The 57,302-nt window shown below is 66.4% G+C and carries 50 protein-coding genes, 1 tRNA gene and 1 pseudogene (1 of these 52 running past the window's edge); 35 read left to right on the top strand and 17 right to left on the bottom strand.

What is annotated here, in order from left to right; all coding sequences use genetic code 11:
• On the bottom strand, positions 1–497 hold the 5' portion of the coding sequence (locus ACOQFL_RS02790) for a metal-dependent hydrolase (RefSeq protein ID WP_435542520.1). Its footprint begins 334 nt before the window's first position; the window shows 497 of its 831 coding nt (coding positions 1–497); its start codon is at positions 495–497; its stop codon lies off the left edge, out of view.
• Between the two features lie 289 nt (positions 498–786).
• Between ACOQFL_RS02790 and ACOQFL_RS02785 the strand changes: the two genes are divergently transcribed.
• From ACOQFL_RS02785 to ACOQFL_RS02770, 4 genes are all read left to right on the top strand, one after another.
• Positions 787–2,007, top strand: a complete 1,221-nt coding sequence (locus ACOQFL_RS02785; RefSeq protein ID WP_435542519.1) for an NADP-dependent isocitrate dehydrogenase — start codon at positions 787–789, stop codon at positions 2,005–2,007.
• A 466-nt stretch (positions 2,008–2,473) separates the two neighbouring features.
• Positions 2,474–3,067: a TetR/AcrR family transcriptional regulator gene (locus ACOQFL_RS02780; protein ID WP_435542518.1), complete on the top strand. Its 594-nt coding sequence runs from the start codon at positions 2,474–2,476 to the stop codon at positions 3,065–3,067.
• A gap of 7 nt (positions 3,068–3,074) precedes the next feature.
• Entirely contained in the window at positions 3,075–5,264 is a 2,190-nt protein-coding gene (locus ACOQFL_RS02775; RefSeq protein WP_435542517.1) for an MMPL family transporter, read from the top strand.
• Between the two features lie 255 nt (positions 5,265–5,519).
• Positions 5,520–6,440: a hypothetical protein gene (locus tag ACOQFL_RS02770; protein ID WP_435542516.1), complete on the top strand. Its 921-nt coding sequence runs from the start codon at positions 5,520–5,522 to the stop codon at positions 6,438–6,440.
• A 234-nt stretch (positions 6,441–6,674) separates the two neighbouring features.
• Here the strand turns inward: ACOQFL_RS02770 and ACOQFL_RS02765 are convergent, their stop codons facing one another.
• From ACOQFL_RS02765 to ACOQFL_RS02755, 3 genes are all read right to left on the bottom strand, one after another.
• Positions 6,675–6,878 (bottom strand): DUF397 domain-containing protein, encoded by a 204-nt coding sequence (locus ACOQFL_RS02765; protein ID WP_435542515.1) that lies wholly within the window; start codon positions 6,876–6,878, stop codon positions 6,675–6,677.
• A gap of 133 nt (positions 6,879–7,011) precedes the next feature.
• Positions 7,012–7,215: a DUF397 domain-containing protein gene (locus ACOQFL_RS02760; RefSeq protein ID WP_435542514.1), complete on the bottom strand. Its 204-nt coding sequence runs from the start codon at positions 7,213–7,215 to the stop codon at positions 7,012–7,014.
• A 9-nt stretch (positions 7,216–7,224) separates the two neighbouring features.
• The gene (locus tag ACOQFL_RS02755) at positions 7,225–8,064 is read right to left on the bottom strand and encodes a helix-turn-helix domain-containing protein (protein ID WP_435542513.1); all 840 of its coding nucleotides are present in this window, start codon (positions 8,062–8,064) and stop codon (positions 7,225–7,227) included.
• Between the two features lie 145 nt (positions 8,065–8,209).
• Between ACOQFL_RS02755 and ACOQFL_RS02750 the strand changes: the two genes are divergently transcribed.
• Entirely contained in the window at positions 8,210–8,629 is a 420-nt protein-coding gene (locus tag ACOQFL_RS02750; RefSeq protein WP_435542512.1) for a hypothetical protein, read from the top strand.
• A 36-nt stretch (positions 8,630–8,665) separates the two neighbouring features.
• Here the strand turns inward: ACOQFL_RS02750 and ACOQFL_RS02745 are convergent, their stop codons facing one another.
• Entirely contained in the window at positions 8,666–9,100 is a 435-nt protein-coding gene (locus ACOQFL_RS02745) for an acyl-CoA thioesterase (protein WP_435542511.1), read from the bottom strand.
• A 133-nt stretch (positions 9,101–9,233) separates the two neighbouring features.
• Between ACOQFL_RS02745 and ACOQFL_RS02740 the strand changes: the two genes are divergently transcribed.
• Positions 9,234–9,308 (top strand) — tRNA-Val (locus ACOQFL_RS02740).
• 51 nt (positions 9,309–9,359) lie between these two features.
• Here the strand turns inward: ACOQFL_RS02740 and ACOQFL_RS02735 are convergent.
• Positions 9,360–9,839, bottom strand: a complete 480-nt coding sequence (locus tag ACOQFL_RS02735) for a CGNR zinc finger domain-containing protein (RefSeq protein WP_435542510.1) — start codon at positions 9,837–9,839, stop codon at positions 9,360–9,362.
• A 102-nt stretch (positions 9,840–9,941) separates the two neighbouring features.
• Here ACOQFL_RS02735 and ACOQFL_RS02730 point away from each other — a divergent pair, with 102 nt between their 5' ends.
• Positions 9,942–10,808 carry an alpha/beta fold hydrolase gene (locus tag ACOQFL_RS02730; RefSeq protein WP_435542509.1) on the top strand — a complete coding sequence of 289 codons (867 nt, stop codon included), beginning with the start codon at positions 9,942–9,944 and terminating at the stop codon, positions 10,806–10,808.
• A gap of 229 nt (positions 10,809–11,037) precedes the next feature.
• On the opposite strand, the gene ACOQFL_RS02725 is transcribed toward ACOQFL_RS02730, so the two are convergent.
• Complete coding sequence (locus ACOQFL_RS02725; RefSeq protein WP_435542508.1) at positions 11,038–11,430, bottom strand: MerR family transcriptional regulator; 393 nt, start codon at positions 11,428–11,430, stop codon at positions 11,038–11,040.
• A gap of 61 nt (positions 11,431–11,491) precedes the next feature.
• Between ACOQFL_RS02725 and ACOQFL_RS02720 the strand changes: the two genes are divergently transcribed.
• Positions 11,492–12,610 carry an alkene reductase gene (locus ACOQFL_RS02720; RefSeq protein WP_435542507.1) on the top strand — a complete coding sequence of 373 codons (1,119 nt, stop codon included), beginning with the start codon at positions 11,492–11,494 and terminating at the stop codon, positions 12,608–12,610.
• A gap of 443 nt (positions 12,611–13,053) precedes the next feature.
• On the opposite strand, the gene ACOQFL_RS02715 is transcribed toward ACOQFL_RS02720, so the two are convergent.
• Positions 13,054–13,242, bottom strand: a complete 189-nt coding sequence (locus ACOQFL_RS02715; protein WP_435542506.1) for a hypothetical protein — start codon at positions 13,240–13,242, stop codon at positions 13,054–13,056.
• A 1,644-nt stretch (positions 13,243–14,886) separates the two neighbouring features.
• Between ACOQFL_RS02715 and ACOQFL_RS02710 the strand changes: the two genes are divergently transcribed.
• From ACOQFL_RS02710 to ACOQFL_RS02665, 10 genes are all read left to right on the top strand, one after another.
• A complete protein-coding gene (locus tag ACOQFL_RS02710; RefSeq protein WP_435542505.1) occupies positions 14,887–15,420 on the top strand; it encodes a cupin domain-containing protein in 534 nt (177 codons plus the stop codon).
• 35 nt (positions 15,421–15,455) lie between these two features.
• Positions 15,456–16,610 (top strand): DegT/DnrJ/EryC1/StrS family aminotransferase, encoded by a 1,155-nt coding sequence (locus tag ACOQFL_RS02705; protein WP_435542504.1) that lies wholly within the window; start codon positions 15,456–15,458, stop codon positions 16,608–16,610.
• A 189-nt stretch (positions 16,611–16,799) separates the two neighbouring features.
• On the top strand, positions 16,800–17,699 hold the full coding sequence (locus tag ACOQFL_RS02700; RefSeq protein WP_435542503.1) for an aromatic prenyltransferase: 900 nt from the start codon (positions 16,800–16,802) through the stop codon (positions 17,697–17,699).
• A gap of 206 nt (positions 17,700–17,905) precedes the next feature.
• Positions 17,906–18,454: an isopentenyl-diphosphate Delta-isomerase gene (gene idi, locus ACOQFL_RS02695; RefSeq protein WP_435542502.1), complete on the top strand. Its 549-nt coding sequence runs from the start codon at positions 17,906–17,908 to the stop codon at positions 18,452–18,454.
• 75 nt (positions 18,455–18,529) lie between these two features.
• Positions 18,530–20,119, top strand: a complete 1,590-nt coding sequence (locus ACOQFL_RS02690) for a class I adenylate-forming enzyme family protein (RefSeq protein WP_435542501.1) — start codon at positions 18,530–18,532, stop codon at positions 20,117–20,119.
• A 45-nt stretch (positions 20,120–20,164) separates the two neighbouring features.
• Positions 20,165–21,235: a methyltransferase gene (locus tag ACOQFL_RS02685; RefSeq protein WP_435542500.1), complete on the top strand. Its 1,071-nt coding sequence runs from the start codon at positions 20,165–20,167 to the stop codon at positions 21,233–21,235.
• Between the two features lie 146 nt (positions 21,236–21,381).
• Complete coding sequence (locus ACOQFL_RS02680) at positions 21,382–22,308, top strand: aromatic prenyltransferase (RefSeq protein WP_435542499.1); 927 nt, start codon at positions 21,382–21,384, stop codon at positions 22,306–22,308.
• A gap of 461 nt (positions 22,309–22,769) precedes the next feature.
• Entirely contained in the window at positions 22,770–23,153 is a 384-nt protein-coding gene (locus tag ACOQFL_RS02675; RefSeq protein ID WP_435542498.1) for a DoxX family protein, read from the top strand.
• Positions 23,154–23,866: 713 nt separating this feature from the next.
• Positions 23,867–24,883: a type III polyketide synthase gene (locus ACOQFL_RS02670; RefSeq protein ID WP_435542497.1), complete on the top strand. Its 1,017-nt coding sequence runs from the start codon at positions 23,867–23,869 to the stop codon at positions 24,881–24,883.
• 177 nt (positions 24,884–25,060) lie between these two features.
• On the top strand, positions 25,061–26,608 hold the full coding sequence (locus tag ACOQFL_RS02665) for a DUF6851 domain-containing protein (protein ID WP_435542496.1): 1,548 nt from the start codon (positions 25,061–25,063) through the stop codon (positions 26,606–26,608).
• 295 nt (positions 26,609–26,903) lie between these two features.
• On the opposite strand, the gene ACOQFL_RS02660 is transcribed toward ACOQFL_RS02665, so the two are convergent.
• On the bottom strand, positions 26,904–27,335 hold the full coding sequence (locus ACOQFL_RS02660) for a DUF2000 family protein (protein ID WP_435542495.1): 432 nt from the start codon (positions 27,333–27,335) through the stop codon (positions 26,904–26,906).
• Positions 27,336–27,384: 49 nt separating this feature from the next.
• On the opposite strand from ACOQFL_RS02660, the gene ACOQFL_RS02655 reads away from it, so the two are divergent.
• Positions 27,385–28,182 carry a helix-turn-helix transcriptional regulator gene (locus ACOQFL_RS02655; protein ID WP_435542494.1) on the top strand — a complete coding sequence of 266 codons (798 nt, stop codon included), beginning with the start codon at positions 27,385–27,387 and terminating at the stop codon, positions 28,180–28,182.
• A gap of 13 nt (positions 28,183–28,195) precedes the next feature.
• On the opposite strand, the gene ACOQFL_RS02650 is transcribed toward ACOQFL_RS02655, so the two are convergent.
• Positions 28,196–28,333: a hypothetical protein gene (locus tag ACOQFL_RS02650; RefSeq protein ID WP_435542493.1), complete on the bottom strand. Its 138-nt coding sequence runs from the start codon at positions 28,331–28,333 to the stop codon at positions 28,196–28,198.
• Between the two features lie 33 nt (positions 28,334–28,366).
• Positions 28,367–29,965: a Na+/H+ antiporter NhaC family protein gene (locus ACOQFL_RS02645; RefSeq protein WP_435542492.1), complete on the bottom strand. Its 1,599-nt coding sequence runs from the start codon at positions 29,963–29,965 to the stop codon at positions 28,367–28,369.
• 387 nt (positions 29,966–30,352) lie between these two features.
• On the opposite strand from ACOQFL_RS02645, the gene ACOQFL_RS02640 reads away from it, so the two are divergent.
• The 6 genes from ACOQFL_RS02640 (at position 30,353) to ACOQFL_RS02615 (ending at position 36,537) form a co-directional block, all read left to right on the top strand.
• Complete coding sequence (locus ACOQFL_RS02640) at positions 30,353–31,003, top strand: TetR/AcrR family transcriptional regulator (RefSeq protein ID WP_435542491.1); 651 nt, start codon at positions 30,353–30,355, stop codon at positions 31,001–31,003.
• Between the two features lie 186 nt (positions 31,004–31,189).
• On the top strand, positions 31,190–33,037 hold the full coding sequence (locus ACOQFL_RS02635) for a flavin-containing monooxygenase (protein WP_435542490.1): 1,848 nt from the start codon (positions 31,190–31,192) through the stop codon (positions 33,035–33,037).
• Entirely contained in the window at positions 33,024–34,631 is a 1,608-nt protein-coding gene (locus tag ACOQFL_RS02630; protein WP_435542489.1) for a Vgb family protein, read from the top strand. Before ACOQFL_RS02635 ends, ACOQFL_RS02630 begins: the two co-directional genes overlap by 14 nt.
• Positions 34,628–35,467, top strand: coding sequence for an SDR family oxidoreductase (locus tag ACOQFL_RS02625; RefSeq protein ID WP_435542488.1), 840 nt, complete (start codon positions 34,628–34,630; stop codon positions 35,465–35,467). The genes ACOQFL_RS02630 and ACOQFL_RS02625 overlap by 4 nt, the downstream gene beginning before the upstream one ends.
• A 97-nt stretch (positions 35,468–35,564) precedes the next feature.
• A complete protein-coding gene (locus ACOQFL_RS02620) occupies positions 35,565–36,149 on the top strand; it encodes a DUF488 domain-containing protein (protein ID WP_435542487.1) in 585 nt (194 codons plus the stop codon).
• 133 nt (positions 36,150–36,282) lie between these two features.
• A complete protein-coding gene (locus tag ACOQFL_RS02615) occupies positions 36,283–36,537 on the top strand; it encodes a hypothetical protein (RefSeq protein WP_435542486.1) in 255 nt (84 codons plus the stop codon).
• 459 nt (positions 36,538–36,996) lie between these two features.
• On the opposite strand, the gene ACOQFL_RS02610 is transcribed toward ACOQFL_RS02615, so the two are convergent.
• Positions 36,997–37,524: a MarR family winged helix-turn-helix transcriptional regulator gene (locus ACOQFL_RS02610; RefSeq protein WP_435542485.1), complete on the bottom strand. Its 528-nt coding sequence runs from the start codon at positions 37,522–37,524 to the stop codon at positions 36,997–36,999.
• A gap of 131 nt (positions 37,525–37,655) precedes the next feature.
• On the opposite strand from ACOQFL_RS02610, the gene ACOQFL_RS02605 reads away from it, so the two are divergent.
• The gene (locus ACOQFL_RS02605; RefSeq protein ID WP_435542911.1) at positions 37,656–39,800 is read left to right on the top strand and encodes an MMPL family transporter; all 2,145 of its coding nucleotides are present in this window, start codon (positions 37,656–37,658) and stop codon (positions 39,798–39,800) included.
• A 172-nt stretch (positions 39,801–39,972) separates the two neighbouring features.
• On the opposite strand, the gene ACOQFL_RS02600 is transcribed toward ACOQFL_RS02605, so the two are convergent.
• Complete coding sequence (locus ACOQFL_RS02600) at positions 39,973–41,622, bottom strand: adenosine deaminase family protein (protein ID WP_435542484.1); 1,650 nt, start codon at positions 41,620–41,622, stop codon at positions 39,973–39,975.
• 234 nt (positions 41,623–41,856) lie between these two features.
• Here ACOQFL_RS02600 and ACOQFL_RS02595 point away from each other — a divergent pair, with 234 nt between their 5' ends.
• Together ACOQFL_RS02595 and ACOQFL_RS02590 are read left to right on the top strand one after the other, a co-directional pair.
• Complete coding sequence (locus ACOQFL_RS02595) at positions 41,857–42,663, top strand: exodeoxyribonuclease III (protein ID WP_435542483.1); 807 nt, start codon at positions 41,857–41,859, stop codon at positions 42,661–42,663.
• Between the two features lie 462 nt (positions 42,664–43,125).
• Positions 43,126–43,905 carry a helix-turn-helix domain-containing protein gene (locus ACOQFL_RS02590; protein WP_435542482.1) on the top strand — a complete coding sequence of 260 codons (780 nt, stop codon included), beginning with the start codon at positions 43,126–43,128 and terminating at the stop codon, positions 43,903–43,905.
• Positions 43,906–43,909: 4 nt separating this feature from the next.
• On the opposite strand, the gene ACOQFL_RS02585 is transcribed toward ACOQFL_RS02590, so the two are convergent.
• Positions 43,910–44,704 carry an alpha/beta fold hydrolase gene (locus tag ACOQFL_RS02585; protein WP_435542481.1) on the bottom strand — a complete coding sequence of 265 codons (795 nt, stop codon included), beginning with the start codon at positions 44,702–44,704 and terminating at the stop codon, positions 43,910–43,912.
• A 210-nt stretch (positions 44,705–44,914) separates the two neighbouring features.
• Between ACOQFL_RS02585 and ACOQFL_RS02580 the strand changes: the two genes are divergently transcribed.
• Positions 44,915–45,832 carry a 1,4-dihydroxy-2-naphthoyl-CoA synthase gene (locus ACOQFL_RS02580; RefSeq protein WP_435542910.1) on the top strand — a complete coding sequence of 306 codons (918 nt, stop codon included), beginning with the start codon at positions 44,915–44,917 and terminating at the stop codon, positions 45,830–45,832.
• A 631-nt stretch (positions 45,833–46,463) separates the two neighbouring features.
• Here the strand turns inward: ACOQFL_RS02580 and ACOQFL_RS02575 are convergent.
• Positions 46,464–47,933 carry a S8 family peptidase gene (locus tag ACOQFL_RS02575; protein ID WP_435542480.1) on the bottom strand — a complete coding sequence of 490 codons (1,470 nt, stop codon included), beginning with the start codon at positions 47,931–47,933 and terminating at the stop codon, positions 46,464–46,466.
• Positions 47,934–48,133: 200 nt separating this feature from the next.
• Between ACOQFL_RS02575 and ACOQFL_RS02570 the strand changes: the two genes are divergently transcribed.
• Entirely contained in the window at positions 48,134–50,719 is a 2,586-nt protein-coding gene (locus tag ACOQFL_RS02570; protein ID WP_435542479.1) for a bifunctional FO biosynthesis protein CofGH, read from the top strand.
• Positions 50,720–50,789: 70 nt separating this feature from the next.
• On the opposite strand, the gene ACOQFL_RS02565 is transcribed toward ACOQFL_RS02570, so the two are convergent.
• Positions 50,790–52,763, bottom strand: a complete 1,974-nt coding sequence (locus ACOQFL_RS02565; protein WP_435542478.1) for an ArnT family glycosyltransferase — start codon at positions 52,761–52,763, stop codon at positions 50,790–50,792.
• Between the two features lie 181 nt (positions 52,764–52,944).
• Between ACOQFL_RS02565 and ACOQFL_RS02560 the strand changes: the two genes are divergently transcribed.
• Both ACOQFL_RS02560 and ACOQFL_RS02555 read left to right on the top strand, forming a co-directional pair.
• Positions 52,945–53,673 (top strand): hypothetical protein, encoded by a 729-nt coding sequence (locus tag ACOQFL_RS02560; RefSeq protein ID WP_435542477.1) that lies wholly within the window; start codon positions 52,945–52,947, stop codon positions 53,671–53,673.
• Positions 53,674–53,814: 141 nt separating this feature from the next.
• Positions 53,815–54,048 carry a hypothetical protein gene (locus ACOQFL_RS02555; protein ID WP_435542476.1) on the top strand — a complete coding sequence of 78 codons (234 nt, stop codon included), beginning with the start codon at positions 53,815–53,817 and terminating at the stop codon, positions 54,046–54,048.
• Positions 54,049–54,954: 906 nt separating this feature from the next.
• Here the strand turns inward: ACOQFL_RS02555 and ACOQFL_RS02550 are convergent.
• Complete coding sequence (locus ACOQFL_RS02550; protein ID WP_435542475.1) at positions 54,955–55,545, bottom strand: TetR family transcriptional regulator; 591 nt, start codon at positions 55,543–55,545, stop codon at positions 54,955–54,957.
• 89 nt (positions 55,546–55,634) lie between these two features.
• Between ACOQFL_RS02550 and ACOQFL_RS02545 the strand changes: the two genes are divergently transcribed.
• The 3 genes and pseudogenes from ACOQFL_RS02545 to ACOQFL_RS02535 all read left to right on the top strand — a co-directional run.
• Positions 55,635–56,060: a nuclear transport factor 2 family protein gene (locus ACOQFL_RS02545; RefSeq protein ID WP_435542474.1), complete on the top strand. Its 426-nt coding sequence runs from the start codon at positions 55,635–55,637 to the stop codon at positions 56,058–56,060.
• Positions 56,057–56,905: an NmrA family NAD(P)-binding protein gene (locus ACOQFL_RS02540; protein WP_435542473.1), complete on the top strand. Its 849-nt coding sequence runs from the start codon at positions 56,057–56,059 to the stop codon at positions 56,903–56,905. The genes ACOQFL_RS02545 and ACOQFL_RS02540 overlap by 4 nt, the downstream gene beginning before the upstream one ends.
• A gap of 271 nt (positions 56,906–57,176) precedes the next feature.
• Positions 57,177–57,302: pseudogene (locus ACOQFL_RS02535) on the top strand (IS5/IS1182 family transposase); the annotation flags it as partial.

Here is a 57,302-nt window from a genome sequence, read left to right as displayed (position 1 = left end):
GCCCAGCACACGATCGTCAGCACCAGTGACACGGCGGCGATCAGCAGCGCGTCGCTCTGCGGTGACCAGTTGTTCAGCAGTCCTCGCACCGTCAGGCCCGCGAACACGAACATCAGGATGCCCACGGCGGTGCCGTTGCTGCTCTGCACGATCGCCGTGGTGGTCAGACCTGCCAGGATCGCGAAGACCACCGTGTGCGTGAAGCCGCGATGAGTACCCGCCCGGTCGCTGTCATGCTGGGTGCGGGTCAGCCTGTACAGGAACCCGCTCAGCCCGCTCATGGCGGAGGAGACACCACGCGAGATCGCACCGAACGTGCGCGCGACGGTTGAGGACGGGTGGTCGATGTCCGGCAGCAGAGCGGAGCCGGTGGCCAGCGTCGCCCCCACGACCCACGTCTTGGGGGAGAGTTGACCGATGGTGTGCGCGCCTGCCAGCGCGGTCACGGCGGCCCAGGCCGCGAGCCCGCTCATCGCGTGGGTGGGTCCGGTCGCCAAGAAGTCCCTCCAAGGTCACGGCTCGCGGGCGAGCTTAGCCGGTGCGATCGCCGGACTGTGCGTGACTCGCGCCGTTCCGGGCCGATGGGCGGAATGACGCCGAGCAGGCTGTGTTGTTGCTCACTCTTTCGGGGGTTGTAGTACCCGAACGAGGGAGTAGCGCTGCGACGCGCGCCTGCCGGAACTGTTTTGCGAATCCTGTTCGCAAAGGGTGGGGCTCACAGTCGGCCCGGTTAGCAGTACGCTTGTACCGTTTGCGTTTCTCGTGTGAGAGGAGCACCCCGCCACCATGAGCAAGATCAAAGTACAGGGCACTGTCGCCGAACTCGACGGCGACGAGATGACCCGGATCATCTGGTCCTTCATCAAGGACAAGCTGATCCACCCCTACCTCGACATCAACCTCGACTACTACGACCTCGGGGTCGAGCACCGGGACGCCACCGACGACCAGGTGACCGTCGACGCGGCCAACGCGATCTCCAAGCACGGGGTCGGCGTCAAGTGCGCCACCATCACGCCCGACGAGGCGCGTGTCGAGGAGTTCGGCCTCAAGAAGATGTGGCGCAGCCCCAACGGCACCATCCGCAACATCCTCGGTGGTGTCATCTTCCGCGAGCCGATTGTCATCTCCAACATCCCGCGCTACGTGCCGACCTGGACCAAGCCGATCGTCATCGGCAGGCACGCCCACGCCGACCAGTACAAGGCCACGGACTTCAAGGTTCCCGGCGCGGGCACCGTGACCGTCACCTACACCCCGGCCGACGGCTCCGAGCCGATGGAGCTCGAGGTCGCGAACTTCCCGGAGCAGGGTGGCGTGGCCATGGCCATGTACAACTACCGCCGCTCCATCGAGGAGTTCGCGAGGGCGTCGTTCCGCTACGGCCTGGAGCGGGGCTACCCGGTCTACATGTCCACCAAGAACACGATCCTCAAGGCCTACGACGGCGTCTTCAAGGACGTGTTCGAGGAGGTCTACGAGAACGAGTTCAAGGCCGACTTCGAGGCCAACGGGCTCACCTATGAGCACCGGCTGATCGACGACATGGTCGCCACCGCTCTGAAGTGGGAGGGCGGCTACGTCTGGGCCTGCAAGAACTACGACGGTGACGTGCAGTCCGACACGGTCGCGCAGGGCTTCGGCTCGCTCGGCCTGATGACCTCGGTGCTGATGACCGAGAACGGCACGGTCGAGGCCGAGGCAGCCCACGGCACGGTCACCAGGCACTACCGCAGGCACCAGCAGGGTCAGGAGACCTCCACCAACCCGATCGCCTCCATCTTCGCCTGGACGCGCGGGTTGCAGCAGCGCGGCAAGCTGGACTCGACCCCCGAGGTCGTCGAGTTCGCCAAGGCGCTGGAGCAGGTCGTCATCGAGACCGTCGAGAGCGGGAAGATGACCAAGGACCTCGCGATGCTGGTCGGCGACAACCAGCCGCACCAGAACACGCAGGACTTCCTGAACACGCTGGACGAGAACCTGCAGAAGAAGATGGCCCAGCGCTGAGGCCGGATCTCCGGATCATCCGGCTTCTCGGCTCCGGCCGGGTTCTCGGCTCCAGCTGGCTTCTCGGGTCCGGCCGGGCGCGCGGCGATTTCGCGGGAAATTGACGCCGCCCGGCCACACCGGAGCGCCAGGGGCCCGGAGGCTCGTGGGGTTTCGGAAGGCCAGGGGGCGCCGTCCCGCCGTGCGGACAACCGTGCGGCGGGGCGGCGCCCCTTTTCATGGCGCGGTCACCTGTCGCGCGGCCTCTGATGCGGAAGCCCTGAGGCGGGGCCCCGGCTCCCGGTGTTCGGCTCCGCTCTCTCGGCGCGCGGTCCCCGATCCTCGGATCCCGAGCACGGCGCGGCGATTTCGCGAGAAATTGACGGCCCTGCAGCACCGAGTCCGTCCGGCGGTGCGAGCAGCGTCACAGACCGATCCGGTCGCTTTACCGACCGAACCGGTCGGTAACTCCGGTATTGTCGACGGTGTGACAAGACCGTTCCGGGAGCAGGTGGACGAGGAGATCCTCGACCGTGCCGCCGAGCTGTTCGCGCAGCACGGCTTCGCCCAGACCTCCCTCAAGGCACTGGCCGAGGCGGTGGGGCTGTCCAAGGCCGGTCTGCTGCACCACTATCCGAGCAAGGAAGCGATCCACGAGGCCGCGCTCGACATGGGGCGCGCGCAGGCCCGCCTGGTTCTCGACGACGTGTCGCGGCTGGCCCCCGGTCCGGAACGCGACCGGCGTGCGCTGGAGCTGCTCACCGACGTCGCGCTGGAGCGAGCGGGGCTGGTGAGCCTGGCCCTGCGTCCCATCACTGTCCCCGGTGAGATCGACGAGGCGCTCGACGCCGAGGACGTGCTCATCCACGAGATATTCGCCCTCGATCCGTCCGACCAGAACTCGGAACGGCTCATCCGGGTCATCGGCGCGCTGAGCGGGCTGGCCGTACTCAGCCTCACGGCCAATCACCACGGGGACAAGACCACGTGGCGCCCCCGGATCATCGCGACCTGCTTCGACACTCTCGGCCACTCCCGTACCGGCACTTCTTCGCCCGGTTCCGACCAACTGGAGGACTGACTGCTACATGGCACGCCTGTTATACCGACTGGGCATCGGTGCCCAACGGCACCGGTTGCTCGTCGTCGTGATCTGGTTGATAGCCCTCGCGGGCGGTGGTGTGGGCGCGGCGACGCTTTCCGGTCCCACTTCGGACAGCTTCTCCATCCCGGGGCAGGAATCCACCATCGCCCAGGACAAACTCCAGCAGGAGTTCGACACCGGCGGCGGCGCGACGGCCCGCGTGGTGATGCGGGCCCCCGACGGGGAGAAACTGACCGCGCCCGCCAACGCAGGCGAGGTCAAGAGCATCGTCGCCGATCTGTCCGAACAGCCCGGAGTGGTCTCGGCCAGTAACCCGCTGAATCCGAACGCACCCACGGTCAGCCCCGACCAGACCACCGCCTACAGCACGGTCACCTACAACGGCGGCATCGGTGAGATCACCACCGAGCAGCGCGACGCCATGCTGGACACCGTGGAGCAGGCCGACCAGGGTGCCTTCACCGTCGAGGTGAGCGGCCAGGCCGTCACCGCCACCCCCTCGGTCGGTGGTCCTGGAGAGGCGATCGGTGTCATCGCCGCACTGGTGGTGCTGAGCCTCACCTACGGCTCGCTGGTCGCCGCCGGGATGAACCTGATCACCGCTGGTGTCGGCGTGGGAATCGGCGCGCTCGGCGTCAGCATCGCCACCGGCTTCCTGGAGCTGCAGTCCACCACCTCCATCCTGGCGACGATGCTGGGACTGGCGGTCGGCATCGACTACGCCCTGTTCATCATCAACCGCCACCGGCAGGAACTGCGGCAGGGCAACGACATAAGGACGTCGATAGCCACCGCCGTGGGAACCGCCGGTTCCGCCGTGGTGACGGCCGGACTCACCGTGTTCATCGCGCTGGTCGGGCTCTCGGTCGTCGGGATCCCCTTCCTCACCCAGATGGGTGTGGCAGCGGCGGCGACCATCGTCGTGGCCGTCCTCGTGGCCATCACCCTGGTACCCGCCGTGCTCAGCTACCTGGGACGACTCGTGCTGCCGCGCAAGCAGCGCACCGCACCGGCCGACACCGACGCCAAGACCGAACGGGGGATCTACCCGGCCTGGATCAGCGCGGTCACCCGCGGCAGGATTCCGGCGCTGCTGATCTCGCTCCTCGCCCTCGGCATCGTGGCCATCCCGGCAGCCTCCATGCAGACCACGCTGGTGCAGACCCCCTCCGAGGGCACCACGCAGGCCAGGGCGCAGCAGATGCTGGCGGACAGCTTCGGCGAAGGCGTCAACGGGCCGCTCGTGGCCTACTTCGAGGGCAGCGACGCGCCGCGGACCGCGCAGCAAGCCACCAAGGCGATCGCCGGACTCGACGACGTCGCCACCGTCACGCCGCCCACGCCCAACGCCGATGGCGACGCCGCGATGGTCACCGTCGTCCCGAAGTCCGGGCCCGCCAGCACGGAGACAGAACAACTCGTCGGCGACCTGCGCGACCAGCTGGCCGACATCAACGGTGCCGAGAGCTACGTGACCGGCACCACCGCCGTCAGCGTCGACGTCGCGCACTCGCTGGACCAGGCGCTGCCGATCTACCTCGTGCTGGTCGTCGGACTGGCCGTGATCCTGCTGGTGCTGGTCTTCCGGTCGATCCTGGTGCCGCTGGTCGGCGTGCTCGGCTTCCTGCTGACGCTGGGAGCCGCGCTCGGCGCCACCGTGGCGGTGTTCCAGTGGGGCTGGCTGAGCAATCTGGTCAACCTCGACGACACCGGGCCGCTGATCAGCCTCACCCCGATCCTGATGATCGGCATCCTGTTCGGGCTGGCCATGGACTACCAGATTTTCCTGGTCTCCCGGATGCACGAGGCATACCACAAGGGACACGCTCCCCGTGAGGCGATCGTGAGCGGATTCCGGCAGGCCGCTCCGGTCGTGGTCGCGGCGGCACTGATCATGTTCTCGGTGTTCGCCGGATTCGTCCCGGCGGGCAACGCCACCATCAAGTCCATCGCCTTCGCGTTGGCGATCGGCATCCTGGTGGACGCCTTCGTGGTCCGCATGGTCCTGATGCCCGCGGCGCTGGCGCTGCTCGGCAGGGCCGCGTGGTGGCTGCCCCGCTGGTTGGGGTGGCTGCCCGCCCTCGACGTCGAGGGCAACGCGATCACCGACAAGAACGAGTCCGACGACGAGAGCGGGTCCGACGAGAAGCAGCGGGCCGAGGTCGGTTCGTGATTCGAACGCGGGCCGTGACGCTCGGTCCGTGAGACCGAGCCCGGCCGGTGAGTGAGTGGACGGGTGGCCCGGTGCCGAGGGGTTCGGTGCCGGGCCATCTTCTTCGTCCGGTTCTTCGAGGCTCCCCGGTTCCGGCCGGGAACCGTCAATTTCGCGCGAAATTCACCCCCCGGAGACCGGACTCCGCGATATCGGGGTTGCGCTGAGTAGTTTCGCTCTGTTCGCACCGGTTCGCGCGCTGTTCCGGTGACGGCGATGAGCGTTCACGACATTTCCGACGAAGGATCCGAGAGACCCGGTCCCTCCTCGGCGGGAGCGGTGGTGACCGCCGCGCTGCTGGGGTTCAACCTGGTGATGCTCGCCCGCTCGCTGCGACTGCTCTGGCAGCAGGACACATTGCTCGACGTGACCACCACGTCTTCGCGGCCCGGGGTGGGTGACGTGCTGCTCCGGGGGTTCATCTACTGCTTCATCGCGGCGGTGGTGGCGGGATACCTGTGGTTCACGACCCGTGCGATGTGGCTGTGCGGGCTCGCCCGGCCGCTCGCCACCGCGCTGGTGAGCCTCGGCGTGGCCGCGTTGCTCGTGCTGCCGACGGGGGCGCTGCTGCGGTACGCGCTGGATTCGAACGCGGGCTGGTTGACGGAGCTCCTGCTGTTGCCGGCACTGAGCGCGCTCGGCTACGCCTCGGTGGTGCGCTTCGTGCTCGGCCGCTACGGTCGCTCGGGGGCGCCTCGGCCCACATCAAGGACAGCGGTCTTCGGGGCGGAGATGCTGGGGGTCAGCTTCGTGCTAGTCGTCTGGTCAGTGTGGATGTACTACTGGCTCGCCCGGCTCGGAATCGGTATGTCGTCCGCGCAGGAACCCGCGAGCCTCATCGTCGCCATCCACTGCGTGCTCGCCGTGCTCCTGCTGGTGCAGGGGTGGTTCCTGGTCCGCATGATGCGGGTGATCCATCCCGCCGGGCCCGTGCCGGTGCTGTTGCTGGCGTTCGGCGGCTGGCTGGTGCTGGCAGTGCTCGCCGGTGTGGCGCAGTGGGGGTTGTGGGAACTGTGGCGAGTACGTTCCGGCTACGAGGTTCACATCCCGTTGCTCGCGCTGTTGGCAGCCCTGAGCTTCGGTCTGGTGGTGCGCCGGGCACACCGGAGAGAAACCGTGGCGGAAGGGGGCTCGTGAAACGAGGTTCGTCCCTGCGGCGGTAGCCGATCGCGGTGCACCACCAGTCGGCGAGTGCCTGGTGGTCCACCGCGTCCAGTGCGATCGCTTTGAACCTCGCTGCCATGTGGGCATTCCACCACGCGGCACCGACAGTGCCGCACCGTCAATTTCCCACGAAATCGCCGCGTCGCGGGGGAGCGGCGGCGTGAATTTCGCGCGAAATCGACGGCCCCGTGAGGCGGTCCGGGAGGTTCAGCCGAGCTGGTTGTGGTGGAGGTGGTGCAGGAAGTTGGTCCACTGGGTGTGGGTGAAGTGGTGGTGGGGTCCGTCGGGGTTCTTGGAGTCGCGTAGCCACCAGCCCGTCGTGTCGTGCGCGACCTCGACGCAGTTCTCCGCTCCGCCGCTGAAGCTGGACTTGCGCCAGTTCAGTTCTTCGTGATTTCCCGAGCCGGGCATGTGCCGCTCCAAGTTCAGTTCCTCGATGCGTCGTTCGATGACTTCGACGGTCTTCTGTGGACTCAGTCGATCGCGCGAATGGTGTCACAGGCGAGGTCGGAGTCTTGGACATGTTCAGCTGCTGTCGAATCGTTCAGTCGAGCTGGTTCTGGCGGAGGTGGTGCAGGAAGTTCGTCCACTGGGTGTGGGTGAAGTGGTGGGTGGGGCCGTCGGGATTCTTGGAGTCGCGCAGCCCCCAGCCCGTCGCGTCGTAGGCGACCTCGACACATTGCTGAGCACCGCCACTGAAGCTACTCCTGAACCAACGAGGCTCTTCCAATATCGTTTTGTCGTACATGCTTCACCCCTAAGTCAGTTCCTCGATGCGTCGATTGATGGCTTCGAGTGTCTTCTGCGGGCTCAGCGCGGCTGCGCGCAGGTTGTCATAGGCGAGGTTGTAGACCCGAACGTGCTCGCGCCCGAGGTAATCGCTACCGGTCAAGCCTTCGCTGTAAACGATACCGGGCCGCCCCTCCAGCAACGTGATGATCGTGAAAGCCGTGCCATGACATGCGTGTGCGCCGCCGTCGAACGGGATGATTTGCACGGTGGTGTTGGGTGTCTCAGCGAGACTTCTCATTTGTTCGAGCTGACCGCGCAACACGGCTTTTCCGCCGATCTCACGGTGCAGAGCTTCTTCACCGATTACCAACCACAGCCGCGTCGCCTCGCTGTTCATCAGACGTTCCGCGCGCTTGGAACGTTCTTCGGCCATGCGATCCACATCCGCCGGTGCGACTATGACCGCGCTGCTCAGTATGGCGTGGGCGTACTCGAACGTCTGCACGGTTCCCGGGAACGAGTCGGGGAAGAACAGCTTGAGCTCGGTCGCGGCGGCGATCAGGTTGACGTACTTGGTCGCCCACTCGGGGACACGTGCGGGTGGCAGCTTGCGGCGCGCTTCCGCGGCGAGTTCCTTGAGGGCGTCCGCGCGTTCCCGTGCGATGTCGAAGACGTCGATCGCCTTCGACAGTTCCTTGTCGGTGACGCTCTTGTCGCCCTGCTCGACCTTCGAGAGTTTGCCCGCGTACCAACCGAGCCGCTTGGTCGCATCCGATGTGGACAACCCGCTGCTCTCGCGGGCCTCGCGCAGTTCGGCGCCCAGCAGGATCCGTTGCACGACCGGTCCTGGATCTTCCTCAGTCACGTCAGCAGTCTGTCCCATCACCCGTATCGTCCGTAGCTGTCCCTCGTGCGGAGTAATTTCGTTTCTAGCAACTTTTCTACTGGAATTTCCGGTGTAAATTGCCAAGCAACAGCGCTAACGCTACGTGATCGAAGGAGTGCGCAACATGACGGGGACGTCCACCGGCCGGGAGTTCGAGGAGCCGTCGATGGGAGAGCCACGGGACGAGGCGCGAAACAGCAGAGGCGGGTCACCCGGGCATCCGCTGGACGTCCACGTGGTCGATCCGACGAACATGCCGCCGCTGTGCGGGGAGGACGAGTTCGCGGAGTTGACGAACGGCATGGTCACCGACACCGCGCCCAGGGTTTTCGCGGTGGTGCGTGAGTACGGCGAGCGAGTGGACGCCTATGTCGCGGCGTGGGGTATGGCCTTCGAGGCTCACGCCGAGGTCGTGGCCGTCGACGGGACCATGCGGATGCGGGTCTCCGAACCGGAGCAGGCGGCGCGCCGATTCCGGTTCGGCAGTCACATCGGTGCCCGCGTGGTGTGGCCGGGCTCGGGCGGTGTGCCTGAGCTCGGCTGAACGCGACTTCCGGTCACCGCCGCGGCGAGCGGGCGATCACAGCGAACGCAGCGCCGCGCGGATCTCCTCCGGTACCGGAAGTGTGGTGTGGGTCTCGCGGTCCACGTAGACGTGCACGAACCGCCCCAGCGAGGCGGGCTGCTCGCTGCCGTTGCCGAACACCGCCAGCCCGTAGGTGACGCTGGAGTTGCCCAGCCGCCGCAGCCCGATGCCCACCTCCACGTCGTCGGGGAAGCTCAGCTCGGAGAGGTACCTGCAGCCGGTCTCGGCGACCATGCCGATGGCGGGCAGCGTGCGGATGTCGGTTCCGGTGGCCCGCATCAGCCAGCCGTTCACGGCGGTGTCGAACCAGGAGTAGTGCACCACGTTGTTCACGTGGCCGTAGGAGTCGTTGTCGCCCCAACGGGTGGTGATCGGCCACAGGACGTTGAAGTCCGCGCGCTTCGGAGGCGGATCGGGAAAGTCGGACACGCCGGGCAGCCTAACCCTTCGGTGAAGGGCGGACCCCGTGTCAAGGATGATCGTCACGGACGGTACGATGTTTCGTGTTCGGCAACGACGTGGCAATGCTCCGAACGGAGCACCCCCCAGGCCGAGTGCGTCGGCGCGATTAGCTCAGCGGGAGAGCGCTACCTTGACACGGTAGAGGTCGCTGGTTCAAACCCAGCATCGCGCACCAACCCCCCTATCGGAGTGGCCATCCGATCGACGCGATCGAGACGGGATCGACTCAGCGGGTGCGTTCGTAGTGGCGGCGTGCCTTCGCGCGGTTGCCGCAGACAGCCATCGAGCACCAGCGGGCTCGGTTGGCCCGGCTGCGATCGAGCAGGAACAGTTGGCACTCGTCGTTGGCGCAGGACCGTAATCTTCCGGGCAGTTCTTCCTCGGTGGTGGCCCAGGCGAGGACGATCTCGACGGCCAGCCGGGCGTGCGGCGGAGTATTGAGAGTCCACCGCAGACCGTCCGAAGTGAACTCCGGGGTGCGGTAGACCTCTGCCAACAGCGGGTTCAACTCTTCGGGCGAGCTCTCGCCCAACACCACGGCCCGCAGGGCGTCCCGCGTCCGGCGCAGCAGCGCCAGTTCCTCGGGGCTCCCTTCGCCGCCGTGCTCCCACGCCCAGCGTTCGCCCGCTGCCGGATCGCCGAGCGCGTCCCGTTCCTCGCCGTTCACCAGTGGCCTGCTGTTGAGCAGGTCCAGCAGCGCTTCCATCGGGTGTCACTCTCTCTAACTGGTTCGAGTCCTTTGACAGGTTAGCCCAGCAGTGCTTACATGGCCAAAGCTAACCACATCAAAAACTCGAAGGGGTTAGAAATGAGCTCGGTGCGCCACCGGACCGCAACCGTCGACGGCTACGAGATCTTCTACCGCGAGGCGGGACCGGCCGACGCCCCCGCGATCGTGCTGCTGCACGGCTACCCGACCAGCTCGTTCATGTTTCGCGGCCTCGTCCCCCTGCTGGCAGGGGAGTACCACGTCATCGCGCCGGACCACCTCGGCTTCGGCCGCTCGGCCGCCCCCGGTGTGGCGGAGTTCGACTACACCTTCGACGCACTCGCCGAACTCACCGACGGACTGCTCGACCAATTGGGCCTGAACCGCTACGCCCTCTACGTCCAGGACTACGGCGCTCCCATCGGTTGGCGCCTCGCGCTCAAGCACCCCGAGCGGATCTCAGCCATAGTCACCCAGAACGGCAACGGCTACGAGGACGGTTTCGTCGAGTCGTTCTGGGCCGACGTCTGGGCGTACGCGGCGAACCCCGGCCCCGAGACCGAACCCGCCGTCCGTGCCGCGCTGAGCCACGACGCCATCCGCTGGCAGTACTTGCACGGTGTGCCCGACCCGAGCGTGGTCAGCCCGGACACCTGGGAGCACGACTTCGCCCTCGTCTCCCGCGAGGGCAACGACGATATCCAGCTGGCACTGTTCCGCGACTATCGGAACAACCGCCCGCTCTACCCGCTGCTGCACGAGTTCCTGCGCACCAGCGAGGTTCCGGTGCTCGCGGTGTGGGGACGCAATGACGAGATCTTCGGCCCGGCGGGCGCACGGGCCTTCGCCCGCGACGCCGCGGACGCGGAAGTACACCTGATCGACGGCGGCCACTTCCTGCTGGAGAGCCACCTGGACGTCGTCGCGGGCTACATGCGCGGCTTCCTCGGGCGAGTGTTGGGCTGAACCGGGGGCGCTGCTCGGACAAGTCTCTCGGGAGCTATGCCCGGTTCGGGGCGGCCGTTCACGGTCGCCCCGCCATCGGGGTGGGCCGCCGCTCGCGCTTGCTCCGGGACCGTCCTGTTCGGAAGACCGCCCGGGATGAGCCAACCACTCCGGCCGTCCGGGAATCGCCGCTCAACGCGATGATCGCCGAGCGGCCCACGAGGCCGACCAGCTGGTCACGAGCTCTCCCTCACGCTGCCTCGTCGCACCGCTGTGAATCCGACTCACTCCCCGAAGCCGTGTCGATCACCTGGTCCAGTACCTCCCGGGAACGCCGCAGGTCGTCGATCATACGGTCGATGCGCTCGCGTTCGGCGGAGAGCTCGGCCACCAGCCGGGGCGATGCCGCTTTGGAAGGCCCGCCGTCCTCGTCCCTCATGCAGGGGAGCAGCTCCACGATCTTCGCGCTGCACAACCCCGCCGCGAATAGCTCCTGCACCCGGATGACCCGGTCCACCGCGCTCTCGGCGTACTCGCGGTGTCCACCCGGAGTGCGCGCGGCTGACAACAGTCCCTGCTGTTCGTAGTAGCGCAACGAACGCTCACTGACACCCGTCCGGCGGGTCAATTCACCGATCCGCATGGCACACCTCACTCTCGTCGGAGTTGAATCTGCCACCGGTGTCAGACTCTACCGTCGCGACATGACCGACACAGCAGTTTCCGCAGTCGCCTCACCGCTGTTCGACTCCGTCCGACTGGGCCGGTTCGGGTTGTCCAATCGGTTGGTCATGGCGCCGATGACCCGCAACCGTGCCACCGCCCACGGTGTGCCCACCCGACTCATGGCCACCTACTACGCACAACGCGCCTCGGCAGGGATGATCATCGCCGAGGCGTCCACCCCGAACGCGGTGGGACAGACCTATCCCGACATCACCGCCATCCACACCAGTGATCACGTGGCCGGGTGGCGGGACGTCCTGCGAGCCGTGCGGGAGGCCGGTGGTGGCCCCGCCTTCTTGCAACTGCAGCACGGCGGCCGCGTCGGACACCCCGACAACAGCGGACTGACACCGTTGGCGCCCTCGCCGATCCCGTTGCCCGACACGATCCACACCGAGAACGGACGTCGCCCCTCGGTGGTGCCGCGTGAGATGACCGGCGAGGACATTCGGGCCACCGTGGCCGACTTCACCTCCGCCGCCCGCAACGCCCGCGAGGCCGGGTTCGCCGGTGTCGAGGTGCACAGCGCGAACGGCTACCTGCTGCACCAGTTCCTGGCGGGCAACACCAACCGGCGCACCGATGAGTACGGCGGTTCGGTGCGCAACCGAGTGCGCTTCGTCGTGGAGGTGGTTCGCGCCGTCGCGGCGGAGATCGGTCCCGAGCGAACCGGGCTGCGCGTCTCGCCCGGCAATACCGTCAACGGCATTGACGAGGGCGAGACAACGGAGATCTATCAGGAGCTCGTGACCGCGTTGTCCGGTGAGGATCTCGCCTACCTGCACGTGGGATTCGCCGATCCCGAGACGGAAGTGTACCGCGAGGTCCGCGCGAACTGGCCCGGCACGCTGATCGCCAATCCCGTGCTGTCCGCCGAGGAGATTTCGAACGACGGCGGCAGGCGAGCGGGGGAGCGGTTGCTGGACGCCGGGGCGGACCTGATCGCTCTCGGACGCCCGTTCCTCGCCAATCCAGACCTCGTCGCCCGGATGCGAACCGGCTCGCCGCTCAACGAGATCCGCGACAAGTACCTGATGTACGTGGGCGGACCGACCGGTTACACCGATTACCCCACGTTGGCCGAGGTGAACCGTTGATGTAAGGCGATTCGGCGATTCAGGGCGGCGGTGGCAGGTTGAGCTCAGACCGGTGGGGCGGCACTGACCGAGGACCGGAGTTCGTGTGTGGTGGCCCGAAGAACCGAACGAAGTCGCCTGCCCCCGAAAATCGATTCCCCGGGCCACGGGGCGCCACCGAACCGATGGAGGTGCGGCGGTGTTCGGAGCCGCACCGGTCTTCAGGAACTTACCGCGCAGGTGCACTGGTCACGGCCGTACGGCAACGAGCGGCCCGAGGCGGTGGATTCCATCGAGACCCGCGCGGCCGGAACACGTTCGATCGTGCGAATCAGGCAGTTGCTTGACAAGATCGGCCGAGTCGGGATCCAACGGACCAGTCCGCACTGAAATGTGAGCAAGGCGCTCGTGTTCGTCCCGCGACGAAATCGGAGAGACTGGTATTCCCGCTGCTTACGGTGAAGCTACTGAGCCAGCTCGTCGAGGATGGTCGTGACGTCGTTGGGATGGTAATAAGTACGGCCGGAATCGGTGTAGCGGCGCCAGCCGTGCTTGTGTGCGTAACGATAGATGGTGCCCTTGGGGATAGACCATATGGTGGCTATGTCATCGGCTGTCAAACCGGCTACCGGAACTTCACGATCCAAGTTCATTCTCCTTCGCTGCTCCGTATCTGACGGGCGAGTTTCGACCACCAAGTGACCGGCCACGAATGTGTGGGAGAAGTCGTGCAGACGATTTCGGAGGGAGGGATTTCACCGTGCGGACGAATGAGGGCGAACAGTTCGCCCGCGCAGTCGGAATCGGGGCAGTAACCGATGTGTACGCGTCTGCCGTCGTCAGGGTAGGCGATGCCGCGCGCGGTTCGCTCAAGATGCCGGATTTCGTCCACCAGATCACCCGCCGCGGAATGACGGGCCAGCCAGTCGACGTGGTGAGCCAAGAAGCACGCGAGCGCGGAAATGTCCCGCACGGGTGGAGTCACTCGCCGTTCCTCGGTGACGAGCCCCGCCCAAGAGGCGAGGACCGTAAGAATGGAAGACCGTATCTCGGCGGTGGTAGCGTTGATCGAAGAGTCCGTGTTGCCGGATCTTCGTGGCCGCTTCCGTATTACTCTTACCTCTTTCGACCCCCCGCCCCTGTTACAATCGGAATACAATGTGGGCAATATTCGAAGATTGCTCGCGAGGCGCTCCCGGCATGCCCGGCACAGAAACCCCTGATCGGTTCTTCGTGGCCCTTTCCTCCCGCTTTCGCATGAGGAAGCTCGGCATAACTCGCTTCCCACTGTACGGCCTCCAGACGTAGATTCGCTCAGCTGTTCGGAAAGAAGTCGTACTCGTGCCGTGTGCTCCCATGGACTATGCGTAACCCCGCTGCTAAGCAGGGAGCAGATCGCACAACAGCTGTACTTGTCAACCGGGAACTCGACGCGGCGTGTGGAGTAATGCCCCCAGGGGCCGATCGGCGTAGTGATTCTGCTGTGGACGGTGTAGCCGGCTGGTGTGGCCGGCACCCGTGGGATATTCGAACGCCGGTTGAACAGGGTGCTGTGCGCCGCAGAACTGTTGGTGAACCAGCTTTCTCCCAGCCGTCCCGTGTTTCGCCTGGTGCCCCTGGTTCGGCCGCTGGACCGTAAGTTGTTTCAGAGGACGTAGCTCCGGTTGCTCCTATCGGCCGACCGGGAATTTCTCGGTTCCGCCGTAGGGCATCCACCGCCGGGCCTCCGAGTTCGCTGCGGGCCCGCGTCGACGTGGTGCGCGCGAGGGGTGGCTCGAGGAACGGACGAGGACCGAAAAGGAAGTCTTGACAACCAGCTCGCGAAGAACGTATCAATATACTCGTTGTCTTAATTATGCCCTGGTGGGAAGAATAGCGGCTTCGTCCGCGCGATTGGGTTTGTCCGTGTCCGATGCACGGTTTCTGTCCCGGACAAGGCGGTTTTCGTCGCCCCTCGTCGCCGGAGCGGGAAATAATCGGTTCCGCCGGTGTCGCGCGTCTCGTCGTATGCGGTCGGAGTTCGCTGCCGCGGACGGATGTCGCTACACGGGGCAACCAGGTGTGGCGGGACAACCGAGTGTGATGGATACACCGGTCGGTTCGCGGGGTGGACCGGCTGCATCGGATACTTATCGGCTCCGGGGCGATTCCGGATCGTCCCGGCCGAGTCGCACTGTCAGCCGGATGGCTGATGTCGATTCGCTGTTGGTTCGAAATTTTCGAATTGCTTCGGTCGGCTTCTCGATGTCGACCGAAAGATGCTTCGCCTTGTTCGGACGGATGACGAGGAAACCAGTATGAGCGGTCTCATTGTCCCCTCGGGGCAGGGACGAAAACTGATCACCAAGATGCAGGAAATCACTTTCAAGGCCACCGCGGCGGACGGCTCCGCCATCTCGTGCTTCGAGGTGATGGTGCCCCCCGGATTCGATGTGGGAGCTCATACCCACCAGCACTCGCAGGAGTTCTTCTACGTCCTGGAAGGGGAGCTGGATCTCCTGGCGTTCGAGCCGGTCACACGTACCGACGCGGACTGGCAGGACTGGGAGTCCCCCTCGGGTGACCGCGTCGTCCGGGCCGGACCGGGTAGCTGCATGTTCGTCCCCTCCGGATGTCCACACGCGTTTCGCAACGCCACCGAAGAACCCGCGCGCATGTTGTTCCAGAGCTACCCGTCGCCCGATCACGAGCACTACTTCGAGGAGATCTACGAGATCTTCTCCGGGCGTGCCACGGAACCGGACGCGGTGCAGCAGCTGCGCGAACGCTATGACATCGACCAGATCACCCCGCTTCGTTTCGAACCACCCTCGAATCCGCACTCCTCGTGAGCGGCGGAAAACGATGTACGGCATGAGGTGCAGCGATGGAGACGATTCCCCTGGTTCAGGCGAGCTTGGGTGAACAGGAGTTGGCAGCTGTCGCGGAGGTGTTCTCGTCGGGGTGGCCCGCGGGCCAGGGGCCCTGGGGGAAGGCGCTGGAGGCCGAGCTGGCCGAACGTTACGGCGTGGGCGACGCGGTAGCGCTGAGCAACTGCGGTGCCGCGCTCCACCTGTCGCTGCTCGCGCTCGGCGTCGCCCCCGGCGACGAGGTGATCGTGGCCGATTACACCTTCCCCGCCCCCGCACACGCGGTGCGATACCTCGGTGCGGAACCGGTGTTCGCGGACGTGCGCGCGGATACCGGCACCATCGACCCCGGGGCGGTGTCGGAGCTGGTCGGCCCGCGAACGGTGGGCGTGATCGCGGTGGACACGGTCGGGGTACCCGCGGACTACACCGAGCTGCGGGCGATCACCGACCGACACGGACTGTTCCTCGTCGAGGATGCCGCGTGCGCCGTGGGTGCGACGTACCAAGGACGGCAGGCGGGTGAGCTGGCGCCGCTGGCATGTCTGTCATTCCACGGCCGTAAGGGCGCCACCAGCGGTGAAGGCGGAGCACTGCTCGCGGCCGATCCGGCGCACGGAGCCGCCGCGCGGTTCCGGGCGTCCTTCGGCATCGGAAGTATCTTCGACCAGAGTCGGGTCGTCGGTCTGCCGGTTCCGGTGTTCGAGGAAATCGGGTACAACTACAAGCTCTCCGATATCGCCGCCGCGATCCTGCGGGTGCAACTCGGCCGGATCGGTGAACTGCTGGAGCGCCGCCGAGCTGTCGCGGCGCGCTACGAGGAACTTCTCGCCGACGAAGAACTCCTCACGGTGCCGTGGGTGCCGGAGGACCGCACACACGCTTGGCAGTCCTACATGGTCAAGCTCGATCCGAGCGTGGATCGGGAGGGAGTCGCCGCCGACCTGCGTGCGCAGGGGATCGGCTGCGGTCACGGGACATGGGCGTGCCACCTGCAGCCCGTGTACGAGTCGAAGCGGTCCTGCCCGGTCTCGGCCGATCTCTTCCACCGCAACCTCGCTGTCCCGATGCACGCCGAACTCACCACGGATCAGGTCGAGCGGACGGTCGAGGTGCTGCGCGGTGCGCTTCGAGCGCACGCGCGTCCGCGAGGTGGTCGGCTGGTCGGTTAGCGGGAAAAGGCGGCAGACCGGTGCCGGTCGCGCTCGGTGGCGGTCGTCGGCCCCGGGGCGACGGGATTCCACCGCGGGCTGATCGCCGATCGCTTCCGCACGAGACCGAACAGTTGGCCCGTTCCCGACGCGCCGTCGGTACTTGTACTAATCCAACCGAAAAGTCGAGATCGATGCTTGGAGGAAGAAGTGTCGGAAACCGCTGAGTTGACGAGGCTCTACTCGGCCCTCGAAGAATCAGCCGGACTGCTGGACATTCCCTGTTCCAGGGAGCGGGTTCAGCCCGTCCTCGCCGCGTACGAGGAGATGCTGCCGCAGGCTATGATCGCCTTCAGGGTGACCAGCGCCGAGGGCGACGAGGGGGAGCTCGACTGCCGCGTCCTGTTCCGGAGGGACGTCGATCCGTACGGTATGGCTTCCTCGGAAGGGTTCATCACGGAGGACGACCACCCCGTCGACAAGCTGCTCTCGGATATTCAGCAGCGGTGCCCGGTCGACAGTTACGGCATCGATTTCGGGGTCGTGGACGGGTTCAAGAAGATCTGGGCGTTCTTTCCCGACGGTGACTTCCAGCCGGTCTCGCGGCTCGCCGAGATGCCGTCCATGCCCCGTGCGCTGACCGAGAACGCCGGTTTCTTCTTCCGCTATGGTCTGGAGGACCGCGTGGGGCTGATCGGTATCGATTACCCCGGCCGAACGGTGAACGTCTACTTCGGCAAGCTGCCGGAGGAGTGTCTCGAACCGGAGGCCATTCGCTCGATGCACCGGGAGATCGGGGTTCCGGAACCGAGCGATCAGATGCTGAAGCTCTGTGCGCAGTCCTTCGGGCTCTACTTCACTCTCAGCTGGGACTCCTGGAGCATACAGCGAATCTCCTTCAGCTCCATAACGCAGGATCCGATGTCCTTTCCCGTGCGATTCGGGTCGAGGATCGAGCATTTCGTGAAAAACTTTCGATACGGTGTCGACTACCCCAAGATGGTCCACGCCGCCGTGAAATCGACCGGCGAGGAGTACTACAAAATCCAGGCGTACTACCGGTGGAATCCGGCCACGGTGAATCTGACCTCGGCCGATTCCGGTGAGTAAGCCTCCTGGTGCGGTTCCGCGGGCCACTCGCACGGTGATGATCGAGGCATTGGCGGGAATCGACGGGTTCACGCACCCGGTGGAGCTGTCCGAGTGCTCGTTCCCGGGATCGGACTCCGGTCCTCGCTGAACGTTTTTCGTGCCGGGCGCGGGATTCGGTGCCGATGTGCCCGGTGACATTCGTGGAAGGAAGCAGGTGATCCGCCGTGGTTACCCGTGAATCACAGTTGGTGGAACTCGTCGACGAGGCGGGGGCCGCCACCGGTTCCTGCACGGTCGCCGAGGCGCACACCGCGCCCGGCAGGCTGCATCGGGCGTTCTCGGTGATGCTCCTGGACGATCTCGACCGCATCATGCTCCAGCAGCGGGCCGCTGCCAAAAGCCGATTCGCACTGCGGTGGGCCAACGCCTGCTGCAGTCATCCGGCCCCGGGCCAGAGCGTGTTCGACGCCGCTGCCCAGCGGATGCGCGAGGAGATCGGGGTAGGCGGGGTGACGCTGTACCAGGCGGGTGTGCACCTCTACCGCGCCGAGGATCCGCGTACCGAACGGATCGAGCACGAGTACGACCACGTCCTGGTCGGCCGGGTACCGGTGGATCCGCACCTGCGGCTGGATTCGACCGAAGTGGCCGACGTTCGCTGGGTGCGACCGGACCGGCTGCGTGCGGACCTGGCCGAGAATCCGGAGAACTACGCCCCCTGGCTGGACGGCGTGTTCACAGTGGCCGCCGAGGGCTCCGATCAGCTGTCGTGAGCCGCCGTGCTCGTTCCTGACGTCGGTCGGTGTCGATCCGCGCGTTTACCGAGCATCGTAAAGGAGACAGTCACGATGAAGGATTCCGTAATCCACAAGTCGATTCGCAAGCACGGCCTTCATCTCGGCATTGTGCCGCAGTGGGCCGTGGCCAGGAACAGCTCGACGGAACTCGACGTCGACCACGATCTCGACGCCCTCCCGGAAGTGGGGCGGCACCTGACCGTGACCGAGCTCGCCGAGCACGTGGACGACCTCGCGGGGCGGCTGTGGGCGGCCGGGGTGCGCCCCGACGAGTACGTGGCGATCCACAAGAGCGCCAACTTCGACATCTGGGTGATCGCCACCGCGGCCTCCCGGATCGGGGCGGTTCCCGTGCTGTTGTCACCGGCGCTGGACGGTGCGACCGTGGGTGCCCTGCTCGGTCGGCTGGACCGGCCACACCTGCTCAGCGACGCGTCCAAGCTCGACGCGATGGCGGACGTCCCGCTGCGGGAGCTGGCCGAACAACTGATCACAGTGGACGGAAATCCCTCGGGTGCGGTTACGCTCGGCGAACTCGCCGGTTCCCCGCGAGTGCGGCCGGTACTCAGGGAACCGGACGAACCCGCGATGATCACCCACACTTCCGGAACCACCGGTATCCCCAAACTCATAGTGCACACACCCCGGAGCATGGGAACCAGGCTTCGGCCGCAGTGGTGGCTGCTCTCGTTGCTGCGGAAGCGGGAGACCGTCGCGATCAACGTTCCCTACGTGCACTCCCGGACGTTCGCCGCGATGTCTTTGGTGCTGCTGAAGGCGATGCCGGCGTTGCTGATGAACGAACCCGATCCAGAAGAGGCCGCCGAGCTGTTCGTCGAGCACCGGCCGGGGCTGATCGAAGCTCTGCCCAACACGCTCATGGCTTGGGAAAAACTCACCGAGGACCCGAGGCGACCGTTCGCGTCGATAAGGTACTTCAGCAGCACGTTCGACGCGATACACCCCAGAACGATCAGCCACATTCTCGATTCGTCCAAGCGGTTCGCGCCGCTGTTCTTCCAGATCTACGGGCAGAGCGAGGTGGGGCCCGCCGTCGGCCGGCCGTACTTCCGCGGCCACGCCCATCGAGCGAACGGGCGCTGCGTGGGTTGGACGATGCCGGGCTGCGCGAAGGTTCGCGTGGTGAGCAGGAACGGCGAACGGCCGTCGCGGGACAACCCCGGCTACATCGAGGTCGCCTGGCCGGGACTGGCGAAGACGTACCTCGGTGAACAGGAAAGATACGACACCAACCGCTACGGAGCTTGGTGGCGCACCGGCGACATCGGTTACCGAACCAAGTTCGGCTGTCTGCACATGTTCGACCGGGAGATCGACATGATTCACGGGGTGCGCAGCACCCTGGAGGTCGAGGATCTCGTGTTGCACAGGATGGACGAGCTGGGCGAACTGGTCGTGGTGCGGGGCTCGAACTCCGAGCCCATCCCAGTGCTCTGCACGAACGACGACCAGCCGCTGGACCGGGACCGCTGGTACGCGGCCGTCGCGGATTTGCCGCAACTGGCCGAACCGGTCCAGATCCCGGAGGCCGAACTACCCCGGACAGCCACGTTGAAGGTGCAACGCGTCGAGCTGTCCCGCCGACTCCAGGAACGAACACAAGGCGCGCCGGATGTGTGATCGAACCAGCCAGCCGGGGCGAAAGACGCGAAACGGAGCGATCCAATGACACCGGAAGCCACGCTCGCGCGGTTGCGCGAGTACATGGTGGGGCCCACGCGGCTCATGACCCTGCTCTCCTGCTTCGAGCTCGGCATCATCGACGCTCTTCGGGAGCGGCCCGGTATGACCTCGGTCGAACTCGGTGAGGTGGCCGGTACCAAACCGGACGCTGTCGAACAGCTCCTACACCTGATGATCAAAGAGGGCTTCGTCGCGTACGACGAGGAGTCCGATGGTTACTCCCTCGATGCGCTGGCAGGAGTGGCCGAGGATGATCTCCGACGGGCGCTCTCCTACATGAACATGATCAAGGTGGTGGCGCTCAGGCAACTGTTCCATCTGCCCGAGAGCGCCCGGAACGGAATGCCCGTCGGACTCGAAGAGCTCTACGGACACCGGGGGACACTCTACGACGCGGTGGCAGAGCACGGTGACCTGCGCGAGGCTTGGGCGCCGTTGATGGACACCGTCACAGCCAACATCGACCCCTGGTACTTCGACAACGTCGACATACCTCCCCACTCCCGGGTACTGGACCTCGCGGGAAACACCGGTATCGGGGCGGTCCACACCCACGAGATGAAGGCATCCCCCGGGATTCGGGTGACGACCTTCGACCTGCCGGAGAAGGAGAAGGAGTGCCTGGATAACTTCAGGAAGCATGATCTCGAGGAGCACTGCTCGTTCATCGGCGGCGACGTTTTCGAAAAGGTCCCCGAAGGCTTCGACGTGGTCCTGATCAAACACTTCCTGGACATGTTCGACAAGGAGGACGTGTTCAGGATCCTCGAGAAGGTGAACAGCTCGCTCGAAGCCGGTGGTCGGGTCAATATCCTGGTTCCGGTTTACCCGGAGGACGTGACCGAATCCGACAACTACAACGTCGACTTCTTCCCGGCGTTCTTCATCGGGTGCACCATGGGACAGGGCGGTCCGCAGCAGATGTCCACCTATCGGAACTGGCTGGAAGAATGCGGTTTCGAGGTGACGAAGACGATTACGAAGGATCCCGCTGACATACCGCCGGACGTGATCCCCAGGCAGGGGATCCTGTGCGCCAGGAAGGTCGAATGATCCAGTCGGGGGTTTGAGCCTTCGAGGAACCGCCACAGCTTACCGCGGCGGAGCGCGGAAGAACCGCGAACGGATGCCGCGATCGTGGACAACATCGGGAGACGGATTGCCGGTTCAGGCCCGTTCGGCCGGCGATTGGAGGACAAGTGTCCGGAGATGCTGATTCGAAAGAAGATGTGTACTCGGCGATCGAAAAATCGGCGGGGCTGATGGGAGCGCCCTGTTCACGGCGCAAGGTGTGGCCGGTCCTGAACGCTTTCGGTGACGACCTCGGTGAGGCCGGGATCGTCTTCAGCGTGCAGACGGGCGAGCAGCACGCGGGGGAACTCGACTACACCATCACGGTTCCGGCCGACGGAGACGATCCTTATACGCTGGCGCTGTCGAACGGTCTTCTGGGGGAAACCGATCATCCCGTGGGTACCCTGCTCTCGGACATCCGTGCGCGATGCCGGATCAGTGAGTACTTCATCGACTGCGGAGTCGTAGGTGGGTTCAACAAGGCGTACGCACATTTCCCGCACGATCCGCAGAGCGTGACGCGGCTCGCCGAGCTCCCCGCCATGCCGCGTGCTCTGGCCGACAACGCGGACTTCTTCGCACGCCACGGGTTGGATCAGGTGGCGATGACGGGGATCGACTACGGGAAGAAATCGGTAAATCTGTACTTCGCCCAACTCTCCGAGGACTGCCTCGAGCGGAGCAACATCCTGTCGATGCTTCGTGAGAGCGCTCTGCCGGAACCCGCTGGGCAGCTGCTGAACTTCGCCCGAGGGGCCTTCAGGATTTATGTCACCCTGACCTGGGACTCTTCGGAGGTGAAGCGGATAGCCTTCGCATCCCGGCTGGGGCAGGACGGGATGGAAGCGGCGCTGTCGGAGTTCCCCGTCCGGGTGACTCCGGAGATCGAACGGTTCGTGCGGAACGCACCGCACACCTATTCCGGCGATCGGCTGCGAATTTTGGCCGTCAAGTCCGCTCCCGAGGGCGAGTACCTCAACTTCGGTTCCTACTATCAGATCTCTCCTTTGGTGCGGAATTTGCTGGCCGCGTCCGCCGACGAACGGAGTTGACCTCCCACCGCTCGGGAACGGGGAACGTGTGACGGAGTGCGCTCCCCGCAAGTGGCCTCCGATCGAGGGATTGACTCCCTTCCTCGGGGCTCCGTGTTTTCCGTCGCGCCCACTTCCCGCGAAGTCGAAACCGGGTTCGCCGGGGGTGAGGGAAACCGGAACGCCGCGTGGACATCGGAACACCGTCCACTTCGATGCAGCTGGGTATCCGGGCGATCGACGCCGCGCTTCGCACGTCGGAAGACGGCCACAATCCGGTTTATCGAGCCGCTTCCGGTACGGAGTTGTCGCCAAGGTGCCGAAGATATCGACTCAGCGGGTTGTCTCGGACACTCTGGGAATCACGGACCCGTCGAGTTGTGGCAGGATCGGAGAGTGGCACCTATTACGCGACTACGTTGCGACGAGCATCGCTTCGTCCGCGACTGGTGGTCGCCTGTGATTTTAGGGAGAGAAACTTTATGAATCTGGCTCTATGGATCGTTGCCGGATTGTTGGCCGCCGTCATGCTGGTCGGTGGTACCACCAAGCTGTTCGTTCCGAAGGAGAAGTTGGGTGCGACCGCCCATGGTGGATGGACGAACGACTACGGCGACGGCTTCGTCAAGACCCTCGGAGCACTGGAGTTCCTCGCGGCTATCGGTATCATTCTGCCGGCGGTGGTAGATATCGCACCGATCATGGTGCCCGTGACCGCTGTTTGCTGGGTACTGCTGATGATCGGCGCGATGATCACCCACCTCCGCCGTCACGAGAAGTTGCCCGTCGTCGCGAACCTGGTCTATCTGGCTATGGCCGTCTTCGTGGCATGGGGCCGATTCGGTCCCGAGTCCTTCACCGGTTGATCCGGCCGGTTTCGGCCATCGCAGAGGACCGGTCATCGGGGGCGGAGTGACTCGTGGAAATCGGTCCGACCGCCACGAAATCTCCGGTTCCCGCGGGTGGGTTCCAGCAACCGATACCACGGTTGTGTCGTCCTCGACTCGCACGGCTGGTCCTCGCTCCGGCACCAGAGCCGAATGCCGCTGAACCGGTTTGCCGGGGCGATTCGGACGGAAATCTCCGTCGCGGACCGTGTGTGCCTCGTGGCATGGACGAGCGTGGTGCCCAATCGTGATCGTGACCCGCTGTCGTGAACTGCCTGCGGCTCCGGTTCCAGCCGGCGCGCCATGTTTTCCGGAATTTCTTCGATCGGGCTTGTAGCCGTATCGTTCTCGCCGTACAATCAATCCCGCGAAAGGCGGCGCTCGCCCCGTCAAACGCTTTTCGTCGTTTTGTTGCAATCCCTCGTTCCTCGTGTTCGAAGCAAGAACGTTGGCTCGATGCGGTATCGGGCGGAACTCACTAATCCCGAAAACAACTCCGGCGCCGGGCGGTGCAGGCGTTCCCGGTGCCGCCGGCACGCGGAAATACGTTGCGGTTCATCCTCCGCTGTTCGACCTGATCGGAATAGTAGCGAAGGACATCACCAATCACGGGTAGAATCACCAGAAAGTAAGTTCCACAAATGCCAATATTATGCAGGCCATCGGTGGGCGTTCCGGAACATGTCATATCGATGGACGAGACGCTGGAGCTGGCCGAACGAGCACACGCGGGGAAATCGCAGCTTTCCCTGGCGTACCGATTGATCCAGAACACAGGGGTGCAAAAAAGGCACGTAGTGCGGCCTGTCGAGGAAACACTTCGACACCCGGGGTTCGCGGAACGCAACCGCATCTACGAGCTGGAGTCCAAGAAGCGAACTCCCGAGGTGATCGAGCAAGCTCTGGCGAACGCGAACCTGGCGACACGTGATATCGACGCGATCATATACGTGTCCTGCACCGGATTTCTGATGCCTTCGCTGACCGCTTGGTTGATCAACACCATGGGGTTTCGCACCGACACCCGACAGATCCCCATCGCACAACTGGGCTGTGCGGCGGGGGGCGCGGCGATCAATCGTGCCCACGACTTCTGCCTGGCTCATCCCGAGAGCAATGTTCTGATCGTTTCGTGCGAGCTGTGTTCCCTGTGCTATCAGCCCGATGACGACGACGTCGGCTCACTGCTGTCCGACGGGTTGTTCGGTGATGCCGTCGCCGCTGCCGTGGTTCGAGGTAGTGGAGGGGTGGGGGTGGCGTTGGAACAAAATTCCTCGTACCTCATTCCGGACACCGAGGACTGGATCTCCTACGACGTGCGTGACACCGGATTTCATTTCCGCCTGGATCGTCGGGTTCCGGGGACGATGGAGCCGCTCGCCCCGGTGCTGAACGAGTTCGCGGCGGGACACGGTTGGGATGTCCGTAATCTCGACTTCTACATCATCCACGCCGGTGGTCCGAGAATTCTGGATGACCTCGGGGAATTCCTCGACGTCGACCGGAAGATGTTCCGCCACAGCTGGGCCACTCTCGTCGAGTACGGCAATATCGCGAGCGCGGTCGTTCTCGACGCGCTGCGGAGGATGTTCGAGGAGGACATGCCGTCCGAGGGGGCTTCCGGCATGATAGCCGGTTTCGGACCGGGGATCACCGCCGAAATGGCGGTGGGGCGTTGGAGTCCCGACTCGTCGGTAAGTACCGACTGAGTTCACGGGTCCGATTCGAACGGGCGATCGGTAAATAACGAGTACGAGCGGTTTCCCGCCTTAGAGCGGAGCGAAATCGACCAACAGCACGCGGGAATCAATCCGCGAAACCACAGCGGCGGTTGACAACCGTGTCAACGAAATCGACAAACTACCGAATGCGGAAAGGTCGCACCCATGGCCTCCTCAGGGAATTCTTCGTCCTCGTCCTACACGTTGCAGCGCAGATCGGTGCTCGCCGGTGCGGCGACCGCGGCTCTGCTCCCCTTCGGAAACATCGGCGTCGCCAACGCGCGCCGGGCCGGAACCTCTACAACGCAGGCGACATCCGATTTCGATCTCGACACCGACAACTTCATCAGCTACTTGTCCGATAACTCCGACACTTCGGCTGTATCGGATTTCATCGCTCCGATGGACGTGACCATCCTGATTCGCTACACCTGCATGGCGCACAACGCTTGGTTCGACGCACTCGCGCCGTACCATCCGACGGCGGTGGGTGTTTACTCGAAGCTCGGCCGTCGCCCTCGCGGCGAAGCCCGTACCAACAGGAACAAGAACATCGCGGCTCTCTACGCCTGGCGTCATGTCATGCAAAGTGTGGTCCCCGCCGGGATGCCGACCTATCGGGCGTTGGTCTCCTCGTTCGGGCTTGACCCCGACGACGATTCGGAGGATCCCACCACACCGATCGGCATCGGGAACCTGGCCGGTAAGGCCGTCGTCGAGGGACGCCTGCGGGACGGCATAAACCAGCTCGGTGACGAGGGAGTCCGGTACAACGGGAAGCCTTACCAGGACTACACCGGCTACCGGCCCGAGAACAGTGCCTACGAGTTGCACAACCCCTCCCGCTGGCAGCCGGAACTGCTGGAACACGGCCGTCGCCTCGGCAACGCGGACGGCGACAAGGGCATGTTCATGATCCAGGTCTTCACCACCCCGCAGCTGCGGCTGGCCACGCCTTACACCTACGAGGACCCGAGCCGGTTCGCCCTCACCCCGCCGGACCACAGCGACCACACCAATCGGGCCGCCTACAAGCGTTCGGTGGACGAGGTGCTGCGTGCCTCGGCCGGGCTCACCGAAGAGCAGAAGGTGAAGTCGGAATTCTTCGACAACAAGTTCCTGGGAGTCGGGAAGTCGGTTCTGGCCGCGGCCAGGAACCACGAACTCGACCTGGACGGTTGGGTGCAGCTGCTGATGGTAACCGGGGTGGCGATGCTGGACGGTCTGATCGCCTGCTGGCACCACAAGACCGGTTTCGACGCCGTGCGGCCGTTCAGCGCGGTCCAGCACGTTTACGGCGACACCGAGCTGACGGCTTGGGGCGGCCCCGGAAAGGGAACCGTCAACGACATTCCCGCCAACGAGTGGACAAGCTATCTGAACGTGGGCAACCACCCCGAATACCCGTCAGCCTCCACCACGGTCCTCTCCGCCGAGGCGCAGGCCGCACGCCGCTACCTCAACTCCGACTACCTGAACTGGTCGTACACCTATTCCGCGGGCTCGTCGCTTGTGGAGCCCGGCGTCACCCCCACCAACGATCTCCGGATCGGTTGGCGCACCTGGACCGACTTCGTTCAGGACGGCAGCGACAGTCGGCTGTGGGGCGGGGTGCACTTCTCGAAATCGGCGGACAACTCCATCGGTTTCGGCACGCAGTTCGGTGACTTGGCTTACCGGTACGTGCGGCGTCACATCGACGGCAACGTTTAGAGGTGCTCCTCCCCGCGGCTCCGGGCCGAAGCGGCCACACCGCCGAGTGGTCCGGGCCGCGGTGCGAGTTCCGCGCTCCCGATGAGGTCGAAGGACGGTGCCGGGGAGGGGAGGCCCCGGCACCGTCGTGGCCGCGGGCCTGTCGGGACTCCTCGGTCGGCTCCGATCACGTCGTGCCAGCGGCCCACGGCATCGTCGGATTCGTCGAGTCGTGTCTCGCTCTCACGGGGTGGTGCGAACTTCGGTTCAGTGGTCACGGCCGGGCAGTCAACACCGGGCACTCAGGGTCGGGCGGTCACGGATGCATCCGCGCGCCCTTTACGATCTTGTCCACGGCGTTGCGCGGTCCGTGCACGCCCACTCCCACCAGATCGAGCTTTTCCTTCGGAACGGCTCGTACGGCGGCGCGGTTGTCCCGGTCGTTGCCGGTGCCGAACAGCTCCGAGGTGAACACCGCCACGGCCGCGTTCCGCTCGACGGCGCGGGAGTGCGCGCTGGTCACTACCTCCTCGCTGCCCTCGAAGATCAGCACCGGCTGCCGGAACATCGACAGGTACTCGTTGTCGTCGGCGTCGCGGTACGGTTCACCGATCACCTCCGGACTTCTCGTGCCGAGTCCGCTCACCAGGAACGCGGTGACGTTCAGCCGCTGCCAGCCTGCCAGGTCCTCGCGCAGCAGTACGGCGATCTTCGTGTCGAACCGGACCGGGGAACTCTCCGTTGTCATGGGGAGATCGTGACCCCCTACCCGTCACCCGGTCTTGTACGTTCTTTGCATGGTCACCAGTTCGGGAGTGGCGGCGTGGCGTCCACCGGTGCCCGGGATCGTGGAGGCCTACCACGCTCACCTGGTGGAGCACGCTTATCCGATGCACGCCCACGACTCGTGGACGCTGCTGCTGGTGGACGACGGCACGGTGCGCTACGACCTGTACCGCCACGAGCACGGCGCGCTGCGGGACCGGCTCACCCTGCTGCCGCCGTACGTTCCGCACAACGGCACCCCGGTCACCTCGCGGGGCATCAGGAAACGAGTGCTGTACCTGGACCCGAGCCAGTTCGGCGACGAACTCGTGGGACTCGCGGTGGACGCGCCCACCATCGACGACCCACTGCTGCTGCGCCGTGTTCGACAGTTGCACGATTCGCTGCTGCTGCCCGGTGAAACCCTTGAAGCCGAGAGCAGGTTGTCCTTCGTGTCCGAGCGGCTGCGCCGGCACCTGACCGAGCGCGCCCGGATGATGAAACCGGTCGATCACGCGAAACTCGCCGTGCGGCTGCGCGAGCTGCTGGACGAGCACCTCGTCGAGGGGATCACGCTGCGGCGAGCGGCGAACCTACTGCACGCGCACCCAGCCCACCTGGTTCGGGCCTTCAGCGGGGAGTTCGGCACGCCGCCGCACCAGTACCTGACCGGGCGCAGGGTCGATCTCGCCCGCCGGTTGCTGCTCGACGGGATGGCACCCCGGTTCGTCGCCTCGGCGGCGGGTTTCCACGACCAGCCCCACCTCAGCAGGCACTTCAAGCGGGTGATCGGTACGAGTCCGGCGCGGTTCGGCCGCTCCCGGCGGTAGGGCAGTGTCGGGGTCAGCAGCCGGAGGACTCGGGGACGAAACGGCTCCGCGCCACGAAGGCGACCATCGCCGGGTAGAGCGGGTTCGCGACGGCGGCGGTCCACTCGCCGCGGCGGAGGTGGATGATCACCGCGCCGAGCACCAGCGACACCCGGCGGCGGCGATCCCCGTGGAATCGGTCCCCTCAGGCTTCCGCCTGCTCGGTTTCCGCGTGCCGCGCATCGTCCGGCACGTGCCTGCCCAGCAGTCGCAGTCCGAGCAGCAGCACCGCGATCGACACCAGGAAGGATGCCCACCACGGGAAGCCGAACCCGATCGGCAGCAACCCGACGACCACGGCGACCGCGCCCGCGTAGAGGGCGTAGGGGATCTGGGTGCGCACGTGGTCGACCACGTCGCACTGCGAGGCCAGCGAGGAGATCACCGTGGTGTCCGAGATCGGCGAGCAGTGATCGCCCCACACCGCTCCGGCCAGCACGGTGGCCACGCTGGCGTAGATGATCGGGTGCCCACCCGCGGTCTCGGCGCCCTGTGCCTGCAGCAGTGACCAGGCCAGCGGTACCGCGAGCGGAGTCAGGATTCCCATGGTTCCCCAGCTCGTGCCGGTGGCGAACGCGACGGCGGCCGCGAGCACGAAGAGGATCACCGGCAGCAGCGATGCGGGCAGTGCCTCGCTGAGCGCGCCCGCCAGGAACTCGGCGGTCTTGAGCTTCTCGGTCAGTGCGGACAGTGCCCAGGCTGCCGAGAGGATGATGACCACGTACAACACCGACTTGATCCCGGCGAACCACGCGTCCACGAACTGCCCCAACGAGAGCAGCCGTTGGCCGAAGCTCAGCACCGCCGCGACGAGCAGCGCCACGAACGAGCCCCAGACCAGTGCGGCGAACGGATCACCGTTGCCCATGATCTCGAGTACGGTGTTGCCGCTGCCGGTGGCCAGCAGCCCCACGAAAGTCGTCACCACCAGGGCGAGGATCGGCACCAGTGCGTTCAGGAAGCGGCGCGGGGTGCGTTCCTCCGGCCGCAGCTCGGTCTCGGTGTCCGCGGACCCCAGGTTCGAGCCCGGACGCAGTACCGTGCCCGACTGCCGGGCACGCTGCTCGGCGCGCACCATCGGGCCGAAATCGCGTCGGCTGCCCGCGATCGCGAACACGAGCACCACGGCAAGCACCGGGTAGAAGGCGTAGCGCAGCGAGCTGACGAACACCGCGAAGCCGCTCTGGTCGAGTCCGATCCTGCCGACCGCGTCGTCGACCAGCCCGACCTGGTAGCCGATCCAGGTGGTGAAGAGCCCGCACGCGGCCACTGGTGCGGCGGTCGAGTCCACGATGTAGGCGAGTTTCTCCCGCGAGATCCGCAGCCGGTCGGTGATGGGCCGCATCGTGTTGCCCACCACGAGGCTGTTCGCGTAGTCGTCGAAGAAGATCGCCAGTCCCAGGCCGCCGGTCGCCAGCTGGCCCCGCCTGGGGGTGGCGGCCCAGCGTGTCACCAGCTTCACGATGCCGTCGGTGCCGCCGTTGCGTCGGATCACCCCGACCAGCCCGCCGATCATCATTGTGGCCACCACGATCATCACGTGGTCCCGGTCCGCGAGCGCGTCGACGATGTACACGCTCACCGTGTCCAGCAGCGAAGTGCCCAGCCCCGTGAGCGTGGCCCCCTCCAGTAGCCAGGCCCCGAGCCAGATTCCGGCCAGCAGCGCGGGAATGACCTGCCTGGTCAGCAGCGCCAGGGCGATCGCGAGCAGCGGAGGCAGGATCGACAGCCACGTCGCGGTCATCTGATTCCTTTCGGGCGGTGACCCGGGCTTCCGTGCCGAGAGCCGGTCTCGGAAGTCGTCCGGAGCTGCTGGGCACTCCCATCACACGGTGCATGAATTCGGTCACCGCGAGTGGGTGTGACATACGGTAGCTTCCCTCGGTCGAGCGACAAATAGCCGCTCGTTGCGTCGTTGCGCCGGATAATCCTACTTCGTTGCGCATGCTGTGCTGATGCTTGTGTGTCGGTGAGCCGTAACTGGCACCAGCGAGTCGATGTGTTCCGGGGCACAGTCTCAATCAGTCGTTTGACTGATTTCAATCAACTGATTAAATTGGCTGACTGAAAGGTTGGTGGCGGGAGTTACGACGTTTCGGGGGCGTCGGGAGTGGTGGCGACGAGGATGGCCATGACGAGACGGACGGCTCGGGTCGAACGTGGCGCGGCCACGCGGGAATCGATTCTGCGCACCGCCGAGCGGTTGTTCGCCGAACACGGGATATACGCGGTGTCCAACCGCCAGATCAGCGAGGTCGCGGAGCTGGGCAACAGTGCCGCGGTCGGGTACCACTTCGGGTCGAAGCACGACCTGGTGCACGCGATAGCGCGACAGCACGGGGAACGCATCGAGTGCATCCGGGTCAACATGTTCACCGAGCCCGCGGGCTCCACCGAACTGCGGGACTGGGTGTCCTGTCTGGTGCGGCCGATGACGCTGTACCTGGAATCGTTGGGTACTCCCTCGTGGTACGCGCGATTCGCGGCGCAGGTGATGGCCGATCCGGTGCTCCACGAGATTCTCACCGGCGAGTCCCTGCGGTCCGACTCGTTGCGGTTGTCCCTGGAAGGCATGAACCGGTGTCTGCCCGAGCTGCCCGACAACGTGCGAACCGAACGCTGGAACATGGCGCTGCACCTGACCAGACAGATGTGCGTCGAACGGGAACGCGCGCTCGCCGAGGGGCTGCCCACCACGCACCCGAGTTGGGACGAGTTCGCCGCCGGCCTCGTCGACGCGCTCACCGGGCTCTGGACGGCCCCGGTGACGCGTCGGCAGTGACCGGCCCGCCCGGCGGCTTCGAGTGGTAACCGAGCTCGCGCGAACCCGACATCCATCGGAATCGATTCCGCGCGTCCCGCGTGCCGGCCCCGGGTTCCCGCGGGGACGCCGCTCATGGGCCGGCGGCTCCGAACTCCCCCCCCCACGGCACAGAAATGAAAATTCCGAACCGCAAGGACCGAACGCATGACCAACGAAGAGCGGTCACTCGAAGCGGAGCTGCTGAATCCGAACGAACTCGGTTTCGATCCGGAGGAACTGCGCGCCCGGTACCGGACCGAGCGGGACCGACGCCTCCGCTCGGACGGCGCGGCACAGTACATCGCACCGACCGGTGACTTCGGCTACTACGTCACGGATCCCTATGTCGAGGACGAGCCGAACCGCGAGCCGCTCACCGACGACGTGGAGGTGCTGATCGTCGGTGCCGGATTCGGCGGATTGTTGGCAGGGACACGTCTCCGCCAGGCGGGATTCGACTCGATCCGTTTGCTGGAGAAGGGCGGCGACGTCGGCGGTACCTGGTACTGGAACCGCTATCCGGGGGTGCGCTGCGACATCGAGTCCTACATCTACCTGCCGCTGCTGGAGGAGCTCGGTTACGTCCCCAGCGAGAAGTATGCGCGCGGCGAGGAGATCCGCCAACACACCATCAACATCGCGGAGAAGTTCGACCTCTACCGGGACGCGTGCTTCCGGACCGAGCTGACCGGCGCCACCTGGGACGAGTCCCGGTGCCGCTGGCGGGTGACCACCGACCGGGGCGACGACATGACCGCCCGGTACGTGATCTTCTCCAGCGGACCGTTCAGCAGACCCAAACTTCCGGGCATTCCCGGCATCGACGACTTCGCCGGGCACACCTTCCACACCAGCCGGTGGGACTATTCATACACCGGTGGTGACCAGACCGGCGGCATGCACAAGCTCGCCGATAAACGCGTCGCCGTCATCGGCACCGGTGCCACGGGGATCCAGTGCGTGCCCGACCTGGCCGAGGACGCGGGCCACCTCTACGTCTTCCAGCGCACTCCGTCTGTCGTGGACGAACGCGGCAACCGGCCGAGCGACCCGGAGTGGGCGGAGAGCCTGACCGCCGGCTGGCACGACCGCAGGCGCGAGGACTTCCTGGCCGTGCTCGGCGGCGACCGGACCGCCGAGGACATGGTGGGTGACCGGTGGAGCGACCTCGCCCATCACTACAACGCCGTGGCGGACGAGACCGGCAAGGACGAGCTCACCAGTGCGGAGCACGAGCTGGTGCGGGAGGTCGCCGACTTCCACAAGATGAACCAGGTGCGTGACCGGGTCAGGTCCATCGTCGAGGACGAGGAGACCGCCCGCGCGCTGCAACCGTGGTACCGCTACGAGTGCAAGCGCCCCACCTTCAACGACGAGTACTACCCGGCCTTCAACCGTTCCAACGTGACCCTGGTGGACACCCACGGCCGAGGTGTGGAGCGCATCACCGAACACGGCCTGGTCAGCCAGGGTGTCGAGTACGAAGTGGACTGCATCGTCTTCGCCACCGGCTTCCAGGTCGGCGGATCCCACCCCGCGGCCTCCGGGTTGGCGCTCTACGGTCGTGACGGTGTGACGCTGCCCCAGCACTTCAGTGACGGCATGCGCACCCTGCACGGGTTCACCAGCCACGGTTTCCCCAACCTGTTCTGCATGGGGCCCTCGCAGAACGGGGTGGCCCCCAACTTCACCCACGTGCTCGACGACCAGTCCGTCCACATCGCGGCGATGATCACCGAGTCGGCCAAACGCGGCGCGGCCTACCTGGAACCCACCCCGGAGGCCGAGCAGGAGTGGGTGGACGAGATGGGGCGCAAGGCCGGTGTCGACAGGGCGCTGGACGAGTGCACACCGGGCTACTACAACAACGAGGGCCACTCCTCGGTCGTGCGCAGCTTCTACCGGCCGGACGAGCTCGAATTCGCCGCGACACTGCGGCAGTGGCGCGAGAACGACCGATTCACCGAGGTGCTGGTCGAGGCCGGGCAGGAGCACGCCGATGAGCGGAACTGACCGCGAAGCGCCGGACCCCGGAACCTTTCGTTCGGAACCGGTGCGGTTGAACGAGCCGAGCGGGTTGCGGGGAGCCAACGGCATCGCCTTCGGTCCCGACGGGCTGCTGTACGTGGCGCAGTTCCTCACCGGACGGATCAGCGCGGTCGACACCGAATCCGGCGAGGTCGAGGTCGTGGTACCGCCGGACGGTCCGCTGCGCACACCGGACGACATCGCGTTCGGCACGGACGGGACGATGTACGTCACCGACGTGGCACCGGGTCGGGTGTGGCGGCGCTCGCCCAACGGGGAGTTCGACCTGATCACCGATGCCATGGTGGCGCCCAACGGGATCACGTGCCTCGGCGACCGTCTCTTCGTCAACGAGATGCGCTCCGGCGGCAGACTGTTCGAGCTCTTCCCGGACGGCGGTTCACCGGTGCTGCTCACCGAGGGGCTGGCGTACGGCAACGCGATGCGGTTCGGCCCCGACGGGTGGTTGTACTACCCGCACATGATGACCAACGAGGTGCTTCGGATCCCACCCGAGGGAGGGGGCCCCGAACACGTCGTGAGTGGGCCGCCCATGCCGGTAGCCGTGCGCTTCGACAGGGCAGGGGAACTGTTCGTGCTCTCCTGCGACGCGGCGGGAACGATCACACACGTCGATCCGGGAACAGGCGGGACATCGAGCCTGGTAACCGGCATCCCGGGGCTGGACAACGCCGCGTTCGACCCGGAAAACCGCATGTTCGTGTCCAGCTTCGCACGGGGAAGCATCAGCGAGCTCGGCGAACGAGGCCACGCTCGCACGGTCGTGCCGCCCGGCCTGAACGGGCCGTTCGGAATCACGGTCGCCCCCACCGGCAGGATCTACGCGGCCGACCACTTCGGGCTGTCGAGCGTCTGGGACTCCGGCGAGCTCGATCCGGTGGACGTGGTCGGCGGCACGCTTCCCGGGCTGCCGCGGAACGTGGTCGCCACCGGCGACGTGCTGCAACTCGTCGACATCAGTGGTGATCTCCACGCGTACGATCCCGTGGACGGAGTCTCCCGCACGCGTGCCGCCGGGCTCGGTGAACTCACCGGGATCGCGGCCGACCCGAGTGGACGAGTCGTGCTCGCGGCACCGGAGCGGGGGCAGGTACTGGCTGTCGACGAGACCGACTCGGTCACGGCGCTGGCCGAAGGGCTGGAGCACCCGGTCGACGTGGCGCTGGACGACCACGGGCGCTGCTACGTCAGCGACGACCGGCTCGGACGAGTACTGCGCCTGGACGAAGAACCCGTGGTCGTGCTGGACGGGCTCGCCATGCCGCAGGGGATCGCCGTCAGCGGCGGGGAACTGTTCGTGGTCGAGGTCGAACACCGGCGGCTGCGGCGGTTCGATCCCGCGACCGGGGCGAGCACGGTCGTGCTCCACGAGCTGGCCGTGGAGTCGCTTCCCGGCGTGAGCGGCACCGGTTCGAACGGCCAACCGGAGGGCAGCGGTCGTCCGGCTTCCTTCGTCGACCTGGTGGTGAACGAGGACGGCTCGCTATTGCTGGCCGCCAACGGCGAAGGAAGCGTGCGGTTGATACGGATCGAGGCGGAAGGAACGGCTGACTCATGAGCGGGGAAGTACTGGTCGTGATCGGCAGCGGCGGAATGGGACGAGCCATCGGGCGCAGGCTCGGAAGCGGCAGACGCGTGCTGCTCGCCGATCTCGACGAGAACACACTGGAATCGACGGCCGAGTCGATGCGCTCGGACGGCCACGATGTGACCACCCGGCGAGTGGACGTCTCCTCGCGTGAGTCCGTGGCCGAACTCGCCCGCGACGCTGCCGAGCTGGGACCGGTGACCAAGTTGGCACATACGGCGGGTCTCTCCCCGGCACTGTCCTCGGCAGCGGTGATCCTGCGGGTGAACCTGCTTGGGGTCTCGCTGGTCCTCGACGAGTTCGAGGGAGTGATGGCCGAGGGCGGCTCGGCCGTGGTGATTTCCAGCATGGCCGGGCACATGGCCGCCTCACTCGACAGGCAACAGGAGGAGACACTGGCCACCGCCGCACCCGAGGAACTGCTCAAGCTGCCGTTCACCACCCCGGAAGCGGTGACGGATCCCGGTCACGCCTACGGGCTCTCCAAACGCGCCAACCAGCTCCGGGTGCAGCGAGCCTGCGTTTCCTGGGGTGACCGGGGAAACCGGGTCAACTCGATCAGCCCCGGCGTCATCTCGACGCCCATGGTGCGGCAGGAACTGAACTCGGAACACCTCGGCGCGGTACGCGCGATGACCGAGGTCTCCGCCGCCGATCGGCCCGGTACCCCCGAAGACATCGCAGCGGCGGCGGACTTCCTGCTCGGGCAGCAAGCAGGCTTCGTCACGGGGACCGACCTCCTGGTCGACGGTGGTGTCGTGGCGGCGGTCCGGGCCGGACGGCTGGGTGGCCCCGGGCAGGAGTGAACCGAGTGTTCCGGCCGGGTTGCCAGAATGGTTACCCGGTGGCGCCGACCGCGTGGGTGGCGGTTCGGTGCTGCCGTGCCGAAGAGTATCGGCGACCATGTCCGACAGAAGTGTTCGGAGTCGGCGAAGCACTGGCGGTGTGGGGATGATGCGGCTGGTCACGGTCGGGCACGGCACGAGCGCCCGTGCCGAGTTCGTCCCGCTGCTGCACGCGGCCGGGATCGAGGCCGTGGTGGACGTGCGCACCGCGCCGGGCAGCAGGCACAATCCCGACTTCAAGCACTCCGAGCTCCGGGAGTGGCTGCCCGAGGCCGGAGTGGACTATCGCTGGGACAAGCGGCTCGGCGGGTTTCGCAAGCTACCCACCGACTCCCCGGACACGGCGTGCCGGAACGAGGGATTCCGTGCCTACGCCGCACACATGCGTACCGGCGAGTTCGGCGAGGCCCTCGAGGAGCTGCTCGCTGGGGCAGGGAACCGCGAGACGGCCGTGATGTGTTCCGAGAGCGTGTGGTGGCGCTGCCATCGCCGCATGATCGCCGACTACGCGACGCTGGTTCGCGGTGTCGGGGTGGTGCACCTGATGCACGACGGCAGCCTGCGCGAGCACCACACCATGGACGGGGTACGGCTGCGGGAGGACGGCCTGCTGGTCTACGACGGTGGGCAGTTACGGATTTGAGTGTCGTTCCGGGAGCAGTTCCTCTCGCCGTTCTCCCGTATCGGTTGCCTCCGATTCTCGCGTTCTCCGGTTTCGGCGGTGTGATGAGTGCTAGAGTGCGCCGAACCGGAGAACGAGTGCTGGGAGAGGGTTCTTGGATTGGTTGATCATACCGACCTCGCGGCGTGACTGGGCGGTACTGACCGGAATCGTCGGTGCGGTGATCGCCATCGCGGTGATCGCTTTCGGGACGTTTTCCGGGCGGAGTCTCCTCGCGGCCGGAGTGTTTCTGCTGGCAGCGGTGTTGGCGGTGCTGGCGGTGTGGCCGAAGCGGGCGATCGGGATTCCACTCTCGGTGCTCGCCGTGCTGTTGCTGCCTACGGGGGCTTGTGCGCTCGTCGCGCCTTAGATCCTCCGGTCTGTCCGGTAGATCATGGTGTGATGACTGGTTCGTCGTGTTTTCCTCGGTCAACCCGTTTCGCGAGGGGATGAACACCGGTGAGTGAAAAGTTTCGAGTGAAACTGTCGGCTCTCCCCGGTTGTGTCGGAACAGCTGAAAATGACCACTGGCGAGGTGGAATCCGTTCGTGGCTACATGGCGGTTCCAGTTTCCGAGATTTCGGAATTACAGGGGATTCTGTCGGGTTCGCCGATGGCTATCGGCTACTGGGTGGGTGGCGGGTGGGGGCTCCGGAAAAACGGACGGTGATCCGAAGAGGACGAGTGGAGCTCTGTTGGAATCGGAGCGAGGAGATCGTCGAACACCGTCCTTCCGGGCGAGCAGGGGCCAAGTCCCGTCCGCCGTGGCACACTCGAATGCCCGTTCGGACAGGACGTCGTTGCCGGTGAGGTCGGTGTCTTCACCCGCTCAACTTGACGAGAACGTCTCGCGCGCTCGCCCGGTGGCATCGATCGTGGCGACGAGGAACTGCCTGATCGTTTCCCGCTGCTCGGCGCTGAAGCCGTCCCAGACACCGCCGAGCTCCCGCAGCAGCGGCCGGTAGAACTCGCCACCGACCTGCCTGGCGGTCTCGTGGATGTCCAGGTCGACCCTGCGCCGGTCGACCTTGCTGCGTTCCCTGGTGATGTGACCGAGCGACTCCAGCCGCTCCAGCAGTGCCGTGGTGGCCGAAACGCTCATGTCGAGGGTGGCCGCGAGCCTGCTCGGCGTCATCGGTTCCTGCCGGTTCGCCGCGTCGAGGATCGTGACGAGCGCGTTCAGGTCGGTTTGGTGCAGCCCGTGTGCCTCGCCGAACAGCACGTTGAACCTGTCGAGTTCGACGTTGAGCTGTCGCAGCAGCTTGCCCAGCACCACGTTTCCCTCGTGGCCGGGGGCGGTGCCGGTCTCGTCCGTTCCCGCCGGGGCGTCGCTGCCCTGTTCGTTTGCCGAGGTCATCGCTTCTCCTTCGCTCCTTTCGTCCCCTGCCGTCGCAGTATTTCGACAATCGAATTATTCTATGGCGCTAGTAATGCTCCGCAGGGTTCGTGCTTCGCTGTGAACCCTCGACAATGACCAGGAACCACCCCATGATCTCCACCGGCCACTCCTCCGACACGGACCAGCATCCCCCGAGAGTGCGGCGGCTGCGATGGCTGGTCCCCGCCTTGCTGGTGCTCGTCTGGCTGGTTCTCGGCGGTCTCGGCGGGCCGTTCGCGGGCAAGCTGGCCGAGGTCTCCGAGAACGACAGCTCCACCTTCCTTCCCGCCTCCGCCGAGGCCACCAAGGTCAACGAATTACAGCGACAGTTCTCCGGTGGGCAGCGAATACCCGCCTTCGTCGTCGCCGAGCGCACCGAGGGAATCACCGATTCCGACCGCCGTTACCTGACCGGGATCTCCGAACGGATGGGCTCGATCGAAGGAGTCGAGCGGGTATCACCCCCGATCCCCTCACCACGGGACGACCAGGCGGTGCAGGTGATCGCCTCGATCGACTCCGGTGCCGAACCCGCGCACGCGGTCTCGGAGCTGCGTAACCTCCTGGAACGGTCGCCCGCTGGGCTGACCACCCTGGTCAGCGGCCCCGCCGCACAGTCCGCCGACCTGGCCGAGGCTTTCAGCGGAGTCGACGGGCTGCTGCTGCTCGTCGCGGGTGCGGTGGTTCTGCTGATCCTGATCCTGGTCTACCGAAGTCCGCTGCTGCCGTTGCTGGTACTGCTCAGCGCGGTGTTCGCCCTCGGACTCGCCAGCCTCGCCGTTTACTTCCTGGCAGTGGGCAACCTCCTGACCCTCAACGGCCAGAGTCAGGGCATCCTGTTCATCCTGGTGGTCGGTGCCGCCACGGACTACGCCCTGCTGTTCGTCGCACGGTTCAGGGAGGAACTACGCACATCCCCCGACAAGTACCGGGCCGTGCTGCGTTCCTGGCGCGCCACGCTGGAGCCGATCCTCGCCTCCGCGGGCACGGTCGTCCTCGGGCTGCTGTGCCTGCTGTTCAGCGATTTGAACTCCAACAAGAGCCTCGGGCCCGTGGCGGCCATCGGCATCGTCGCCGCGTTGCTGGCCTCGACCACCTTCCTGCCCGCCGTACTCGCACTGGCCGGCCGCGTCGCCTTCTGGCCCTTCCCACCCCCTCGGGAAACAACCGAGCAGCAGGACGCGGCGGAGGAGCCAGAGCCGCAGCGCACGGCATTCTGGGAGCGTGTCAGCTCACTGGTGGGCAGGACGCCCCGGGCGATCTGGATCGGGACCACGGTGGTGCTGCTCATCGCCACGCTCGGACTGCCGCAGCTGCGGGCCGGTGGCACCGCGCAGTCGGACGTCTTCCTGACACCGGTCGAATCGGTCGCCGGTCAGGAGGTGCTCGCCGAGCACTTCCCCGCGGGCGCGGGAGCCCCCACCGTGATCATCGCCGACGCGGACAGCGCCCAACGCGTGGTGCGAGCCGCTGACGTGCCCGGGGTGGTCGAAGTCTCGGTCACCAGGACCCAGGCGGGCAGTCCCAAGGTGGTCGACGGGCGGGTACTCATCGAAGCCGTGCTCACCGACCCCGTCGACTCCGAGGCGGCCCTCGACACGGTTCAGCGGATCCGCGACTCGGTACACCCCGTCGAGGGTGCCGACGCACTGGTCGGTGGAACGAGCGCGATCCAGCTCGACACGCGGTTGACCGCCGAGCGCGACCGTTCCGTGATCATCCCGATCGTCCTCGCGGTCATCCTCGTGGTGCTGGCACTGTTGCTACGTGCCCTGATCGCCCCACTGGTGCTGCTCGCCACCGTGGTGCTCTCCTTCGCCGCGACGATGGGCGTGTCGGCGCTCGTGTTCAACCACGTCTTCGACATGCCCGGTGCGGACCCGGTCGTCCCGCTGTACGGCTTCGTGTTCCTCGTCGCCCTGGGGATCGACTACAACATCTTCCTGATGACCCGCGCGCGGGAAGAAGTGCGTCGCTCGGGCCACCGGAACGGTGTGCTGCGTGCGCTGTCGGTCACCGGTGGTGTGATCACTTCGGCCGGAGTCGTGCTGGCGGCCACGTTCGCGGCGCTGGCGGTGCTGCCGATCCTGTTCCTCGCTCAGCTCGCGTTCATCGTGGCGTTCGGGGTGCTGCTGGACACGCTGGTCGTACGTTCGCTGCTGGTACCCGCCCTTTCCCTGGACATCGGCAGAACCATGTGGTGGCCCGCCCGATTGGGGCGCGACGACGGACAGGCGATGGGGGTCGAGAGGTGAGGGTGGCGACCGCCGCCGTGGCTGGTCCACAGGGGACACAACACCGGCGGCGGCCGCTGGCGGAACTATCCACTCGATGTCGGGGTTCGCCGGAGCGAGAGCCCACGAGAGGTTCCGCCGAGCGAGCACAGCGGAAAACCGAGTCGACGAAGTCCTACTCGTCGCGGGATCGTCACCTGTACGCGTAGTAGGTCTCGAAGGCCTGGAACGCGGCCTCCTGTCGCCACTGCAACTTCGCCTTCGTGCTGTTCGACAGCAGTTCGGCACACGCCGCGTCCGGCTCGCCGAAGCCCGGGGTGTCCGAGGCGCACGCCGGTTTCATCCGATCGGAGCCGGGCTCCTTCCACAGACTCTCCCCTTGTACGAAAGCCTGCTCCAGCGAGGTCCGGGCGCTGGCCTTGAGCTGCGAGTAGTTCAGCCCGAACTCCGTTGCCGCACGGCGGTACTGCGCGGTGATGTCGCTTCGCGAGACCCCGGGATCGTCGGTGGCCAGTGCGAAGGGGACATCGTGCGCCATGTACTCGGGCAGCGGGTGTTCCTCCGGTCCGCAGGCCCGCAGTATCTGACAGTTGCTGGTCAGCGGTACCTCGACCGCGATGTCACGGGCGGCCATGTGATCGGCCAGCGCCCGCCAGTCGTCCTCGTGCACCAGGTCGATCCCGTGGCCGATCCGATCGGCTCCGGCGATCCGCACCGCCTGGTCGATGTGGTAGGTCAACTCCTCGGGCTTGACCAGACCCGGAACGAGCTCACCCGCGTGCAGCGTGACCGAGACCCCGGGGTACTGCCTGCTCAGGTAGTCGATCATCCGCATGTGCAGCGTGTAGTCCCGCAGCGAGATCTCGTGGTCCTCGGGCTGGACCATGTTGACACCCACGAAGTGCGGATCGCTCTGCGCCAGCTCGAACCCGAGCAGCAACTGCGTGAAAACACTGGCGGGGGAGTTCGCCCGCGCCACCTGGTAGTCCAGCCGGATCTCCACGTCGCAGCCGGGGCGGGCACTCGGGGTGCCGCAGTTCAGCAGTTCCCGGTAGCGGTCGAAGTCTCGTTCGGTCTGCCGCCGCGCGGCGCGTTCGACCTCCGCCATGCCCTCACGGAGCAGCGTACTACGGAGCCGCCGGAAATCCCGTTCGGACCTCGGGTCGAAACCCACCCGCTCCACGAGCTTCCCACGGGCCTCGGACTGCCTGGACAGCAGCGTTTCGAGATAGAACTGGTCCTGCTCGGCGAGGTCACCCGCCACCTCGGCGAGCATGTCGCCGTCACGCCCCTCGGTGGCCGCCCAGAACTTGCCGAAGGTGGCGAAGAAGTGGTCGTGTCCCGACTCCTCGCCACCCGGCTCGAAACCGGCCATCGACCACGCCTCGATCACCCGCCGGCGGAACTCCGGATCGCTCACAGCGTCCGAGGCCGGCCGCTGCCCCGTGGCGCAGGGGGCCAGGGAGGACTGCATGGTCTCGGCGTCGATGCAGCGTCCGTCCTCGGCGGCGTAACGGATCAACGACTCGGTGGACACCGCTCCGGACAGGTGATTGTGCAGATCACCTCCCTTCGGCATCCCGCGCAGGAACTCGTCGAGCTTTTCCGGGCGGTCGCGTACCCGGTCCAGGTGCCGGTTCACTCGGCACTCCCGATCCCACGGGGCGCATGCCGGGACCTTCTCGCCTGGGGTGGTCTCCGCCTCGGCGGATCGCGGTTGGGCCATCAGCATCGGCAGCGAGGCGGCGGTGAGCAGCACCGCGAGCGTGATACCTCCCGCACCTGTGGCACGTCGGTGTCTTCCTGCCGTCCGGGAGCGTGCGCTCCCACCGAGCGGCTTCATCAAAGGCTCTCCCTGGGAAGTCGTTCCAGCGGCCGTGCACGACACACACGACCCGCCGACGATCCCCGATCATGATCTCCACCACCAACCCGGAGGACGAATTTTCATCCGGTGGGAGGAAAGCCGAGCTCCCCGAAAGTTGGTCTTCCCGCCGTCACCTGGTTCGACCGTGTGGTCGAGTCGGAACGGCCGCCGGAAGCAGGGCGGCACTGGGAGGTGGTTATCCTCGGCCGCGTGCTGACTGTCTCGACCGTGAATGTCAACGGCCTGCGTGCCGCCGCCAAGAAGGGCTTCGTCGAGTGGCTGGCCGCCACCGACGCGGACGTGGTCTGCATGCAGGAGACGCGAGCGGAATACGAGCAACTCCCGGAGGCCGCGCGTGCGCCCGCCGGATGGCACACGCTGCTGGCGCCGAGCTCGGACAAGGGGCGCAGCGGGGTGGCCATCTACAGCCGCAGCGAACCCGAGAACACCAGGGTCGGATTCGGCTCCGAGGAGTTCGACGAGAGCGGCCGCTACGCCGAGGTCGAGCTGGACGGCCTGGTGGTCGGCAGCCTCTACCTGCCGAGCGGCGAGGCCGGTACGCCCAAGCAGGACGAGAAGGAACGCTTCATGGACGAGTTCCTGCCGTACCTGCACCAGCTGCGCGACCGGGCACGGCAGCAGGGCAAGGAGGTACTGGTCTGCGGTGACTGGAACATCGCGCACCAGGAGATCGACCTGAAGAACTGGAAGAACAACCGCAAGTCGGCCGGATTCCTGCCGGAGGAACGCTCCTGGTTGAGCAGGGTGTTCGACGAGGCCGAGTACGCGGACGTGGTGCGCCGCCGATTCCCGGAGGGGCCCGGTCCCTATTCCTGGTGGTCGTACCGGGGCAAGGCCTTCGACAACGACTCCGGATGGCGGATCGATTATCACGTCGCCACCGGACGGCTTGCCGAGTGCGCCTCGGAGGCGAGGGTCGAGCGGGCACCGAGCTACGACAAGCGCTGGAGCGATCATGCCCCGGTGACTGTCTCCTTCGACTGGCCGAAGCCGTAGTCGCTCCGAGGAATCCCCCAGGGCCGGGGAGGTTTCACTCCCCGGCCGCTGGTCCCGACAGTGACATGGTGTCGGGACCTTTCCCCCAGGGGGCAGGTTCGCCGCGGCACCCGTAGCCCCGTGGGCCTCGCAGCGCGGGGTCGGTTCGAGTACCCCGTTGGGCGGCCCTCGTCGTGGTCGGAGGTTCGTCCGGTGCCGTGTGCGCCTACCACGCGTTGGATTCTGGGGGGTGGCGGCCCCGGGGAACAACTGTGACCGCTGGGGATATCCCCGCTGGGGATATCCCCGCCAGTGACACCGGCTACGGTGGGTGTCCCTACCGCCGGGTGGGGACGGGTTCAAATCTCGTGGAGGTCGGGCGGTCCGTTCGGGAGCGGCCTCGCGTAGCACGGTCTCCGTTTTGGCCACTTTTGGTAGTCAATCTGTCACCGTGCACGGCGAGTCTCGACATAGAATCGTGATGTGATCATCGAACCGCCCACTTTCGGTAGCTATTTACGTCACCTGAGGTCGGGTGCTCCGCCGGCCGCGTTCGCTCCTGACTCGGCCTACCGGACACCGCGCCCGGCGATGAACCGGGCGGAGTTGGCGACGGCAGCACGCGCCAGCGTGGGGTACGTCCAGAAGCTGGAACAGGGCCACGCGGACAATCCCTCCACCGCGGTGGTGGATCGACTGGCCGATGCGCTGGGGAGCATCTCGGTGGAACGGCAGCACCTCCACGATCTGGCCGCCGTCCAGCGCGGTGACCAAGCGGAACCCACGCGGCGACAGGAAGTGACGTCGGTGCAGCGCGAGGCGGCCGACGGGCTGCACCCGAGTTTGGCCGCCTACGTCGACGAGGGCTGGAACGTGTTGTACTCCAACGCGGAGTACCGCCGGGTGTTTCGGCGTATCACCGAGGTCGGCAATGTGTTGACCTGGTTCTTTTTCATGCCGGAATCCAAGGCCGTCATGGTCGAGTGGGAGCACGAGGCACGGCTGACGGTGGCCTGGCTACGTGCTCTCATGGCCCGCAGGCCCGGCAACCCGATGTTCGACGAGGTGCTGGACATGCTCTCGCGATCGGCGGAGTTCGTGCGGATGTGGGGTCTGCAGGAGGTGATCCTGGGGCGCCACAAGCCGCATTTCCTGGTTCACGATCTCGATCGCGGGCGGCAGGTCGAGTTGTTGGCGCAGGTCTACCCGATTCCGGACCCGAGCCAGGAAATGCAGCTCTACCTGGGGATTCCGGCGAGGTAGGGCGTTACCGGTGATCCAGGGAGTCCAAGAAGGACACCAGCGGTGAGGTGGTTTCCTCGGGATGCGTCACGGGCGGTGCGTGGGCCGCCCCGTCCACCTCGTGGAGTGGACTCGCCTGCGGAATGGCGGAGGCGAGGAACTCCATGCGTTCCCGGGGGATGGAAACGTCCTTCGAACCGCGCAGCAACAGTGTGGGGCACGTGATCTCACCGGCGCGAGCGGTGATGTCGTCGCGTTCGAGCAGGCACCGCGCGGGGGTGCCGAGGGGGAGTGGGCTGGTCTTCCAGCGTTGCCGCCAGTGGGCCGCTTGTGGGTGATCTCCGATGATCTGCTGCGACAGCGGAACGAGCAGCTCGTCCACGGGGCCCTGTGCGGCCAGTCCGTCGAACAGAGCGGTGTAGTCCCGAAGGTCCGCATCGGACAGTGAGTGGGCTTCGGTGTCCAGCAGCAGCAGGCCGGTGACCCGGTTCGGTGCGAGCAGCGCCGTGCGCAGCGCGGTGAAGCCACCCTGCGACAGACCGCCGACGACCGCGTGCTGGATGCCCAGGTGGTCCAGCAGGCCGATCAGGTCGTTCGCGGTGTCCCAGTAGGTGAACGGCGTGTCCCCGGCCGGGGTGTCGCCGTGACCACGTGCGTCCCAGGTCACCACGCGGTAGCCACGGGCCGAGAGAGCCTCGGCCTGGGCGGTGAACATGGTGTGGTCCAGGAAGAAACCGTGCCCCAGCAGTACAGCGGGACGGTCGTCACCTCCGGTGTCCGCGAAGTACAGGTCGTGCCCGTTGATGCGGGACAGTGGCATTCGTTTTTCCTTTCGCGAAGTGCGTCCGCACCGACCGGTGCCCGGGAGCAGTCCGATTTTGCGATACTACTGAGTTTCGTTGGTGAGTGCGCAAGTCCCGCTTCTCAAGAGTGAGCACTCCCGGTCGATGAGTGACCGGGTGGCCTCGATAAGTGACCGGACGGCCCGTGGCGGACGCCGTGGCTTATCGTCGTGGTCGTGACGACACACATGCAGCCTATATCCGAACTGTTCGATCCGGCCGTGTGGCAGCCCGTGGCGGGCTTCGACTTCACCGACATCACTTACCACCGTTGCGTCGAGGAAGGCCCGGGCAAGGGCACCGTCCGCATCGCGTTCGACCGCCCCGAGTCACGGAACGCGTTCCGCCCGCACACCGTCGACGAGTTATACCGCGCGCTCGACCACGCCCGGATGAGCAGCGACGTCGGTTGTGTGTTGCTCACGGGGAACGGGCCGTCACCCAAGGACGGCGGTTGGGCTTTCTGCTCCGGCGGTGACCAGCGCATTCGGGGGCGCTCCGGTTACCGGTACGCCGAGGGCGAGACCGCCGAGACCGTCGATTCCGCCAAGGCGGGAAGGCTGCACATCCTCGAAGTGCAGCGGCTGATCCGGTTCATGCCCAAGGTCGTCGTCGCGGTGGTTCCCGGTTGGGCAGCTGGGGGCGGTCACAGCCTGCACGTGGTTTGCGACCTCACGTTGGCCAGCGCCGAGCACGCGCGGTTCAAGCAGACCGACGCCGATGTCGGCAGTTTCGACGGCGGGTTCGGTTCCGCCTACCTGGCACGCCAGGTGGGACAGAAGTTCGCCCGCGAGATCTTCTTCCTAGGCCGACCCTACGACGCCGAGCGGGCCCACCAAATGGGGATGGTCAACGAGGTGGTTCCCCACGGTGAGCTGGAGGAGACGGCGTTGCAGTGGTCCCGCGAGATCAACGGCAAGTCCCCGACCGCGCAGCGCATGCTCAAGTACGCCTTCAACGCCATCGACGACGGACTGGTCGGCCAGCAGGTCTTCGCGGGGGAGACGACCCGGCTCGCCTACATGACCGACGAGGCGGCAGAGGGGCGCGACTCGTTCCTGGAGAAGCGGACCCCGGACTGGTCGGAGTTCCCCTGGTACTACTGACCGTTGCTTTGACCCGCGGCTCTGGGCGCGGCGATTTCGCGAGAAATTGACGCGGGCACTTCGATGTGGGGCCGCGGGCACTTCGATGTGGGGCGGGGCCTCCGATGAGAAGCAGGGTGCGTCCGAGACCTCGTTCGTGGGACCACGCCCCGCCGGTGCAACCTCCGGCGTACCGCTCACGTCTCAACGGAGTAGCGGGCCGTTCGTCGAAGCCGTTCACGAGTCGTGGCCGAGCCCTTGGGGAGAGCCGGACGACGAGCGGCACTGGTGGATGTCGAGCGGCTCGGAACTCAAGCAGCGCAGTGAGGAGAGACCGGTATGCCGCAACACCGCACGCCCCCCAGATGCCCCGTTTGCGGGATGCACTTCTGCATCTGTCCGGACAAGAGCGCCCGAACCGGTGGTTTCCGTGTTCGAGTGGCTGCCACCCCGCGAGGAGCCCACCGGTGAACCGAAACCGTCGGCGAACTCCGGCTTCCCGGGAAAACACCGCGACCGTCTCGGCAGACCTAGACGGACGGACGACGGCAGCTCACCTCATAGTCGCCACGCGTCGGAACACGAACGGGGTCTTCCCGGAACCAGTCCGGGAAGACCCCGTAAGCGCTCTTTTACGATCCGATTCCGCTCGTCAGCGCACTGCCTTGAGCGCGTCGACGATGCCCGCGCCGTAGAAACCGGCCCCGGTCCTGCCGCCGCGGCACTTGGCGTCGTCCTCGCCGTCGCCGTCGGTGTCGTAGCTCTTCGGGCACGGCACGCTCTCGGCCTGCCAGCGCAGGGCGGCGTTGACCATCCTCGCGTCCCACCTCGGGTGCTCCGCCCGGATCAGGGCGGCCACCCCGGCCACGTGCGGCGAGGCCATCGAGGTGCCCTGGTAGAAGCCGTACTCGCCCTCCGGCAGGGTGGAGAGCACGCTGCCGTTGCCCGAGGGAGTGTCGGCGGTCTGCCTACTGTCGCCGCCCGGTGCGGCGACGTCCACCGAACCGATGCCGTAGTTGGAGTAGAAGGACTTGCTCGACTCCGGCCCAACGGCCGAAACCGTCACCATGCCGGGCAGCTCACCTGGCAGCACCTGACACCCGTTGCCCGTCCAGCGGTCCTCGGTGGGGCCGCCGTTGTTGGGGCTGTTGGTGTCGTGGATCCGCTTCGACAGATTCCAGTTGCTGTTGCCCGCCGCGACGACGTTGAGCACGTCGTTGCCCCTGGCGTGGTTCACCGCGCGGCGCACCGCCTCAGCGACGGCCGCCTGGTCGCGGTCACGCTGGCACCACAGGTACCAGGGGTCGATGAAGTAGGAGCTGTTGGTCACGTCGATGCCGTGCTCGGCGGCCCACATGAACCCGCAGATCGCCGAACCAGGGTAGATGAAGCCCTCGTCGTTGACGACCTTGATCGACACCAGCGTCGCGTTCGGCGCGACCCCGGAGATCCCCACACCATTGTTCGCGGCGGCGACCGTGCCCGCGACGTGCGTACCGTGTCCGCTGGTGCTCGGCGCCCAGGCCTGCTGCGAACGATCCGGGGTGCCGTTCTCGGTGCAGCCCACCGAACGGCTGGTGTCCAGATTGGCCGCCAGGTCCGGGTGGTCGGGGTCGATGCCGGAGTCGAGCACGCCCACGGTCACGCCCTTGCCGCTGTCGGAGTTCTCGTGGGCCTCGTCGGCGTTGATCATCCGCATGTCCCACTGCTCGGGAGCGAGCGGTTCCTCGCCGCCCTCGTTCGAGCGGGTCGCGGCATCGGTGGCAAGGGTGCCCCGGCGCTTCTCCAGCGTCTCCGAGTCGGATTCACCGCTGTTCTCGGGGAGCTGTTCGGCGAGGTTGCGGCTCGCGCCCGCCGCGCGTACCCCGGGATCGCCCCGCACGGCCTCGGCGAACTCCGAATCGCGCGAGGTGGCCAGCAGTACGCCGATCTCCGGCCAGCTCTGCACGACTTCACCGTCGGCAGCGCGTACCGAATCAGCGGTGCGCTCCAGACCGCCGTGCTGGGGGCCTACCACGATGAAGTGGGCAGGGTCTCCGGTGTTGGCGGAGTCCGACGGACCGGCCGCGGCAACGGCGGGCGCGAGCAGGGTCAGGGCCAGTGCGGATCCGATAGTCCGCAATGGTTTGAGTCTCAGGGGTTTGGGTGACACCGAGCCTCCCGAACAGATGAACAGGGTTACTGAATGTGGGAGTCTGCGCCCCGATACGGCTAGTGGATAGACCTTAATGGAGTAATCGGGTTACACCGCGCGTAGGTGTTGTGACACATCGCGCCGTTTGCTCGGTGTGGCGGTACTCGCCGGACGGTTACGGTGTTGGCGTGTCGGTCGATCTCGAAGTGCCGCCGCCCGAACCAGCCCCCAGCCCGTCCGCGATGCGTCGCGCGCTGCGCAGAGCCACCGAAGGGGTGGCGCTGGACAGCACCGAGGCCGCCGTGCTGCTGCACGCTCGCGGCGAGGACCTCCGGACGCTGCTGGAAGCAGCGGGCAGGGTCCGCGACGCGCATCTGCGTGCGGAGGGACGTTTCGGCGTCGTCAGCTACAGTCGTAAAGTTTTCGTTCCGCTGACCCGACTGTGTCGGGACCGGTGCCACTACTGCACCTTCGCCACGGTGCCGCACAAGGTCTCCGCACCCTTCCTGGAGCGCGAGGAAGTTCTCGACATCGCCAGGCGGGGAGCCGAGACCGGTTGCAAGGAAGCCCTGTTCACCCTCGGTGATCGGCCCGAGGAACGTTGGCAGGACGCGGCGGACTGGCTGCACGAACGCGGCTACTCGTCCACGGTCGACTACCTGCGCTCCTGCGCGATCGCGGTGCTGGAGGAGACCGGTCTGCTGCCTCACCTCAACCCCGGCGTGCTCGGCTGGTCGGAGTTGACCAGGCTGAAACCGGTGGCACCCAGCATGGGCATGATGCTGGAGACCACCTCGGAGCGGCTGTGGAGCCAACCCGGCAATCCGCACTACGCCAGCCCGGACAAGGAGCCCTCGGTTCGCCTCCGGGTGCTCGCCGACGCGGGCCGAGTGGCGGTGCCGTTCACCAGCGGGATCCTCATCGGAATCGGCGAGACGATGGCGGAACGGGCCGACTCGCTGCTGGAACTACGTGCCAGCGCCAGGCAGTACGGGCATCTGCAGGAAGTCATCGTGCAGAACTTCCGCGCCAAGCCGGACACGGCCATGCGCGGCATGCCGGACGCGGATCTGCACGAACTCGCGGCGACGGTGGCCGTCGCCCGGCTGCTCATGCCCTCCGGGGTCAGCGTGCAGGCCCCGCCGAACCTGGTGGGCGACGAGCACGGCCTGCTGCTGCGCGCGGGAATCGACGACTGGGGCGGGGTCTCACCCGTCACCCCGGATCATGTGAATCCGGAACGTCCCTGGCCCCGGGTGGAGGAACTGGCCGAACAGACCGCCGCGGCCGGGTTCGAGCTGCGGCAGCGGCTGACCGCGTACCCGAAGTACGTACGTGCGGGCCTGGCCGGTGACAGCTCCGCCTGGCTGGATCCCAGGATCGCCACCCACGTCGCCGAGCTGGCCGACTCGGCGGGCATGGCCGACCCGGAGGCACAGCCGGTCGGTCGGGACTGGCAGGAGCCGGACGGCGGCCTCGAATCGATCGGTCGCACCGATCTCAACAGCAGCATCGACACCGAGGGACGCAGCAACGACCGGCGTGGCGACTTCGACAGTGTCTACGGTGACTGGGAGGAACTGCGGGACCGGCTGCCCACCGCCAGGGAGCCGGAACGGCTCGACTCGGATGTCGCGGCGGGGCTGCGGCTGGCCGAGCACGACCCGGCGGCGCTGCTGGAACCGGGCAACACCGACGCGGCGATGGCGCTGTTGACCTGCGACGGCGCCGCGCTCGACGAGATGGCACGACTCGCCGACGCGCTGCGTGCTGAGGTGGTCGGGCAGGACGTCACCTACGTGGTCAACCGCAACATCAACTTCTCCAACGTCTGCTACGTGGGGTGCAGGTTCTGCGCCTTCGCGCAGCGGGAACGCGACGACGACGCGTTCCGGCTCTCGCCCGAGGACGTCGCGGATCGAGCCGAGGAGGCACGGCGCGCCGGTGCCACCGAGGTGTGCATGCAGGGAGGTATCGACCCTCGGCTGCCGGTCGGGGCGTACGCGGACCTGGTGCGCGCGGTCAAGAACCGGGTCCCCGACATGCACGTGCATGCCTTCAGTCCGATGGAGATAGTCAGCGCCGCCTCCAAGGCGGGAGTGAGCGTCGCGGAGTGGCTGACCGAGCTGCGCGACGCCGGGCTGGACACCATTCCCGGCACCGCGGCGGAGATACTCGACGACGACGTCCGCTGGATACTGACGAAGGGAAAGCTGCCCGCCGCCGAGTGGATCGACGTGGTCAGCACCGCCCACCGACTGGGCATCCGTTCCTCGTCGACCATGATGTACGGCCACGTGGACACCCCGGAGCACTGGTTGGGGCATCTGCGCACGCTGGCCGGTGTGCAGGACACCGCGCGCGAGAACGGCGCGGCCGGATTCACCGAGTTCGTCGGGTTGCCCTTCGTGCACCGCAACGCGCCCATCTATCTCGCGGGGCTGGCACGTCCCGGCCCCACCCGCAGGGACAACCGTGCGGTGCACGCGATGGCACGGCTGGCGCTGCACGGCAGGGTGGACAACGTGCAGTGCTCCTGGGTCAAGCTGGGTGACGAGGGAACGGTCGAGGTGCTGCGCGGCGGCGCGAACGACCTCGGCGGAACGCTGATGGAGGAGACCATCAGCAGGATGGCCGGCTCCGAGCACGGCTCGCAGCGAACCATCGAGCAGTTGCACGAGGTTTCCGTCGCCGCCGGAAGGCGGGCACGACAACGCGGCACCGATTACGGCCCCGTTCCAGTGATGCCGTTGGGAGTTTCACCGCTCGGTTGACCCGGTCGGATCGGTCCCACCCGTTCCGGTTGCGGGGACGGGCGGGACCGCCGCTGCGGTTCGATCGCGCTCATTCGCTCAGGTCGTAAACGGTGGTTCCGTTGACGGTTCGCGCCTCGTAGTTCCGCTCCACCCACTGACTGATTCGGCTCGCCGTCCCGGTGGCGCCGCTGTCGGAACTCGTGGTCATGCCGCCCGCGCCGCCGAGGATCGAGGCGTCGATGTAGTAGTGGATCCGTCCGGAGTCGACCAGTTCCCGGAACCTCGCGAGAGTGGGATGGGGATCCGTTCCGTTGAACCCACCGATCGCCATCACCGGTTCGCGGGTGGCGAGCTGGTACCCGGCGGCATTGCTGGAGCCGGTGGTCGCGGCCACCCAGGTGTAGGAGCCCGCGTCCGCCAACAGCAGTTCACGCAGCTGATCGCCCGGCGTGCTGAGGCCGAACGCCCCGCCGCCGACTCCACCGCCGGGGCCGCCCGCTTGTGCCGGTCCATCGTCGTTGCCGAAGGGTGCGCCACCCCCACCGCCGGGAGCACCACCACCGCCTCCGAAACCGCCCGCACTGCCGAAACCGGCCGCGGGCAGCACTCCGGTGTGCGATGTGGCCGCGGTGGCCACCGAGTAGGCGGTGGGCAGCGTCAGGCACGCCACGAGCGCGGCGGCCACGGCCGAAAGCGCCACCGCGCGGGAAGTCCGACTCACTATCAGCAGCAGGCAGGCCGCCGCGGTTCCGAGGAAGACCACGGCGGGGACGAGCCACTGGTGCTGCTCGGTGCTCTCCCGCAGCAGCACGGCGCCGACCGTAACTGTGATCAGTACGGTTCCCGCCAGCGTGATCCGCGTTCTCGGGTCCTCGCGGTTGTGCCAGAGCATGGTGCCGCCGATTCCGACGAGCGCCGCGAGCGCGGGCGACAGCGCCACCGTGTAGTACGAGTGGATGATGCCGTTGGCATAGCTGAAGATCACCCCGGTCAGCACCAGCCAGCCACCCCACAGCAGCAGATTCACCCTGGTCGGATCGGTGCGCGGTGTCCGACGCGTCATCCAGAGCCCGGCTGCCAGCAGGATCAGTGCGGCGGGAAGCAGCCAGCCGATCTGGTCGCCCATCTGGGGCCCCAACAGCCGATTCCACCCCATGTCGGAATTGGTGTTGCCCAGCCCGCCGGCCTCCTCACCGGTCAGTCGTCCGAGCCCGTTGTAACCGATGGTCAGTTCCCACAGGCTGTCGTGCTGCGAGCCTCCGACGTAGGGGCGGTTCGAGCTGGGCCAGAACTCGACGAGCGCGATGTACCAACCCGCCGAGACCAGCACGCTCAGTCCCGCCGTCGCCAGGTGCGAGAGCCGCTTCCACCACGCGGTCGGTGCGGCCAGCAGGTACACGGCCGCGAACACGGGCAGCACCACGAACGCCTGCAGCATCTTGGTCAGGAAGCCGAATCCGATGGCGACTCCGGCGAGCGAGAGCCAGTACGGGCTCGCCCGCTCGGTGGCGCGCACCACGCAGTAGGCCGCGGCCACCAGCAACAGCACCAGCAGCGCGTCGGGGTTGTTGAAGCGGAACATCAACACCGCCACCGGGGTGAGCAGCTGTACCGCACCGGCCAGCAGTCCCGCTGTCGGTCCCGCGCAACGGCGCACCGTGGCGTAGAGCAGTCCCACCGTCAGTACCCCGGCCAACGCCTGGGGCAGCAGGATGCTCCACGAACTCAGCCCGAAGATCCTGGCGGAGAGCACCATCGGCCACAGCGCGGCGGGCGGTTTGTCCACGGTGATCGCGTTGGCCGCGTCGCTGGAGCCGAACAGCCATGCCTGCCAGCTCTGGGTGCCCGCCTGCACCGCGGCCGAGTAGAACCCGTTGGCCCAGTCCGAGGAGCCCAGCCCCCACGAGTAGAGCAGTGCCGCCGCCGTGAGCAGGAGCAGCAGTGCCGGGCGTACCCATGCGGGATCGGACGAACGGCCGCGCAGTGCTCGCCACGGGCGTGAACGCCGGGTCGGTTCGGTCGGGGACGGGCTCGGCTGCCGCCCTGCCAGGAGTGTGTCCATCGTGATCGATCCTGGCACCGTGAGCTTACGGGAATCCGAGTGTTTCCTTGGTGTTCGCCGAGTATCGCCGCCCCGGATCCGGTTCCCGGCGAATTCTTACCTCGCTCCCGGCCGGTGCCCAGTCGCGCACGGCAGGGTGAAACCCACGGTTGCGTGACCAGTCGTGAGTTGGGAGCAGAGCATGACCGACAGTGCCGCGGCGGACGAGCAGTGGCGCGAAACCGCCGAGCCGGAACCTCCCCTGCGTGCGGAGGGGCCTGCTCGGTGGGGACCACGTCGTACGCTGGCTGCGGTGGCGATCGCGCTCGCGGTCGGGGTCGCGGGCAGCGTCTCGGTCACCGCGATCACTTCCGGTTCCGCTTCGGGGCAACTGGGCGGCTCCCGAGGTGGTGCTGCCTTCAGCGGGAGCAGCGGTGGTGGATTCGGGGGAATGGGCCAACCGGGTGGCAGGGGGAACGGGAACACCACCGGCTCCGGGGCCGTCCTGTCGGACGCGATGCACGGTGAGTTCACCGTGCGCACCGAACAGGGGACCTACCGCACGAAGCGGCTGCAGCGTGGCACGCTCACCGCCGTCGACGACACGGAGATCACGGTGCGCAGCGGTGATGACTACCGGCGTGACTACGCCGTGAACTCCGAGACCGTCGTCGACAGCGGCCGGACCTCGCTCGACGAGCTGGAACAGGGGCAATCCGTCACGGTCGTCGCGACGTTGTCGGGGGACGACGCGACGGCCACCACGATCAGTGGTCAGCAGTCCGGGAACGGTTCGGGGAACAACGGTACCGGAAGCGGCGGCTTTCCCGGTCGGGGCGGGAACAGCGGGCAGGGTGGTGATTCCGGCGGTTCCGGAAACGCGCCCGGCGGGGGTTCCGGAACCGGCAGCGGTGGTTCGGCCGACAACTGAGGGTTTCGGGGACGCTTCGCACGAAGCGCGATTTCCGCCCATCCCGTTCCTCGGGGTGGGCGGATTTTCGTCGATCTTCCGGCGGAGCGGTGCACTCACTCGGTAGGGTGAGCAACCGACTGTCGTCGGCGGTAGGTGAGCATGGGGTTGTTCGACTGGGTTCGTGGCGCTCCACAGGTCGTGCACGGGGCCGAGTTCGAACGAGGCCAGGCCAAGAGCGTCAAAGCCGTGTGGGCACTGAAAAAAGGTGAGGACGGAAAGCGACGCTGGGAACGTCAGGCGACCTTTTCGACCTCGGAAATGAAGAATCCGCTCCGAAAAGCCGTCACCGATTGTGGCTGGACCTGGCGCGGTGTGAGTTTCGCGAAGTTGTGAAGCAGTTCCCTCGGGGTCGTGGTTCGTGTGCCTGCATTTTGGGTCGGTGAATGGGTTTTCGGATTGACGCCGAAGCGCTTCGGGCGCTCAAAGGGAATCTGGTCGGAAGTGGTTGGCGGTGCGGGATTCGTTGGATTCCGTGCCCGGTGCGCTCGAGAGCTACGCGGCTACGCTGCGTTGGGCGCAACAGCAAGCTGCCGAGACTTCGCTTTCCGGGGGCGGTTACGAACGAAGGTGTAGCAGCCGAAGCCGAGGCTATGGCTGGCGGTAAGGCCACTGAACGTTTTCCACTTGGGTCGGTGGGGCCTCGACACGCTGGTGAGGGCGGGTGTGGGCAGAGACGAAGCTCCTGGTGGGTGAGTGATTGTCTAGATCAACTCTGTCCGTACCAGGAGCTTCGAGGTGCTTTCTTACCCCTCAGGGATGTCGGTGTCCAGTCGCGCGCTGAACATGCTGGTCGAGGCTTTACGGTACGAACGGCGGGTACGCCGCACCCGCTGGCGGCGCCGGCCGGAATGTCGAAGTCCCGCACCGCCGCCGAGCACGCGACAACGACCTCGACGAGCGCCCGAGGCTGTCGGCGAACCAGAAAGCCGTCAACTCCGCCCACGCCTGGCTACGCGGGCTCGGTGAACGAGCGAACGCCCAGCTCAAGAGCTGGAAGATCCTGCGCCGGATCCGAGGCTGCCCGCACCACGCGACCCTGCTGATCAACGCCATCCGGACCCTCATCCAGGCAGACCGAACCCGAGTGGAAAAGGCTCAGTCTCGTTTGGTTCGGTGGACCCATTGGACGGCCGGTCGATCGAGGCGTCCGCCTCTACAGCACCGGCACGCCTAGCTCGAACTCGGCTGCGCAGGGCTCGCGGCAGCGGACGGACAAGCAGAAGACCCTGTCGAGCGCGACTACTTCGGCTGGCTGGAGCCCAGGACTCGGGCGGTGAAGCTCGCTAGCTGGGCCCGCATCCTTTCGCGCGGCACGCACTCCAGAGCAGCCAGGTGTTCGACGAGGTCGGCTCGGGTGGCGGCCAGCAGTGCGTGGGCGGTGAAGTCGCTGTCGGCGTGACCGGGAATCTGTTCCAGCATGGCTTGGAGCAGGCTGTGCCATCGCTCGTAATGCTCTGCCTGGTACGGGCTGGTGCTACCGGTTTCCTCCAGAGCCAGGGCGAGACGGCGGTTGTCGAGCTTGAAACAGAGGAGTGCGTCGAGCAGTGCGGGTACGCGCTGAAGGGGCGGGGTGGCGGGCCCCAGGGGCGGCGGGCCCGCTTCGACGGCGTTGCTGACCGGTTCGAGCCGTGCCTCGTACAGCGCGCGAATCAGCCCGGTTCGGTCGCCGAAGGCGCGGAAGAGCGTTCCCTTGCCGACGCCAGCCGCTGCCGCGACGTCGGCCATGGTGACCTCGTCGGGACTCTCGCAGCGGGCGAAGAGGGCGTCGGCGGCAGCAAGGACGGCCACCCGGTTTCGAGCGGCGTCCTTGCGAGGCTTGCGCTCGGGCACTCGGTTCCTCCAGTTGCAAAAGCGGACCAAAGGTCCGTATTGTTGAAGCGGACCCAGAGTCCGATTCTACGAGATGGAGTTAGCACCCAATGCCCGCACACACCTCACCAGCGGATCTGTACCGGCACAGCCTGCGACTGCTGCTGGACAAGAATATTCCCGGCTGGGTCGGCCTGTGGGCCGAGGACGGAGTCATGGAGTTCCCCTTCGCGCCCCAGGGCTGGCCCGAGCGTCTGGAGGGCCGGGAGGCCATCGCCGCCTACATGCGCCACTACCCCGACCACATCGACCTGCACGACTTCCCCGACCTGCGGATTCACCAGACCACCGACCCGGGGACCATCGTGGTCGAGATGCGCGGCGTGGGCCGCCTGGTGGAGACCGGCAAGCCCTTCGACATGACTTATATCGCGGTGGTGACCGTTCAGGACGGGTTCATCACGTCCTACCGCGACTACTGGAATCCCCTGACCATCCAGGAGCCCGGCACCGACTTCGTCAGGAGCAGCCGATGACCGCCACCGGCACCACTCTGGTCATCGGGGCCACCGGCACCACCGGCAGCCGGACCGCCGCGCAGCTGATCGCCGCAGGCCACCGCGTTAAGGCAGCCAGCCGCCACGCCACCCAATTCCCCGGGGCGGAGCCGGTCAACTTCGACTGGTTCGACCCCGCCACTCACGGCAGCGCCCTTGACGGAGTCGACCGTGTCTACCTCATACCGCCCCTGGGCGACTCCGACCCGGCGGCGATCATGCTGCCCTTCCTCCACCAGGCCCGCGCCGGCGGCGTACATCGCGCGGTACTCCTCAGTTCCTCGGCCATCCCTGAGGGCGGCCCGGCAGTGGGCACGGTGCATCAGGCCCTCCCCGGCCTGTTCGAGCAGTGGGCGGTGCTGCGTCCCTCGTGGTTCATGCAGAACTTCACGGGCACGCACGCACAGGCCCTCAGCATCCGGGAAAACGGCACCATCCTGACCGCCGCCGGGAGCGGCCGTGTCGGCTTCGTTGACGCCGGGGACATCGCCGCCGTCGCCGTACGCGCCTTGACCGACGACCGTGCCCCGAACACGGATCTCGTCCTCACTGGGCCGGAGGCGCTGAGCTACGACGACATCGCCACTGTCATCACCGAGGTCACCGGCCGGGCCGTCGTCCACCACCACCTGACCTACAAACAAATGCGAGATCGCCTCACGGCGCAGCTGCCGCTGGAGTTCGCCTCCATGCTGGCCGGCATGGACCGTGCCATCGCAGACGGGGCCGAGGACCACACCACCGACGCGGTCCAACACGTCACCGGCAGGGCCCCGCGCTCCTTCCGCGCCCTCCTTGAAAACGAGATGCCATGGAGCAGTTGATGGGCCGACGACACAATCGGGGTCGGGTGACCGACACGATGGTTCGTCGAGCTTGGACGTGATGATCGGGGAGAGCTTCGCTGAAGGCGGGGCTCTCCCCGGTTTTTGTGTGTCCTGGTCTTGTAGGAGTTTGTCGGCTCGTTGTCCGCTGTGCCCGGTTGGCGGAGCCTCTCGCGGGCTCTCGCTTATGTGTGCCGCGTCCGGTTTTCCGTGCTGTGGTGGGGTTTTCGGGGTGGCGGAGTGCTTCGAGTGTCACTCCGTGGTGGGGGTCGCCCACGCCTGGCTACGCGGGCTCGGTGAACGAGCGAACGCCCAGCTCAAGAGCTGGAAGATCCTGCGCCGGATCCGAGGCTGCCCGCACCACGCGACCCTGCTGATCAACGCCATCCGGACCCTC

Origin of the sequence: Actinopolyspora sabaoui, assembly GCF_051225635.1 — a bacterium.
Lineage (GTDB): Bacteria > Actinomycetota > Actinomycetes > Mycobacteriales > Pseudonocardiaceae > Actinopolyspora.
The sequence above is the reverse complement of the archived record's forward strand: the minus strand, read 5'-3'. Positions and strand labels throughout refer to the sequence as shown.

Coding starts and splice junctions, on each gene's coding strand:
- ACOQFL_RS02785 (WP_435542519.1), top strand. CDS start 787: ATGAGCAAGATCAAAGTACAGGGCACTGTCGCCGAACTCGACGGCGAC.
- ACOQFL_RS02775 (WP_435542517.1), top strand. CDS start 3,075: ATGGCACGCCTGTTATACCGACTGGGCATCGGTGCCCAACGGCACCGG.
- ACOQFL_RS02770 (WP_435542516.1), top strand. CDS start 5,520: ATGAGCGTTCACGACATTTCCGACGAAGGATCCGAGAGACCCGGTCCC.
- ACOQFL_RS02765 (WP_435542515.1), bottom strand. CDS start 6,878: ATGCCCGGCTCGGGAAATCACGAAGAACTGAACTGGCGCAAGTCCAGC.
- ACOQFL_RS02760 (WP_435542514.1), bottom strand. CDS start 7,215: ATGTACGACAAAACGATATTGGAAGAGCCTCGTTGGTTCAGGAGTAGC.
- ACOQFL_RS02750 (WP_435542512.1), top strand. CDS start 8,210: ATGACGGGGACGTCCACCGGCCGGGAGTTCGAGGAGCCGTCGATGGGA.
- ACOQFL_RS02735 (WP_435542510.1), bottom strand. CDS start 9,839: ATGGAAGCGCTGCTGGACCTGCTCAACAGCAGGCCACTGGTGAACGGC.
- ACOQFL_RS02730 (WP_435542509.1), top strand. CDS start 9,942: ATGAGCTCGGTGCGCCACCGGACCGCAACCGTCGACGGCTACGAGATC.
- ACOQFL_RS02725 (WP_435542508.1), bottom strand. CDS start 11,430: ATGCGGATCGGTGAATTGACCCGCCGGACGGGTGTCAGTGAGCGTTCG.
- ACOQFL_RS02720 (WP_435542507.1), top strand. CDS start 11,492: ATGACCGACACAGCAGTTTCCGCAGTCGCCTCACCGCTGTTCGACTCC.
- ACOQFL_RS02715 (WP_435542506.1), bottom strand. CDS start 13,242: ATGAACTTGGATCGTGAAGTTCCGGTAGCCGGTTTGACAGCCGATGAC.
- ACOQFL_RS02710 (WP_435542505.1), top strand. CDS start 14,887: ATGAGCGGTCTCATTGTCCCCTCGGGGCAGGGACGAAAACTGATCACC.
- ACOQFL_RS02705 (WP_435542504.1), top strand. CDS start 15,456: ATGGAGACGATTCCCCTGGTTCAGGCGAGCTTGGGTGAACAGGAGTTG.
- ACOQFL_RS02690 (WP_435542501.1), top strand. CDS start 18,530: ATGAAGGATTCCGTAATCCACAAGTCGATTCGCAAGCACGGCCTTCAT.
- ACOQFL_RS02685 (WP_435542500.1), top strand. CDS start 20,165: ATGACACCGGAAGCCACGCTCGCGCGGTTGCGCGAGTACATGGTGGGG.
- ACOQFL_RS02675 (WP_435542498.1), top strand. CDS start 22,770: ATGAATCTGGCTCTATGGATCGTTGCCGGATTGTTGGCCGCCGTCATG.
- ACOQFL_RS02670 (WP_435542497.1), top strand. CDS start 23,867: ATGGACGAGACGCTGGAGCTGGCCGAACGAGCACACGCGGGGAAATCG.
- ACOQFL_RS02665 (WP_435542496.1), top strand. CDS start 25,061: ATGGCCTCCTCAGGGAATTCTTCGTCCTCGTCCTACACGTTGCAGCGC.
- ACOQFL_RS02660 (WP_435542495.1), bottom strand. CDS start 27,335: ATGACAACGGAGAGTTCCCCGGTCCGGTTCGACACGAAGATCGCCGTA.
- ACOQFL_RS02655 (WP_435542494.1), top strand. CDS start 27,385: ATGGTCACCAGTTCGGGAGTGGCGGCGTGGCGTCCACCGGTGCCCGGG.
- ACOQFL_RS02645 (WP_435542492.1), bottom strand. CDS start 29,965: ATGACCGCGACGTGGCTGTCGATCCTGCCTCCGCTGCTCGCGATCGCC.
- ACOQFL_RS02640 (WP_435542491.1), top strand. CDS start 30,353: ATGACGAGACGGACGGCTCGGGTCGAACGTGGCGCGGCCACGCGGGAA.
- ACOQFL_RS02635 (WP_435542490.1), top strand. CDS start 31,190: ATGACCAACGAAGAGCGGTCACTCGAAGCGGAGCTGCTGAATCCGAAC.
- ACOQFL_RS02630 (WP_435542489.1), top strand. CDS start 33,024: ATGAGCGGAACTGACCGCGAAGCGCCGGACCCCGGAACCTTTCGTTCG.
- ACOQFL_RS02625 (WP_435542488.1), top strand. CDS start 34,628: ATGAGCGGGGAAGTACTGGTCGTGATCGGCAGCGGCGGAATGGGACGA.
- ACOQFL_RS02620 (WP_435542487.1), top strand. CDS start 35,565: ATGTCCGACAGAAGTGTTCGGAGTCGGCGAAGCACTGGCGGTGTGGGG.
- ACOQFL_RS02610 (WP_435542485.1), bottom strand. CDS start 37,524: ATGACCTCGGCAAACGAACAGGGCAGCGACGCCCCGGCGGGAACGGAC.
- ACOQFL_RS02605 (WP_435542911.1), top strand. CDS start 37,656: ATGATCTCCACCGGCCACTCCTCCGACACGGACCAGCATCCCCCGAGA.
- ACOQFL_RS02600 (WP_435542484.1), bottom strand. CDS start 41,622: ATGAAGCCGCTCGGTGGGAGCGCACGCTCCCGGACGGCAGGAAGACAC.
- ACOQFL_RS02585 (WP_435542481.1), bottom strand. CDS start 44,704: ATGCCACTGTCCCGCATCAACGGGCACGACCTGTACTTCGCGGACACC.
- ACOQFL_RS02580 (WP_435542910.1), top strand. CDS start 44,915: ATGCAGCCTATATCCGAACTGTTCGATCCGGCCGTGTGGCAGCCCGTG.
- ACOQFL_RS02565 (WP_435542478.1), bottom strand. CDS start 52,763: ATGGACACACTCCTGGCAGGGCGGCAGCCGAGCCCGTCCCCGACCGAA.
- ACOQFL_RS02560 (WP_435542477.1), top strand. CDS start 52,945: ATGACCGACAGTGCCGCGGCGGACGAGCAGTGGCGCGAAACCGCCGAG.
- ACOQFL_RS02555 (WP_435542476.1), top strand. CDS start 53,815: ATGGGGTTGTTCGACTGGGTTCGTGGCGCTCCACAGGTCGTGCACGGG.
- ACOQFL_RS02545 (WP_435542474.1), top strand. CDS start 55,635: ATGCCCGCACACACCTCACCAGCGGATCTGTACCGGCACAGCCTGCGA.
- ACOQFL_RS02540 (WP_435542473.1), top strand. CDS start 56,057: ATGACCGCCACCGGCACCACTCTGGTCATCGGGGCCACCGGCACCACC.